Origin of the sequence: Yersinia pekkanenii, from assembly GCF_001152565.1 — a bacterium.
Classification (GTDB): domain Bacteria; phylum Pseudomonadota; class Gammaproteobacteria; order Enterobacterales; family Enterobacteriaceae; genus Yersinia; species Yersinia pekkanenii.
In genome coordinates, this window is sequence record NZ_CQAZ01000007.1 from 56,753 (window position 1) to 114,423 (window position 57,671).

Below are 57,671 nucleotides of genomic sequence, written 5' to 3' on the forward strand. Positions count from 1 at the left end.
CGTCTGCTCGGAAGACTGTGCCCCCGGCTGGCGCATGGTCTGGTACAGCAAATCTTCAAATACCGCCCGCTGGCGTTTAAAACCATTGGTGCTGACGTTCGCCAGGTTGTTGGCGATAACATCCATGTTGGTCTGCTGTGCATCCAAGCCTGTTTTGGCAATCCATAATGATCGGATCATCGGTTTATTCCTCTGCGCCTGCGCGCTTAGCCCATTGCTAACAACTGATTTGCACGCTGTTCGTTCTCATCCACACTGTGAATGACTTTCATCTGCATTTCGAAACTGCGGGCATTAGCAATCATATCGGTCATGGCTTCAACGGCTTTCACGTTGCTACCTTCCAGTACACCCGGCATGATTTTAATCAACGGGTCATTGGCCAACTGAGCACCACGCGCCTGTTGTGTCGCGGGGGTCAGATGGAACAAACCGTCATCGCCGTGCATCACTTCACCCGCCGTTGCCTTAACCCGTTTGATCTGGCCCAACTGAGCAATGGTATTCGGTGAATCACCGGCATTCAGCGCCGAAATCGTGCCATCTGCGGCAATGGTCACCGCCGCCTGAGGGGGCACGTCGATCGGGCCGTTGTCACCCATAAGTGGGTAACCCTGCACCGTCATTTGCCCGTTAGCTCCAACCTGAATATTGCCGTTACGGGTATAGGCCTCGCTGCCATCGGGCAGTTGTACCGCCAGATAACCATCTTGCTGCAAGGCAACATCCAACGGACGGCCGCTGTAATTCATCGTCCCCTGGCTGATATCCACGCCGGGGGTTGATGCGGTGACCATGGTGCGAGTTGCCATGCTCGGCCCGTCGATAGGCACAGCACGCATGGCCGACAACTGCGCGCGGAAACCCGGCGTAGAGGCGTTAGCCAGATTGTTAGCTGTAACCGCTTGCTGCTCCAGCGACTGCCGGGCCGCTCCCATCGCGGTATATATTGCGTGATCCATGAACTTATCCCGTCAGTTCGATTAACGCAGGTTAACCAGAGTTTGTAAGATCTGATCCTGGGTTTTGATAGTTTGCGCATTGGACTGATAGTTACGTTGCGCCACAATCATGTTCACCAGCTCTTTACTCAAATCCACGTTAGAGGATTCCAGAGCACCACTGGTTAGGGTACCGAAACCACCACTACCGGCCGTCCCGAGGATCGGGTTACCGGAGGCGAGCGTTTCTTTCCACACGTTATCGCCTTGGGATGACAGCCCTTCAGGGTTGGCAAAGTTAACCATCACGATTTGACCAAGCAGTTGAGTCTGTTGGTTAGAATAGGTGCCAACCACCGAACCATCATTGTTGATTTGGAAACCGGTGAATTCACCGGCGGCGTAACCAGTCTGGTTTTGCGTAACAATGCTATCAGTGCCGGTATTTTGCTGCTTGCTGCCTGCCACGTTCAGTGCGAAATCTTGTGCTGGAGCACCGTTAACCACTCCCATAGGGATAGTCAATGTGAAGTCAGTCGTACTGGCTGCGTTAGTCCCATTCACCACACTTGTCAGTGCGCCGTTGGTATCAAAAGTCATGGAGCCGCGTTTTTCAGCGGTTTGCGCCGGCTTAGCACTGCTATCCATGGTGTAGACGTCCCAGGAGTTGCCCACGGTCGAATCTTCGGTACGCTTAACATAAAACACATTGATTTCATGGCGGTTACCCAGGCTATCAAAGGTGGTCATGTTATTGACAAAACTGTAGGTGTCGGCCTTGTCAGGATCAAAGGTCGTGGCAGTCGGGATGATATCGTGGGTCGATGTCAGGTTAGCCACCATATTGCCGGAGGTGGTGGCTTTAGCGGGGATCATGTCCTGTGGAATAGACAGTGGCACCGGGTTGGCCCCTTGCTGCACGGTCGGCGGCGTACCGGTTGCCGGATAACCGGTCAGGTTCAAGCCTTGCATATTGACGATATTGCGGTTTTCATCCAGCTTAAACTGGCCGTTACGGGCAAAGTAGATACCACCGCTGCTGTCTTGCATGCGGAAGAAACCGCTCTGACTAATAGCCAAATCCAGACGGCGGTTAGTCGTGGTTGCCGTGCCGTCGTTAAAGTCCTGAGTAATCCCGGCGACCTTAACGCCCATACCGGTCTGAGAACCTGCAAACATATCGGCAAAAGAAACTGAGCCAGCTTTAAAACCTGACGTCGCCGAGTTGGCGATATTGTTACCGATCACATCCAGGTTACTGGATGCCGCGTTCAAACCGCTGACTGCTTGAGAAAAGCCCATTTTCTTCTCCGTTAGATTCGGGGTCCGTTACAGACCTTGAGCATTGATGACATATCAAACGCTGCTGTTAAAATTTTAGGCCAGTCATTAACTTGAGTGACTCACCCGGTGTTTATTGCTGACCGTTACTGAATTACAAAATCTGACGCACGTTATCCATGGTGATGGTTCCCGCCAGACCGAGGTCCAGTTTGGAACCGTCACTGCCACGGGTAACACCGTTGACGACGGCATAGCTCAGCGGAGTCGTGGTCTGAGATGCCCCCCCGTTACTGGCGGTAATCGCCACGGTGTAAGCGCCATCCGGCACCGTACCGCCAGCATCCAGTGAGCCATCCCAGGTAAAGGAGTGCACCCCAGCGGTCAGGCCGCCGATATCGATAGTACGCACCACCTGACCATTGCTGTCGCTGATGGTCGCGGTCACTTTGTCAGCCGCACTCACCAACTCAAGGCCAAATGGCGTGGTAGTAACAACACCATCTGAAGTGCCCGCCAAGATCGTAGTTCCAGGGATCATCACCCCGTGACCAATCAGGCTACTGGCTTGCAGTGACTGGCTGCTGTCAATCTGTCCGGAAATGGAACCCAGTGTCGTATTCAACTTTTCAATGCCACTCACGGTGTTGATTTGCGCTAATTGCGTGGTCAACTCGTTGTTTTGCATTGGGTTGGTCGGATCCTGGTTTTTTAACTGCGCAACCAATAATGTCAGGAAGCTATTTTGCAGATCCTGACTGGTACTGCCGCTGGTGGTAGAACTGGTACCCGAGGTGCCGGTAATACCGTAATCGCTATCAGTCAGGGAATTAGTAATGGCCATCGATACAGGCTCCGGTTATTGACCCAGGGTCAGCGTTTTTAGCATCAAAGATTTAGTGGTATTCAGGACTTCAACGTTAGCCTGGTAGCTGCGCGAGGCGGAAATGGTGTTAACCATCTCGCCGGTGATATCAACGTTAGGCATACGGACATAGCCCTTGGCATCGGCCAACGGGTTACCCGGCTGAAACACCAAACGATCCGGTGCCGGATCATCGACTATCTGTGCCACACGTACACCGCCGGTTTCCTGCCCAGCTTGAGCCGCGACCTGAAAAACCACCTGTTTGGCGCGGTAAGGTTGACCATCCGGGCCGGTAACACTGTCGGCGTTAGCCATGTTACTGGCGCTAACGTTCATCCGCTGCGACTGGGCTGATAATGCAGAACCGGCAATATCAAAAATATTCAGTAAAGACATACGTCTTATCCTTGTTGTAACACTGACATCATCCCTTTGATCTGACCGCCAAGAATGGTCAGATCGGTCTGATATTTCAGGCTATTATCAGCAAAATTAGTACGTTCGCGGTCCATATCCACCGTGTTGCCATCCATTGCTGGCTGGTCCGGTACACGGAATAACAGATCAAGATCAGGTGGCTGAACCGTGCTTGCCGGGATATGACGGGCTGAGGTTAAACTGAGCGACACCCCTGTACCACTGGCTCGTCCTTGCTCCATCACTTTTTGCAGTTGACTGGAGAAATCAATATCGCGGGCCTGAAAGCCGGGTGTATCCGCATTGGCAATATTAGACGACAGGATCTCCTGTCGCTGAGCGCGCAAGTTAAGCGCCTCTTGTTGAAAACGCAGAGCACCGTCCAGTTTGTCGAGCATAAGTCCCCCCGCAAGGTTAGAATTTGGAGCCGACAGCATAAACGCCGTATCGGAAAGCCTATCGCCAGAATAAGAGCAAAATGCGTCGCTATTTGTCCCCTTAACCTCATTAAGGTACGGGTACACTAGTGCGCAAAAGGGCCGATTGCGGAGAAAAAATTGATGACAATGAAAAGAAATGGCGTCATAAGCTTGGCTTTGGGGCTGCTGTTGAGTCAGGCATTCTCTCATCAGGTGATGGCGGCAGATTTATCAGCGCAGGTAACTCAATTCTTCCAACAGCAATATCCGGATAAAGACAGCCAGGTGAAAGTGACTATTAAGACGCCGCAGAGCCAATGGCCACAATGCGAGTCACCGGAAATCACACTGCCCGTCAATGCCCGCTCTTGGGGTAATATCAGTCTGTCAGTGCGCTGCGATGGCGTGCGGCGTTTTATCCAGACTCAGGTGCACGTCAGCGGATATTATGCCGTCGCGGGCCGCCCACTGGCGGCCGGAGAGAAAATCAGCGCCACGGATATTCAAATGAAACGAGGCCGGCTCGATACCCTCCCGCCGGGGGCGTTATTGGAGCCTCATTTTGCGCAGGGTGCCGTCAGTTTGCGGCAAATCAATGCAGGCCAACCCTTGACGCGCAATATGCTGCGCCGTCTGTGGGTCATTAAAGCGGGGCAAGAGGTGCTGGTACTGGCGCAGGGCGAAGGATTTAATGTTAACAGCCATGGTAAGGCCATGAACAACGCCGCCATACAGGATAATGTCCGGGTACGCATGTCATCCGGCCAAATCGTCAGTGGTATTGTGGCTGACGATGGTTCGATCCACATTATGTTATAGAGATTAAAGTTTTTGTAACCTTTGCCGATAATTGAGATAAGCCGTTATTTGCGGGTAAATCAAACAGTGACAATCCCGCCATTCTTTTGCAGATAGATAAATGTCTCGCGGGTCGATAAACGTCAATCCCGCTATAGAGGGAGCAACACCACATGAGTATTGATCGCACCCAACCGTTATTACCGGTAACAGCAGTACAGCCACGGGAAACCAGTGATATTGCGCAGCAAACGCGCAAACCGTCGACTCAAGCAAAAACATCAGTGAGTGGTACTGAGGTTAAATTGAGTGATGCACAGGCTAGTCTGATGCAACCGGGCAGTCAGGATATCAATGTCGAACGGGTAGAAACCTTAAAACAGGCTATCCGTTCAGGTCAACTGACCATGGACACCGGTAAAATTGCCGATGCCTTGCTAAAAAATGTCGCTGATGACCTTAAGAATAATTAACCGTAACAGCAATCGTTAACCGTAAAAGGATACGTGGTGGTGGAAAGATTACAGACCAATCTGGACCAGCAACTGGAACTTCTCGAGTCACTGTCGACGGTTGTAGCACAAGAGCAGCAATTACTCTGTTCTGGTCGGATTCAAGGTATCGTGCTGCAAGGTGTGACTGAACAAAAGAGTTCAATACTGGCCACGCTGGCTTATCTGGATCAAGTCCGACGCCAAACTACGGCCAATATCCACGCGCCCTATAGCGGGAATGATGCGCTAGCGGTGCGCTGGCAACGTATCCTGCAACTGGCGGACAGCCTGAAGTACAGTAATTTACATAATGGATTACTGCTGCAACAGCATATTGAGCATAACACTCAGGCGCTGGCCGTTCTGAATACGCGCCACGGCCAGTCCCTCTATGGCCCAGATGGTCACTCTAAAGGTGCCAGCTTACTGGGCCGCAAGATTGGTATTTAGCTCTATAGCGACTCCGCGCAAAGAGGATACGCCGATGACACTGAGGTGGCCTGTAATGCGCCGGTAGTCATATCCATGGCGACAAAATCGGTGCTAGTCTTTTTCGTCCAATAATTGCCCGATGGCCACTCAGCGCTATCATAGGTTGTCAAACTCCCCCATTCTCCCCACAAAGTGCCGTCAGGTGAGCGCGAGCCATTGGTGGCGCGCGGGGATTCAACCAGTGCCGTAAAATCTGTACTTTGGCAAATCCGGCTGGCTTCCTGAGCTGTTTTCAGCCTCTGACCACCAGAATATACCCACAAATTAGGTTTGAACTGATATGTTGCCGTATAACTCGGGAACTTTTTACTCTTTGCTGTCACCTTGACGGTGCTGCCATAGGTTTGATAAACAATTGTGACCTTACCCTGATTATCCACCGCCACGTTGGGCACATAGGATGACGTCCAGTCATACTGAGTATTATTCGCCACATTGCCATTCATCACCAATTGGAAAGTGGCTTTAGTAAAGATAGTTTTCGGGAACCCCTTATCGGTCGCGAAATTTTCCCCATTGACAGAAATAGCGGTTATTTCAGGCACGGGATTAAGTGTTATTTTTCGCTGCAACCCGCGCTGTTCCGTGGTGCCAATTTGAGGCGTGATAGTCACATCCCCCGCTGTATTTCCTGTCACGGTAGCGCTATAGCTGTCTGGCTGTTCGCTAATGGCACTGATATTTACCGCCACACCACTTTGGATAAAACTGAGATCCTTAATACCACTGATAAAAATATTACTTTTATTTAATGGCACAAACGTGAGTGTCGAATGCATGCTGCCATCAGCAACAATTTCCGCCGGTGAAACAGTAAACGTTGAGAGAGCTGCATCAAGAACAGTATCGACGATAAAATGAGTATCAACACTAGACTGTTGCCCCACCACATCAGCCGTAACAGTCGTCTCCCCGGCAGTGGTATTAGTTAATGCAATACTTACGACTCCTCGTGCATCGGTTTTTTCCGTCATTTTTTCGGGGTATGCGCCATTACTGGTGGTTATCACCACCTCTTGTCCGACGACAGGTTGGCCCTCCAAATTGGTAATGGTGAATTCAACCGTTATTGCAGTATTACCATCAGCAGGTGCGCCATCCCCCCCCACCACTGATGTGATGTTAAATTGAGGTTGCTGGACAATAATAGTTAATGCCGATGGGGTAGAGCTATTCCCGTTGATATCGACAGCGGTCGCGCTAAGGGTATATGAATTTGCCGTCAGCTCTGCCTCTTTCTGAGCCTCCGCGACACTACTGGTCTGCACAATGCGCTTATAAGCGGGTAATACCACACTATAACTTGTTGCGTTTACGGGTATTAATTTGCCACCGGCGGCAATCAATCCCGCATCATTCCAGACAATATGCTGTAGTGCATATTGGGTTGATATCCGTGCGTCGACAGGATAAACCCGACCCGGCTGACCGGAAAGCACGGCCGGAGATAATGTCAGTTTGAAGTGATTCTGTTTCTGATATTCCAGGACAATATTCGCGTTGCGCTCAACAATGTTATAACGGCTCTCGGCAAGTAAACGCCTTCCCACGACCTGCGAGGGGCTAAATTGGGAGCGAAAACTCTCTCCCAGCCGATAATCCATTTGTACATTCCACTGAGTTTCATGCTGACGGCTTTTCCCCATCCGCTGCTCAACGCCAACTGTTAATAGCGGTATCGGCGTATAATTAAGCCCTGCGGTCAATACATAAGGGTTACGTTGCAGATTATCTTTGCCGAACAAAGCGACACGTTCACCTCGATATTGTTCATAGATTAATGTCCCTCCGAGCTGTGGCAGTGTCGGTAAATAAGCTTTCGCCCGTAAATCGCCCCCTGATGCAGGGCGTTCATTATAATCAGTGAAATTCCGTGATGGACGCCACCCACTGAGACGAAAATAACCATTGGCTGATAACTGTAAATAGTCAGTCCAGGCTTCAGCCCCAAAACCAACACGATGGTTCTTCCCGGTCATCTCATTGTCATAGAAAGAATTAAATCCATACATCCAATCTTGATGAAAAATACGCCCCCCCATTCCGATATTAAGGGTATTTCGGCTATCTTTATTTCTCATGCCTAACTGGCTAAAAAAGAGAGATGAAGCCGAGTCATACCAAGGCAGTAGCCAATCGAGAGAGCTCTCGTTGAGGGAGAATTTTTTGTCAAAATTCACATTAACCTGAGCCGTGCCAAATCGATTTAACCAATGTTTGATTTCTTGATTTGCCACATCACTCGCCATTGAACGTGCCATATTAGAGGCATTGCCCGTCGAGGCTAAATTAGCGCCGAAATTGATCATCTTATTCACTGTTTCATCATTGTGTTCAGTGCTATCAAACTCTGCTGAATTAAAGTGGTGAGATTGAGTCAGTGGTAATTCATTAATAGGATGCTGTCGCGAAACCCCTGAGTCAAATACCCCAAACATTAAACTCAGGGATAATACTGCTCTGATAATAATATGGGATGCAGTTAAGCCACTAATAAAGGCGCGCATTTATATACTCCTTCATAATCAATTAGATAGCATCAAAATCCATCAACATAAAACAAAAATAAATTCCACGACTAACACTCATTTAAGAGTGTGAATCATTTTTACCAAATTAAAAGATATTAATAGCGTAGCAGAAGTCATATAAATTGAGTCAAAAATAAAACCCTACTTAATTAAATAATTAAATGCAGACATAATTATATTAATTATTATTTTTAACAAACCAATTAAATTAAAAATAAATAATATTTTTAGCTGTATTTTTTATCAAAATAACTTATGCCATATTGATAAAATAATCTCGTCTCATTTTCCCTGATGTATTAGTCTGCTGTGACTAAGCAAAACCCGGCTTAGTTAAAAGGAGAAATCATGAAAAAACAAAGTGTTAGCATGCTATGCGGTTTACTATTTTGCGGTGCGGTTGCACTGTCAATTAGTCAGGCAGTGCGGGCCGTTGAAGTCTACAATCAGGTCGAACATCCGGTCTATTTCTGTATAACTTGCTATTACCCCTTAGTCTGGTTTTAGTGATAATTGACCAGTACTTGATTGCTGATCACTTGCAGCGGCGGGTTCACCCGGCCTTTGCCGGCAATGAAATAGACAAAAGTCAGTTGAGTCGCCGCTGCCTCCCCGGCAAGCCCCCGACTCTGCCCGCTGCCGCCCTCGAGTGGCATGCAGCGAGTTGGGGTGCATAACTTTACCTGCAAACCCTCTGGCGCTGCTGACATCAATTGGTAGCGCCAGCCAACCGAAATGATGCGAGCATTTTCCTGCGCCAGTGCCACGGGTGATTGTAGCGCAGCCGAGGGCCTGGCTACACCACGCAAATTCTGTGTAATACCGATATTGTCTGCCACCCAACTGCCTGAAGCGACCGCATTCAGCGGTAATAAATAGACCGAAAGCAATGTCCCCAGCATGACCAAAAAGAGACGAACCCGCATCAAGCCGCGCCTATTGTTGACGTCATACGGATCTGGCGATTATCGCCAATTTCCAGATTAGACAGCACCACCATCTGCGGCAAACTACGGCGCAGGAAGCGGGCTAATAGTGCCCGTAGTGCATGGTTCACCAGCAATACCGGTGGTGCGCCCAACATTTCCTGGCGCTGCAATGCTTGTTTGGATTGTTCCAACAGACGATCAGCCAGACCCGGCTCCAGACCGCCACCACCTTGCAGCGCTTGTAATAATAAACGCTCTAATGCGGCATCCAGCCCAATAACTTGAATCTCACCGGTGCCAGGGAACCACTGTTGTGCAATGGATCGCCCCAATGCAACGCGCACTACTGCGGTTAATTCGTAAGGATCAGTCTGATTCGGTGCATGCTCGGTCAGTGTCTCAATAATGGTGCGCATATCACGAATTGATACCCGTTCCATTAATAGATTTTGTAGCACTTTATGCAGCGTAGTTAAGGTCACGACACCGGGAATAAAATCGTCAGTCAGCTTCGGCATCTCTTGGGTGACCCGATCCAACAACTGTTGTGTTTCCTGACGGCCGAACAACTCACTGGCATATTGGCTAATCAGATGATTGAGATGCGTCGCCACGACGGTACTGGCCTCAACCACGGTAAAGCCCTGGATCTGCGCCTGCTCACGCAAGGCACTTTCAATCCATACTGCCGCTAAACCGAAAGCGGGATCGTGGGTCGCCTCGCCGGGTAAGGTACCGACAGCATTGCCGGGGTTAATCGCCAACCAGCGACCGGGATGGGCTTCGCCACTGCCAATCTCCACCCCTTTCATTAATATCCGATAGCTTGCCGGCGGCAGCTCCAGGTTGTCCCTGATATGCACCACGGGTGGCAGATAGCCCATCTCTTGAGCAAACTTTTTACGGATACTGCGAATGCGGCCCAGCAACTCACCGTTTTGCTGGAAATCCACCATCGGGATCAGGCGATAACCCACTTCCATACCCAGTGGGTCTTCCAACTGAACATCTGACCAGGTGGCTTCAGCAGACTGTTGATGGTCCTGTACTACCGGTGACTCTGCCACCGTGGGTTGCTTCATTTGTTTACCACGCAAGCGCCAGGCTAATGCCAGCAGTGCACCGGTAAACAACAGGAATACAAAGTTAGGCATCCCCGGCACCATGCCCAGCAAGCCCAGAACACTGGCACTCAATACCATCACCCGTGGATTGTTGAACAATTGGGTGACCATTTGCTGACCAACATCCTGATCAGTGCTAACGCGGGTTACGATGACACCTGCGGCCGTCGATATCACCAATGCCGGAATTTGCGCCACCAGACCATCACCGATGGTCAGCAAGGTATAAGTTTCTGCCGCGTGGCCCACCGCCATATTGTGCTGAAGTACCCCCACCAGTAAACCGCCGACCACGTTAATAACCATGATCAGTAACCCGGCTACCGCATCACCACGAACAAATTTACTGGCCCCATCCATTGAACCGTAGAAATCGGCCTCTTGTGTGACATCTGAACGGCGTTTTTTCGCTTCATCTTCACCAATCAATCCGGCGTTTAAGTCGGCATCGATTGCCATCTGCTTACCGGGCATACCATCCAGAACAAAACGTGCGCCAACCTCGGCAATACGCCCGGCCCCTTTGGTGATAACCATAAAGTTAATTATCACCAAGATGATAAAGACCACGATACCGATCGCAAAGTTACCGCCGACCAGAAAGTGACCAAATGCCTCAACAACACGGCCTGCTGCTGCCGCTCCGGTATGACCATCCATCAAAATGATACGGGTGGAGGCAACGTTCAGGGACAAACGCAGTAAGGTTGAAAATAACAAAATGGTGGGGAATGCCGCGAAATCCAAGGTGCGCTGGGTAAACATGGCAACCAGCAAGACCATAATGGACAGCGCGATATTGAAGGTAAACAGCAAATCAAGGATGAAAGGAGGCAGCGGCAGCACCATCATCGACAAGATCATCAGAATCAGGATAGGTCCGGCAAGAATTTGCCACTGCGTATCTTTAAAATTGCCCGGTAAACGAAGCAGGGCGGCCAAATTAGCCATTAGTCAGTCTCACTCTCTGTTGCAAAATCCAGTGCTTCCGGCACCGGCAGATGTTCAGGTTTTTTCGGGATTAGCCCGCCTTCCCGCTTCCAACGTTTCAACTGGTATACCCAGGCAAGGACTTCCGCTACTGCAGCATAAAGGGTGGCTGGAATATGTTGGCCCACCTCGCTGTGCCGGAACAATGCCCTGGCCAGCGGCGGGGCTTCTAATAAAGGAATACGATGCTCTGCGCCCAGTTCACGGATACGTAATGCCACCGCCCCCGCTCCTTTCGCCAACACTTTGGGCGCACTCATTTTTGCTTCGTTATACTGCAAAGCCACCGCATAGTGGGTCGGGTTAGTGACTATCACATCGGCTTTAGGCACATCCGTCATCATTCGGCGGCGGGCCATGGCCCGTTGTTGCTGACGTATGCGCCCTTTTACATGCGGGTCACCTTCTTGATCTTTAAATTCGTCGCGTATCTCCTGTTTACTCATACGTAACTTTTTGATGTGGCTGGTTATCTGGAAAAATACGTCGAAGCTGACCATTGGAGTCAACCCTAATACCACGACTAGCCCGCAGAAAATAATCAAGTGAAGGGCATCACCTAAAGCCGCCACCGGAGGGGCGGCAATCAGGCGCATCATATCTGGCCAGTTATGCCAGAGGAATAAACCAGTAACCCAGCCGACCAGCGTTGCCTTGAGGATAGCTTTCAGTAATTCGGCTAATGCCTGTGAGGAAAACATGCGCTTTAAGCCTGCTATCGGGCTCATGCGCTGCAAATCAAATTTGATCGATTCGCCGCTAAACAGCACGCCACCCAACAACATCGGTACCGCCAGTGCGACTATCACTAATCCGGCAAAAATCGGTACTAGGGCCATCAGCGTTTGGCTCAGCAACATGCCAATTTGTCGTAACATTTGCTTATCATCGCTGACCACACTGTGATCAAAATGCAGCCCTTGGGCAACCATGGCGGAAAGTTGACGCGCCATCGATTCCCCTGAAACCCACAGGATCGCCAAACCGGCCCCGAGCATCAGCATCGAAGTCAATTCGCGTGAGCGCGGGACCTGACCTTTCTCGCGAGCCTTCTCCAGCTTGTGGGCTGTGGGTTCCTCGCTTTTTTCTGCATCGCTATCTTCAGCCACAGCAATGGCTTCTGTTCGCGTAAATGTTCCTGTTCAGCGTGAGCGTTTCCGTGTCAGAGAAATGGATCAATATCAAAATTGCTGTCTAGGATGACAAACATTCAGCAAGTCTATAGCTTGAACACAGTGACAATTGGGGGGTTATTTGCAGGATGGGGTGATCAGAATATCCGCCGGGTATCCGCAAGGCCATCTACACCTCGAATGCCATTGAGTCACTGAACAGTGTGATCCGGCAGGCGATCAAGAAACGCAAAGTATTCCCGACGGACGACTCGGTGCGGAAAGTTATTTATCTGGTGCTCCGGGATACTTCGAAAAATGGAGTCTGCCAATACAGAACTGGCGGTTGGCAATGAGTCGTTTTATTATCGAGTTCGGTGACCGTCTAAACGATCACCTTTAATACAGTGGCGGTTATACAGAATTATGTACAGACTCATATAAAATAACATTCAATCTTTCAAATAAAGCTCATAGTTAACTGTGAATTCAGATAATAAATGCAACGTTCGAGTGTTTAGAGGGAGTAACGGTTATATTTACGGTCATCAGTTTGAATGTTTATTCGATAGTAATACTATTTTGTATACGTAGATCACGCCTATTAGCACAACAACGTCTGTTGGCTAGCTAGTTATAGTCAGATTTTGATAACCGAGACTATCACCACCAGTGATACCCTGTGTTGGAACCTAGTCCTGTGCCGATTATTAAATTAATTGGCAAATTAAATCACTCTGATTGAGGAATAAGACATATTGAGTGTTATACAAAAAAAAGGTCACTATTAGCGAGTTATTCACATCTAAGAATACCGTTATAAAAGCACATTTATAAATACCACAAACAAAAAAGGTTACTCAGCCATGTGATATTAAGAGGAAATAAAAATGAAACAATTCGACGTTACATATGATGTTCTGGACAATAAACGCAAGACATTCTCCCTAATAAAATCCACTGATATACTCATTATAAGAATGCATCCGGGGGCGGATTTTTCCAGCATGATGCTCAGTGTTATCAACGAGAGTAACATACGATATGAAGTTATTTTTAATATTTCGAATGCCAACACCTATGTGGTCAGCATAGATGCCCCAGCCGATAACGTTAGCATGATAAAGAAAAATATCGCTAATCATAAAGATGTCAGGTTTGCCGGATATGGTTTTATCAATGAAGAAAATAAAGAGCCAGTTATTTATACTGAGAATCTTTTTATTCAGTTCAAAGAATATTTATCAGAAGACGACTGTGAGAAAATAATCGACGAATATAACCTCACCATTAAGAATACAATATCATTTATTAACAATGCTTATTTTGTTTCAATGCAGGAAAGTACCGGTGAAGATACCTTTACTATTGCCGAAAATATTTTAAATCGTAAGGATATTGAACACTGTCATCCGGAATTAATTCATCATAAAAAGCCCAAAACCATTCATCATAATCAGTGGCATTTAAAGAAAACCATCGTCCGTACTGAGATTGAGGTGGATGCCAGTGCGAATGTTGAAAACGCCCATAAAATCACCTTAGGCAAAGGTACCACTATTGCCGTCATTGATGATGGGTTCGACCTGGGCCATCCAGAGTTTTGGCGCGAAGGCAAAATTGTCTATCCTTGTAACCTGAAAAACGGGGACATAGGGAACTTCGAGAACATCGATGAGGATCCCTCACCGGAGCCAGGTGACAACCACGGTACCGCGTGTGCCGGAGTCGCCTGTGCCGATGGCCGCTATGGTGCCTCTGGCGTGGCACCCGAAGCTAAACTGATGCCAATCCGGCATGCCGGAGGGTTAGGCTCACAGAGCGAAGCTTTCGCCTTTGTCTGGGCGGCAGAGCATGGCGCGGATGTTATCTCTTGCAGTTGGGGGCCAGTAGATGGCCTGTGGTTAGACCCAAACGCCCCCGAGCATAATGTCGTGGCCGAAATGCCAGCATTGACCCGCAAAGCCATTGATTATGCAGTAAAGAAGGGGCGCAAAGGTAAGGGCTGTGTGATCTTTTTTGCCGCCGGTAACGGTAATGAACTCATCGAGAATGATGGTTATGCCAGCCATGAACAGGTGGTTGCTGTCGCCGCCTGCAATGACCGTGGTAAACGTTGCGTTTACAGTGATTATGGTAAGTCACTTTGGTGCTCCTTCCCCAGCGGCGATATCCCGGCACCTCATATGCGCCATCCATCCCCCTTCACCAAGGGCATCTGGACCACCGATATACGTCTTGACGCAGGCTATAGTTCAGGCGACGTATTGACAGGGGACATTTTTGGTAATTACACCACGATATTTAGTGGGACTTCTAGTTCCTGCCCCGGTGCCGCTGGTGTGGCCGCATTAATCCTCTCGGTGAATCCTTCACTTAGATATAATCAGGTCAAAGATATCATCCGCTATAGCTGTGACAAAATAGATGAAGAAAACGGCGACTATGATGAAAATGGTCACAGCCAATTGTACGGCTACGGGCGAGTCAATGCCGAGAGAGCGGTGATCTTGGCCAAAGAATGGAAGAAATAAGCCACTCCGCCAGGGATAGCGTCAAATGACATTATCACAAAGGTAAATAAAGCAGATGAGGGCTTCCTCATCTGCTTTTTAGCGGCGTTAATCAGCTTAGAAACCTAAGCTGTCGAGCAGATCATCAACCTGATCCTGGCTGGCAATAACACCGGCACTGGTTTTATCCAGTTGCGGCCCATTGAGTAAACTGTTAACCGGCTTTTGTGGTTTAGACGGCATATCCGGGATGTTCTCCATCAATACCATCAATAATTGCTTCTCAATCTCTTGCACCACATCCATCATGCGCTTGATGACCTGACCGGTAAGATCCTGGAAATCCTGCGCCATCATGATTTCCAACAATTGCGCATTGGTAAATGAGGTATGTTGTGGCACCACGTCCAGATATTCACGGGTATCCGTGACCAAAGATCGGGCATCAGCTAGCTCGACGGGATTAGCAAACCATTCATCCCAGCGAATTTTGAGCGCCTTGGCCGATGATTCCAACTCATTCTGGCGGGGTTGTGCCGCCTCAACGCAGTTCAATGCCCTTTCTGCCGCCTGTGCAGTCATATGAACCACATAATCCAGACGATCACGAGCATCCGGAATAGCTTCCGCTGCCTGAGCAATCGCTTGATCAAGACCTAACTCGCGCAGGCTGTCGCGTAACATCCGCGTCAGTTGTCCAATGCGACTGATGATATCACTGGCCGATGCCGCGTCTGTGGCGGGCATTTGATGGTTACTCATTTCGCCTCCTTACATACCCAACTTTTCAAAAATCTTATTGAGTTTCTCTTCCAAGGTCGCGGCAGTGAAAGGTTTCACTACATAACCACTGGCACCGGCTTGCGCTGCTGCGATGATGTTCTCTTTTTTAGCTTCGGCGGTTACCATCAGAACCGGCAGAGAGCCGAGAGCACCATCAGCACGGATGGTTTTCAACAGGTCCAGGCCATCCATATTGGGCATATTCCAGTCAGAAACCACAAAATCAATCCCCCCTGCGCGTAATTTATTCAATGCGTCTACGCCATCTTCGGCCTCTTCCACATTGTTAAAACCCAGTTCTTTCAGCAGGTTTCTGACAATACGACGCATGGTCGAAAAATCGTCTACCACCAAAAATCTGAGATTCTTATCCGCCATACTAACTCCTAAGGTTTGTTGCTCACCGCTGAGCGATTAAATGCTAACGCCCGATTTCCACCAGAAAATATTCTCGTTAGATTCGTAAGGCTTGGCCGCTACTAATCTGTGCCAACATGCGCTGGCTTATCTGGTTCAGATCCAGGACTTCATTAACGCCGCCCATAGCAATAGCTTCACGCGGCATCCCGAAGACCACACAACTGGCCTCGTTTTGGGCAATGGTATAAGCACCTGCCCGATGCATTTCCAGCAAACCGGCAGCACCGTCATTGCCCATGCCGGTCAGAATCACCCCCACCGCATTACGCCCGGCATACTGCGCCACTGATCGAAACAGCACGTCAACCGAGGGACGATGGCGATTAACCGCAGGCCCGTCATGGATACGTATTTGATAGTTAGCGCCACTACGCGCCAACTCCATATGCCGATCACCCGGAGCAATATAGGCATGTCCCGGCAATACCCGTTCGCCGTCGTCTGCCTCTTTCACCGTAATTTGGCACAGTTTATTGAGCCGCTCGGCAAAGGAACGGGTAAAACCCGGCGGCATATGCTGAGTAATCAGCAGTGCCGGACTGGTCGGTGGCAAAGGCTGCAATACAGTCCGGATGGCTTCAGTGCCGCCGGTAGATGCGCCGATGGCGATTAACTTTTCACTACTGAGTAACGGCGTATGAGTGAGCATAACCGGGACAGGTTCCGGGCCTCGCTGTGGCAAGCGAGCTTTCGCGGCGGTGCGTATTTTCTCCGCGATCAATTCGCTATAAGCCAGCATCCCTTCTCTGATACCGAGTTGAGGTTTGGTGACAAAATCAATAGCCCCCAATTCCAGCGCCCGCATAGTTATCTCAGAGTTCTTACCCGTTAATGACGACACCATCACCACCGGCATAGGCCGCAACCGCATTAGTTTTTCAAGAAAATCCAAGCCATCCATACGCGGCATTTCAACATCAAGTGTCAAAACTTGCGGATTGAACTTTTTAATCAAATCACGGGCAACCAACGGATCAGGCGCCGCAGCAACCATTTCCATATCCGAGTGACTGTTAATAATCTCTGTCATTAGCTGACGCATCAATGCGGAATCATCAACGCACAATACTCTGATTTTACTCATCACCTCTCCTTGGTCAGTCCATAAACGGTCTGCCCGCGCAAATAGAATTCCCGACTAATCTGACTGAAATTCTCCGAGTGGCCCGCAAACATCAGGCCACCGGGTTTTAGTAATGGAACAAAGCGACGCAGAATGCGCTCCTGCGTTTCTTTATCAAAATAAATCATCACGTTACGACAAAAAATCGCATCAAATTGCCCAGGCAGTGCCCACTCTGGTGCCAATAGATTGAGTTGCTGGAACTGGATCATATTGGCAAGCTCCGGCCGCACCCGCACCATGCCTTGATGTGGGCCAGTGCCACGCAAAAAGTAGCGTTGCATTTGCTGTGCCGACAATGAACGCAATTCATCTTGCCGGTATACGCCGCTGGTCGCTTTTTCCAGAACTTGCGTATCGATATCACTGGCCAATATCTGGCAAGATCCCGCGCGATTTCCCAACACATCGCACAGTGTCATGGCGATGGAATAAGGCTCTTCACCCGTCGATGCTGCCGTACTCCATACCGAATAATTTCCCGGTCGCTGGCGAGCATGCTCAGCCAGGATCGGGAAATGGTGCGCCTCACGGAAAAATGCCGTCAGGTTAGTGGTCAACGCATTAACAAATGCTTGCCACTCCGCACTGTTCGGGTCAATCTCCAACAGAGCAAGGTATTGACCAAAATCGTTAATTCCCAGCAATCTTAACCGCCTGACCAAGCGGTTATAGACCATTTCCCGTTTGTGATCGGCCAGAACAATCCCGGCCCGTTGATAAATAAGTTGGCAAATACGCTGGAAGTGAACATCCGACAGCGGTAGCCGTTGAATCATCTGGATCAAGGGAGATCCGGACTCTTGGGGTAATGGTTGAGCTGGCTGTTTCATCGATGATGGTTTCATCCGCTCTCACCCCATAACAAAGTCTTCGTTACACCGTTTGACAATCTGGGATTTCCTTTGCGGCCGTTGCTGTTACAACAGATTGCTTACCGCTGCCGCCTGCTGCCTGCCCCTCGCCGCTGTCACTGTCCTGCTCCAAACGGAAAACAGATACTGCATTGGAGAGCATACTTGCCTGCTCTTCCAGTGCATTAGCCGCAGCCGCAGCCTCTTCCACTAATGCGGCATTTTGCTGAGTGACCTGATCCATCTGTGTTACCGCGAGTGAAACCTGCTCAATGCCCCGGCTTTGTTCATCCGATGCGGAAGCGATTTCACCCATAATGTCGGTAACCCGAGTCACTGAGCGAACGATCTCTTCCATGGTAGTACCCGCATTTTCAACCAGTGTCGATCCCTGGCGAACACGGTTGACCGATTCATCGATCAACCCTTTAATTTCTTTTGCTGCCTGCGCACTGCGCTGAGCTAAATTACGGACTTCCCCTGCGACTACAGCAAAACCACGGCCTTGTTCACCGGCACGAGCGGCCTCAACCGCAGCATTTAGCGCCAAAATATTAGTTTGGAAGGCAATACCATCAATAACACTGGTAATAGCAGCAATCTTCTTCGAACTGGTCGCGATATCATGCATAGTCGTCACGACACTGCGGGTCAATTCGCCCCCTTTAGCCGCCGTTCCGGACGCATCTTGCGCCAGTTGTGTTGCCTGACGGGCGTTATCAGCATTCTGTTTCACCGTAGCCGTGAGCTGCTCCATACTGGCTGCAGTTTGTTCCAATGACGCCGCCTGCTGTTCGGTTCTTGCCGATAAGTCATTGTTACCGGCAGATATTTCCTGGATACCCGTCAGCATCGCTTCAGTACCATCACGCACATCGCTAACCGTGGTTATCAATGAGTGTTGCATGGTGCGCAAACTGGCAAACAGTTGGCTAATTTCATTGCGACCAGCAACATAAATCTGGCCGGATAAATCTCCCTGAGCGATGCGATCGAAATGCGCACGCATAATCTTCAGTGGAGTGACGAACATGGTGCGTAGCCAGACCAGTGAAGAAATTGCCATCATTATCACCATTAAGATCGCACCACCAAAGATCCACATTGATAGATGGTAAGCCTGTTGATTCTGAGTGCCTGCGTCGGCAATCACTTCATTGGCATACTGTAAATACTGTACAAAATCAGCTTCAAACAAATCCTGTGTTTTCTGGGTAGGTTGGTCCATAAAGCCTTGTAAATTGCCGGCCTCCAGAAAATCGATTAATTGTCGTAACGAGGTACGTAAATTCTGATAACTTTTTTGAGTGGCATCCAACAACTCGCCGCCGGTATCACTCTCATCAAGACGCGGCACCGCCAGGAACTGATTAAAATAGAGATCCGCTTTCTGTAATGAGCTGCGCGCATTGCCCATTAACGCGTTGACTTGCTCCTGAGGTACTTTGAGAGCAGAGCGAGTCCCCGCTCGGTTTAAGGTATTACGCGCTTGCAGCAAGGATACCCAGCTAAGGCTTAATGCATCCCGTTGCTGACTACTGAGATCCACACGGTTTAAATTTTGATAGTCTGAGCGAAAAGCAGTAAATGACAGACCACTGGAAATTAACTGTATCGAGCAAATCAATATCAGTAACAGGAAAAAGCTGGTAGAAATCCGGATTCGGCCAAACATCGTAACCTCTTCTCAGCCGGTTCATTGACCGGCTTTATCTATTTTCTGTAGGGTTATTTAGAAAGTTTCCCAATTATTTTGTAGGTCACTTCCCAATGTTTTTTTAGCAGCACCGTTCAGGTCCGGTGTCGGTTGCTTGATTTTTTTGACATTTTTTGTGGTACTCGCGTTATCCATATTCAGGACAAATACGGACATCGATTGGGTTAACATACTGGCTTGCTCTTCCAGCGCTGCGGCAGCAGACGCAGACTCTTCCACTAAAGCGGCGTTTTGCTGGGTCACACGGTCCATTTCAGTTACCGCCTGGCCCACTTGTTCGATACCACGACTTTGTTCATCAGAAGCAGAGGCTATTTCGCCCATAATGTCGGTAACGCGCGTCACCGCATTGACGATATCGCCCATCGTCTCACCGGCACTTTCAACCAGCACTGACCCCATGTCGACACGGTTAACTGAATCTTCGATCAAGCCCTTAATTTCTTTCGCTGCCTGCGCACTGCGTTGTGCCAAATTGCGCACTTCACCGGCGACCACAGCAAAACCACGGCCTTGCTCACCCGCACGGGCAGCTTCAACGGCAGCGTTCAATGCCAGGATATTGGTTTGGAAGGCGATACCGTCGATGACGCTGGTGATATCAGCAATTTTCTGCGAACTACCGGCAATCTCGTGCATGGTTTGCACCACGTTCGCCACCACTTTCCCACCTTTCAGTGCTGTTTCTGATGCACTCAATGCCAGTTGGCTGGCTTGACGGGCATTCTCAGCATTCTGTTTCACAGTCGCGGTTAACTGCTCCATACTGGCGGCGGTTTCTTCCAATGATGCTGCTTGCTGTTCAGTACGGGCCGACAGATCGTTGTTACCGGCGGAAATTTCCGATGCGCCGCTGTAGATGGCATCGGCCCCTAAACGCACATCGCTCACGGTTGTAATCAACTCAGATTGCATGTGTTTCAAGCTGGCAGCCAAGGTGCCCATTTCGTTACGGCTATGCACTTCAATGGTCTGTGTTAAGTCACCATTGGCGATATGTTTAATATGCTCAATCACGTGTTTCAACGGGTTAATCAAGATGTGTTGCATACCCAGCCAAACAAGGATAATCACCGCCAATACTGCAATCAGCACGGTAACAATCACCCCCATAGCAAAACTAAATGACTGGTTGCTGTCTTCCACTGCGGAGGCATAAAGGCGATCGTTTTGTGCCAGGTAAGTGTTGTAATCCTGCTCAAAAGCATTTTGGAAACTGGACGTGGGTTGCTCGAAGAACTCATTAATCTTACCCGACTCCATCAATTGGATAAGCTCGGTCAATGCACCAAAATATTGGTCATAGGTCTGTTTTAATTTTTTAGCAGATTCTGTATCTTGTCGACTATCCAGCGGAATTTGTTCGTAACTTTTAAAACGATCCGCCGCTACACCCAGTGTCCCTTTGGCTGACGCCAACAGGTCATTCACCGTAGGGCCACTGCCAGTATGATTCACATCCATCATGTAACGGATGCCAGCACGGTTCAGCGTATTGCGTGTTTGCAGCAGATTGACCCAGCTCTCATTCAAAACCGACTGCTGCTGACGGATAACGTGTAAAACCGCGAAGTTTTCCTTGTCATTTTTCAGAGAATTAAAGAAAAGCCCACCAGACACCAGTTGTAAGGCACCAAATAGCACTAACACCAGCAGCAGGCTGGTGACCACTTTCATACGCTTGAACATGTTATCCCTTCATAAGTGCATCAAAATACAGGTACGCCAAAATATAAGACGTCTAATTAAGTGTATTATCGGCACTGATGGAGGGAACTTTACCGATGAAAGGGATTATTTTAGCGGGATGGCAGTAAATGTTAACAGTTTGATCTGGCCGGTATGAACGCGCAAACCACAGGAGCAGGTGGACCGGTGTGTCCCCCTGCTCGGTTAAGGCAATCATGGTCAGAGGGTCACCGAACGATTATCAACCGATAACCTGTTCACTTAACCTTTAGATACTGAATCAATCAGCGACATCTCTTCACTGCTCAGCAGCTTTTCAATATCAACCAGAATCAGCATTCTTTCCCCAAGAGAACCTAAACCCGTCAGATACTCCGTCGCCAAAGTTACGGCGAATTCGGGGGCCGGCCGGATCTGTTCAGTGGTTAATGACAACACATCAGAGACACCATCAACGACAATACCGACCACACGCTGATCAAAATTCAGCACAATCACCACGGTATTTTCGTTATAACTGACGCCCTTTTGAGCAAATTTAACCCGTAAGTCAATAATAGGAACAATGACACCACGTAAGTTAGTGACACCTTTAATGAAAGCCGGGGTGTTAGCGATACGGGTCACCTGATCGTAACCACGGATCTCTTGCACTTTCAGAATATCAATGCCGTACTCTTCATCGCCCAGCGTAAAAATCAGGAACTCTTGTCCTACCGTTTCGCCAGCCAGCTTCGTGACGGTTGCCAGTCCTGCCATGTTTTTACCCTTCAATCAGTAGGTTGAATTTATGTTTTTTCCGGACCGGGAAGACTTTTCGCGGCCCTATACCTGTTTTCATACGAATGCCATACCGGCGGGTAAATCAGCTATGCGACAGCGATATCCTCAGCCGTTACACGCTTTTCCCGGTTTAAAGCCTGTAACGCTGACACATCAACAATCAGTGCCACACTGCCATCACCCAATATGGTCGCGGCTGAAATTCCTGGAACCTTGCGGTAGTTACTTTCCAGATTTTTCACAACCACCTGATGCTGGCCAATCAATTGGTCTACCAATAGTGCATAACGACGCCCGGCACTTTGCAGAATGACAACAATGCCCTGAGTGGCTTCCGTTTTAGCATTTTCAACATCAAATACCCGGTACAATTCAACCAGCGGTAAATATTCACCACGCACTTGTAATACGCGTTCACCACCGGCTAACGGGTGTAAATCTTCAGCCAAGGGTTGCAGTGATTCCATGACCGCATTCAATGGCAAAATGAAAACTTCATCACTGACTTTTACCGACATGCCATCAAGAATAGCCAAGGTTAATGGCAACAGAATACGGATAGAGGTGCCAAGACCGGCCTGGAAACTGACTTGTACGTGGCCCCCCATTTCCTGAATATTTCGCTTAACCACATCCATCCCAACGCCACGACCGGAAACATCAGTGACCTGCTCGGCGGTAGAGAATCCCGGCGCGAAAATGAGCATCCCGACATCTTCATCGCTCATATGCTCATTGACCACCATCCCCTGAGACTGTGCTTTTGCCAAAATTTTCTGTCGGTTCAGCCCTGCGCCATCATCCAGCACTTCGATACAAATGTTGCCGCCCTGATGCTCTGCTGACAGCGTCAGATTCCCCACGGGGTGTTTACCTGCCGTGATGCGGGTTGCCGCATCTTCAATGCCGTGGTCCAGACTGTTACGCACCAGATGGGTTAGGGGATCGATGATGCGTTCAATCAGGCTTTTATCCAGTTCCGTCGAACTGCCGAGTAACGTCAGTTCAACTTGCTTATTGAGTTTACTGGCCAAGTCACGCACCAACCGTGGGAAACGACTGAATACATATTCCATCGGCATCATGCGGATAGACATGACCGACTCTTGCAGATCACGTGCATTACGTTCCAACTGCCCCATACTATTGAGCAGATCGCCGTTAATCACCGGGTCCAATATGCTGGAGCGCTGTGCCAGCATCGATTGGGTGATAACCAATTCACCCACCAGATTAATCAACTGGTCAACTTTCTCAACCGCCACTCGGATACTGGTCGATTCACTGGCTTTCGCTTTACGTTTCACCTGTTCCTGACTGGCAGGTACAGCAATGGCATTAGCTTTTGCGGTGCTTTTTACGTCATCAGCCGGAGCCGCCACCGCCTGAGTCACTCCTGCGATAACCGGTGCTACAACCGCATTCTCAGTCTGTTGCGCCGATTCGGCTGGGACAAAACTTATCTGCTCAGGTTCCAACACAAAACACAACACCGCACTGATGTCATCTTCACTGACCGATGTTATTAAGGTCGCTTCAAGGCTATCAGCACGTTGCTGTGGGTCTTTCACTTCACCCAAGTTGCCCAGTTCTTCCAACATCAGCGGGATCTCTTGTTCTTTCAGGCCAGACAGACGAATGCGCATTCCGCCCTGAACCAAGGCGGGTGATTTACCACTGATTTTGGTGTCAGACGCTGAGGTGACCGTATTAGCAACGGTCTGCTGTTCTAACGCTTCAAGTGCCAACTGGCGCAATGCGTGGCAGATATACTCGAAGCTTTCCGCATTAGGTTGCTGAGAAGTTTTGTAGGCGTCCAACTGTTCTTGCATAATATCTTTCGTTTCCAAAAACAGATTGATGATATCAGTGCTCAGGCGCATCTCATCGCGGCGGGCACCATCCAACAGGTTTTCCAACAGATGGGTTGTCTCTTGTAAGACCGTAAAACCAAACGTCGCCGCACCGCCCTTGATCGAATGAGCAGCACGGAAAATAGCATTGAGTTGTTCATTGTCTGGTGCCAACGGGTCCAGCAATAACAAGTGCTGTTCCATATCAGCCAGCAGTTCATCTGCTTCATCAAAAAAAGTCTGATAAAACGCAGTAATATCCATGCTCACGGTGTCACCTCTACTGTGCGTCGCGGCTTGTCGGAGAGACCACGGCATTACTTGCAGGAGCCGCTGGCAACGATGTCGTTGGTCCGGTGGCAACTGGAGTGATGTTCCCGGTGCTCGATTGTGGTGTTTGTGGCGCTATTGCAGGCTGCGCTATCGTTTTCACCGGTTCAGTCGGTGTGACTACCGGCAGCCCTACTGACGTTCCCGCTGGCGGTGTGACCGGAGGCATCGCCGTTGGTGTGGTGCCACTGGTTTCAATCTGCTTCAAGTTCGCCGCTTTCTCTATATCCAGCGCGTTGTTATCTAAATTCTCATGCTCAATATCATGTTGAGTCTGTTTGTTCAGGACTAAAATACTGATGCGGCGGTTAACCGGATCATCTGATGTCTGCTCTTTCAGACGCATCGTTGAGGCCATGCCCACGACTCGCAATACCTTACCCTCATCCAAACCACCGGCCAACAATTCACGTCGTGAAGCATTCGCGCGATCAGCCGATAACTCCCAGTTGCTATAACCCCGTTCGCCAGTGGCATACGGCAGATCATCGGTATGACCAGACAAACTAATTTTGTTCGGTATGTCATTCAAAATAGGCGCTATTGCACGTAAAATATCGCGCATGTACGGCTCGACCTGCGCACTCCCCATCTTAAACATTGGCCGGTTTTGGCTATCGATAATCTGAATTCTCAGGCCTTCATCCATCATGTTAATGAGCAAATGCGGCCGCAAAGCTCTCAGCCTTGGATCAGATTCGATTAACTGATCCAGCTTTTCCCGTAATTTATTCAGGCGGTATTCTTCTTTCCGGCTTTCTTCAGAATCAATCTGCTTGCGCACTTCGCCCACTTGTTGGGTAGGATCATCACCGCCTCCTGGAATGAGGCTGGTACTGGAACTGCTTTTATCACCGCTGGTCAACGCGACTTTCAATGGCGTTCGAAAATAATCTGCAATCTGCGCCAGCTCTTGCGGGCTGGAAACCGATAGCAACCACATCACCAGAAAGAAGGCCATCATCGCGGTCATAAAGTCAGCGTAAGCAATTTTCCATGACCCGCCATGATGCGCAACACCGTGCTTGGCTTTTCGTTTTCTGACCAGAATAACGGGATAACTCTGATGCTTCATGCGTCCTCTTCTGTCGTTTGCTGTGCTGGAGCTTTCACTCTGCGCACATGCTCCTCCAGCTCAATGAACGATGGGCGTTCTGTGGTGTAGAGCGTTTTACGACCAAATTCCACGGCAATTTGCGGTGCATATCCGTTCAGACTGGACAACAGTGTCACCTTGATGCACTGCATCATTTTGGTGGTTTCTGCACTCTGTTGACGCAATAAGGTCGCCAAAGGTGAAATAAATCCATATGCCAGCAAAATACCCAAAAACGTCCCCACCATCGCATGGGCAATTAGCGCGCCAAGTTCTGCGGCAGGCCGGTCTGCAGAAGCCAATGCATGTACCACCCCCATCACCGCGGCAACAATACCGAATGCGGGGAGAGAATCACCCACCATCGCCAGACTGCCTGCAGGAACCTCGCACTCTTGCTCGTGGGTCTCGATCTCTTCATCCATCAATGCTTCAATTTCAAAAGCATTCATATTTCCGCTAACAATTAATCGCAAATAATCAGTAATAAACTCTACTAATAACTTATCGGCCAAAATCCGCGGATAATTAGAGAAAATTTCACTTTCACGCGTATTCTCTATATCCCGTTCCAGTGACAACATCCCCTGTTGGCGAGATTTTGCTAATAAGCGGTAAAGTAGCGCCATTAAGTCCATATAGAGGATTTTGTTATATTTAGAGCGACGCATCAGTTTTGGCATCGCCTTCATTGTGGCTTTTATCGCTTTACCATTGTTACCCACAATAAATGCGCCAATACCCGCGCCGCAGATAATTAAAAATTCAGCCGGTTGATAGAGAGCGCCGAGGTGACCACCAACAATAATGTAGCCGCCAAAAACCGCACCTAAGACAATGAGATAACCCAAAATAACTAACACGCGACATCCTTAGCAAAGTGTGTGGGTGGAAGGTGAGGTGTTAGCACCCTTTGAGTGCGATGGATTGCCATTAACTGACGACAGAAACGGTATCCATACCGCCGCTGTAAGCAAAAAATCTGGCAACTCAACGAAACTCAAACTGCGCGTCTAACCTGCTCATCCAGCAGTTGTGAAGTAATATCGGCAGATTGCGGCGAAAGTTTACGTTTTTTTACTGCGCGGGAGGGGGGCTGGCAAAGACTGCAAACAAAACTGTTGCGTGGCAGATGCGCATGGGTGATAAAAGTCCCCCCACAGCAGTTGCAACCCGAGAGCTGCAACATACCACTGTCGACAAATCGAACCAACGTCCATGCTCGGGTTAACGCCAGCAATGGTGGGATCCCCGACAGTTCAGGGCACTGTTCGAGATAAAGACGGTAAGCCTTAATCACAGCCTCAACACCGGTGCATTGCCCACTTTTTAGCAAGAAGCTGTAAGCGTTATAAAACATCGATGAGTGGATATTTTGTTCCCAGGTCATAAACCAATCGGTTGAAAACGGCAACATTCCTTTCGGTGGCGGACTGCCTCTCAGCTCTTTGTAGAGTTTAATTAAGCGGCCCCGGCTGAGTTGAGTTTCGCTTTCAAGCATCTGCAAACGTGCGCCTAAAGTAATCAACTCCATGGCCAAATGAATGTCTTTGGCTTCCTGAACAATACTTTTAGTCATGCTCTTTTCTTAGGCTCACTACCGTCTTTTAACGATAGCTGGTGGAGTAAGTGACTCGACAATAAAATTCCTGTGTGGATTTGCTGCAAATCATCCACACGAGATTCTTTCGTCAGATGATGAATAGTATTGTGATCACTGAAACGGAAATGACAGACTAATTGGTTAGTTTCAGCCAATTTAACCATTTGCGGTAACGTTAACTGTGATAATGCATCAGCCATAGTGTCAGTAATACCAAGGCGAAACATGGCGGAGGCTTTCTCATCGTTAATTAACCGTTGCGCTAAAAGCAAATATGACAAATTAATATCATAAATATGTTTGAGTAATTCAGACGTACTCATTTTATACATCCCGACTGATTATGTTTTAAAACATAAATTGGATGATAGTATTCTTCACCCACGACCAGGGATCCTTCCCGTTATACAGTTAATTAGAACTTATAGAACTCAAAGTAATTGAAAGCGGTTATTGGTGTCGCACTACAAAAAATACCATTTTGGTATGAAACAACATGTCGCGGACCTGGCAGGTATATTTTATGCCGCTCTTATCGTGCATCTACGCCATGAAACTTTTCTTACAAAATATTAGGATTATTCTTAAAGAGGCCCAACTCTACTCCCGAATCGTCAGCACATACAATGTGACTAGCGATTCATTTTAAATGTAATGTGATGAGCATCACAAAAATAAAATATAAATAGGTTGGCCCTCCGCTTATTTGAGCATTTTTCACCCACCACGGCGTTCAAAAAATAGCCACAAGTCAGAAACGAGCTAAAAAAACAAAGATATGAGCCTGATTATTGGCATTTTTAGATCGGTTCGAACAAAAACACTCCCAAAGTAAAATAACAGAACATAAATCTGTAATAACCTAAAATTATCAGCATTAATATCTAATGATCGGCTTTGTAATTCGGCAATCCTATAAATAACCAGCCGAAACTATTTTGTTTTAACGAATATTTATGCGATTACAAAAAACGCCACTTACCGATTATTTATTGGCCTATTTACCTTTTAGTATTAAAAAAGTCGACAATACGTATTAAAAAAGGCAACAGAGGTAACGACATGTTTCACGCTTGATCGAACGCGCATATTTATTCAGTTATAGACGCAACACAGCTTCATATCAGCAATGTCGTAAGGGCTAATAAATGAAACGTAAGACCATATAATAAATAACATATTAAACAATAAATTCACATTTAAGCTTAAAACCCTTATTTTAATTAACCTCCACTGCAACCCACATTATTGGCGGCCCGAAGCCAAATGTGAGTAACATCCCATTTCTCAAATAGGTATTCCCCTAACCTTCATACTATAGCTATGCTTATGGGAGTTCGATAATGGGATACAGGAATGTATTGGTCGCAGTTGCACTTTCACCCGATAGCCAACAATTGGTTGATAAAGCTGTTTCCATAGTTCGACCTTACAATGGTAGGGTGTCGTTGATTACCCTGACAACTGAACCAGAAATGTACAGTAGCTGTGCCGCACCCATGTTGAGTGGCTTACGATCGGTGTTACAAGAAGAAGCGCAGTTGTTTATGGGAGAATTAGCGATTAATGCAAGTTATCCCATTGAAAATAAATCCGTTGTTCATGGTGAGTTTGCCGACAGCCTGGCTTACTTTTGCAAACAGCAGAATATTGATTTGGTGATATGCGGCAACCACAGTATGAGGCTGATGAATAAATTCTCCTGCTCAGCCGCACGGCTAATAAATACCAGTACTGTCGATGTGCTGATTGTGCCTCTTTAACTACCCCATCACTTTCACCTAACACCCGTTAGCCTGGCTGGCTGGCAGCGCCCTTCTCTGCGATTGCCGCACTATTAGCTGCAACCATACCGCAAAATTCTACTATTATTTTTAACAGTTGTTATTTTCACTACTCGCATTTTACTCCGTCCAAGTAAGGGAATCTGATGCCTCAAGATAAAATCAAAAACCGCCGTATTCTGCTGGCTTCACGCCCTCATGGCACACCGACCAGCGAAAATTTCATGTTAGATACGCAACTTATTCCCCAGCCTGGCGCGGGTGAAGTGCTACTGCGGACTCGCTATCTGTCCCTTGATCCTTATATGCGTGGCCGTATGAGCGACGTACCCTCATATGCAGATCCAATTAAGATTGGTGATGTGATGGTCGGCGGTACCGTCTCACGGGTTGAAGTCTCAAAACATCCGGATTTTCAGGTAGGTGATTGGGTTCTGGCCCAAAGCGGCTGGCAGGATTATGCATTATCGGACGGTTCTGATATCCGTAATCTTGGCCCACAACTCACCCATCCTTCACGAGCCTTGGGTGTGCTCGGCATGCCTGGTTTCACCGCTTATATGGGGCTATTGGATATTGGTCAACCCAAAGAAGGCGAAACCTTGGTGGTTGCCGCAGCGAGTGGGGCCGTCGGCTCAGTCGTTGGGCAAATAGGTAAACTAAAAGGGTGTAAAGTGGTCGGCATTGCTGGCGGTGCAGAAAAATGCCGTTATGTGATAGAAGAGCTGGGTTTCGACGCCTGTATTGATCACCGGGCCACCGATTTTGTGCAACAATTGGAGAAAGCCTGTTCTGAGGGTATTGATATCTATTACGAAAATGTGGGCGGCGCGGTATTTGATGCGGTTTTGCCATTGCTCAACACACACGCCAGAATTCCGGTTTGTGGCTTAATAGCACACTACAATGATACCGAATTACCTGATGGCCCAGATAGATTACCGCTGTTACAAAGCATCATTTTACGTAAACGAATTCGGATGCAAGGGTTTATCATTTTTGATGATTACGCCCACCATTACGATGATTTTCTGCAACAAATGACGGAATGGGTTGAAAAAGGCAAAATCAAGTTCCGCGAAGACTTGGTAGAAGGATTGGAAAATGCGCCACAAGCCTTTATCGGCCTGTTGGAAGGCAAGAACTTTGGTAAACTGGTCATTCGCGTCAGTAGCGAATAATGGCTAGCGTTCCGGGGCCAATTGGCCCCGGATGTTTTACCTAACATGGCGTGATGCAAACAGCAATAGAAAACAGTTAGAACCACGTGCCGAAGCGACGGATATAAAACTGTTTCATCAGTTGCGCAACCACACAGTAGCTTATCAAGGTGCCCACTAACCATGGGAAATATTGCCATGGTAAGGGTTCCAGCCCAACTAATGCCCCTAATGGGGAGAACGGAATATAGATGCCTATCGCCATGATTAACCCAGTCGTCAATAATACTGGCAGTGCAGCGGTACTTTGAATAAACGGAATTTTTTTCGTGCGCAACATATGAACCACTAACGTCTGCGACAACAAACCTTCAATAAACCAACCTGATTGGAACAAAGCCTGATGCTCGACACTGTTGGCGGCAAAAACAAACCACATCAGCGCAAAGGTTGTGATATCAAAAATTGATGAGGTTGGCCCAATCCATAGCATAAAGCGGCCGATATTTTTAGCATCCCACTTACGCGGTTTACGTAAAAACTCTTTATCCATTTTATCCCAGGGTAGCGAGAGCTGGGAAATGTCATACATCAGGTTTTGTAACAGTAAGTGGATGGCCAACATCGGCAAGAATGGAATAAATGCGCTGGCAACCAATACCGAAAATACATTACCAAAGTTAGAACTGGCGGTCATATTCAGATATTTTATGATATTACCGAAGGTTTCACGTCCGATGATCACCCCCTCTTCCAGCACCATCAGATTCTTTTCCAACAGAATAATATCTGCCGACTCTTTAGCAATATCAGTACCGGTGTCGACCGATATTCCCACATCAGCATCGCGCAATGCAGGAGCATCGTTGATCCCATCCCCCAGAAAACCGACAGTATGCCCATTGCTTTGCAGCATTTTCAGCACCCGTGATTTTTGCAGTGGCGTCAGCTTAGTAAATACCGTGCGCAGCTCCACTTCCCTTGCCAGGGTTTCATCATCCATACTTTCAATATCACGGCCACTCAGCGGTTCTCCTGGATCCAAACCAACATCCCGGCAGATTTTTGCCGTAATAACTGGGTTGTCGCCGGTTAATACTTTCACTGCCACGCCATTTTCCCGTAATGCAGTGATGGCGGCCTCAGCACTTTCTTTAGGCGGGTCAAGGAAAGTCAGCAACCCTTGCACCACCAAATCACGCTCATCCGCAATATTTAGCGGTAACTCGCTGGGCTGAACACCTAATTCACGCGTCGCCAGCAGCAAAACACGAAATCCATCTTCATTATATTGCGTGGACAGCGCCAATAATTCGGCTCTGCGGGCTTCATCCAATGGGCGAATTTCATCGCCCTCACGGACTTGGGTACAGATGCTTAGCATCTCCTCCACGGCACCTTTGCAGATTAAACGCTGCTGTTGCTGCTCATTTTTTACTACGATAGATAAACGGCGACGAATAAAATCAAAAGGTAATTCATCAACTTTATTAAAGCTGCGTAAGGCATCTATCTCTGGTTTACCACGACTGAACTTAATGACCGCCTGGTCCATCAGATTACGCATACCACTTTGATGGAAACTGTTAAGCCATGCCAATTGCAGAACTTGGCTGTCATTGTGGCCGGTTGCATCCAAATGGTGCTCAAGGATGATTCTGTCTTGCGTTAATGTGCCCGTTTTATCGGTACACAGCACATCCATGGCACCGAAGTTTTGTATTGCGTTCAGTCGCTTAACCACAACTTTGCGCCGCGACATCGCGATGGCACCTTTGGCCAGGTTAGAACTGACAATCATCGGCAACATCTCGGGGGTCAAGCCGACCGCGACGGCCAATGCAAACAATGCCGCCTCAGTCCAATCCCCTTTTGTAAAGCCATTAATCAGTAATACAATAGGTACCATTACCAACATAAAGCGGATCAATAACCAACTAACGCTGTTAACACCGCGATCAAATGCAGTTTGAGCGCGATTGCCGACAATAGATTTAGCCAGCGTCCCGAAATAAGTCTGCCCGCCGGTGGCAATAACCACTGCCATAGCCGTTCCGCTGGCTACGTTAGTCCCCATCAGACAGATATTGGACAATTCGAGTAACTCACTTTCGCTACTGGCATCGCCATCAACTGATTTTGAGCTGATTGCCCCCATGGCATCATACTTTTCAATGGGTATGGCTTCTCCGGTTAAAATCGCCTGGCTGATAAACAAATCTCTGGATTTAATCAGACGTAAATCTGCCGGGATCATATCTCCAGCCGACAGTAGAATAATATCCCCCGGCACCAGTAGTTTAATCGCAATTTCCTGTTTTGCCGGTTGAGCGCTATGGCTGTTACGGCGCAATACTGTTGCCGTGGTACGCACCATCGATTTCAGTGCCTCAGCTGCTTTATTGGTCCGATATTCCTGCCAAAAACGCAGCAAACCACTGATCAATACCATCGTCACAATGATACTGGCTCCCACCAGATCGGTTTCCTCACCACGTTGCAATGGCAACCAATAATCAGTAAAGAAACTGATTGCTGCCAACACTATCAAAACAAAAATAAAGGGGTTATTAAATGCAGCCAGTAACTGAGTCAGTGCAGGTGGTGCCTTCTCATGTGCAACCTGATTGATACCGTATAACTCCAACCGTTCTCTGGCGTCCTCTTCTGTCAGGCCATTTAAATTTGCATTCAGCTTGGATAATGTTTGATCCAGGCTATTTTTGGCTTCCAGTGCAATAGCAAAAGTCTTGTTATTATTGCCACGGCTGGTGACTGTCTTTTTAAATTTGGTCATAACACTTCTCTTTTAATTCTAAACGCACAGGACCTACCCGCTCAAATATTGAGAGATAAATGTGCTGAACTATTATTGCGCTGCCAACTTTATAGTTAATTAGCAGCGACTAATTAAGTTAACTCCGGGGTGGTCGTCCATAACAACTCCTTACTGCCACATAGGTCAGTATTTGATTATTTACTGTTAAACTTGATAATGTAGTTATTGCCTGAATTACTTTATATTAAGCCGGTAATTCAGAGACTACACGCCAATGAATAGCGCTGACACTCCGTTCCAAACTGACACGGCAAACAATACTTTCAATTTCTTTTTGTGCTGCTGGTGTCGCCATTATTTCAGCACAGACCTCTAACTGACCGGGCCTGGCAATATCGGCGCTACAAAGGGACTGCAAACGTAATGCCACACCATTTAATGCCTGCAATATAAGAGTACGAACTAAGACCTCATCTTCGGTGCCGCAGGTAACCTGAATTCGGTAGCGAACTTCTAAATCTACAGCTTGTTGCTGGGGCTGCATATTAATCCGCTGTGCAGCCTCACGTAGTAATATATTGGCACACAGGATGACCCCAGTGGCAACCACGGCATTCCAATACAATCCCAAACCGCAAAGCACACCAATACCCGCCGAACACCACAGTGTAGCCGCGGTGTTTAGGCCACGGATATTCATGCCTTCACGCATAATGACCCCCGCCCCCAGGAAGCCAATTCCTGAAACTACCTGAGCCGCAATACGACCAGGGCTATCAGGGGATGTGGCATAAGAGCTAAGGATAAATACCGCAGCGCCGGTTGCAACCAATGCATTAGTACGTAAACCCGCCATACGCTGACGCCATTGCCTTTCAGCGCCAATGAGTGCGCCCAGACACATCGCCAGTAATAAATTTATGACAAAAGGAGTTAATGCCATGATTCTCTCCATGAATTAATCATTGGTAGAATAATCATGTGCTATTTAGCACACAGGTAATTGTGCTGAGATATAACTCAGCAAAAACCGATGTTTATGCCTGGAGGAAATAATGCGTGGCTGTTAAATACCATAATAAAAACCCGAATTTATACCCTCGATGATTGAACATCGAGTTAAAATATCATATCCACAGTAATTGGAGTTATAACCAGATAGCGAGCAATAAACCCGAGAAATTGACTGACGTCATTATTTCGAGTAAATAAATTGTGCTAACACAACTATAGCTTCAAGTAATAAGGATATATTTGGGTATGCACAGCTCAGAAAATACAGAGAGGGTGCTGCCCGCCATTTTTCGGCAAGCAACAAATCAGTCGGAGATAGGTTAGCTTGCCTTGCTTATTTGACTACTACTTTGCGTATCCATTAGTTTCTCCCCGAAATTTTTCAAGAGTATAGTTGCGTATGATAATTATGTAAAGCCTATATTTCTAAACAAAACCTAAACCAACCTCAGGGAATTAAATAATAAAATTAAGATTGATAATATAGGATACCGATTAATTGCTTCACACTGTCAAATATCCTATTTCTGTAGATAGCATATATCTGGCAGATGTGGTCATCCACGGATCTCAACTGGGATGCTACCAACTTCAGCACTGGGGAAGATAATCCCCCCCATACCGGGCTGTGCTTGCTGGAGAAAATACTATCAAGCTATTGAGGTAATTACATAAATCTAATGACTCTTTAACCCAAATTGCGATCGTGATCTCATTTATAACTCTAACTATTTCAGTGCCGTTGCCGATAGGTTCTTAAAGGACTATTGAGATTATTTTAGATATTAAGGGTGGATTAATTTTAAGTAGCGATGCCTACACCCAAGGTAACTGGAGTTGCCGCTAACCAAGCGACAACTTCAGCTAAACAGGGTATATCAGGCAAGGGCCTTTCCTCGAGCGACTATAGAAACGGAACTGATAATGAAACGTGGAAGTACTCACCAGCCATTAGATATAAAAATAACGCCAGATTATAATAAAAATACGAAAGTATTGTTTGTTAACAATCTGCGTCTGGTCACTTTGTTTATCGTCATTTTGGCGGGAATACTGCTTTTATTTGCAGCGGCCATTGGTACATCTGGCTATTTTTTAAAGCAAAGCAACCAATCGCTGGAAGAAGCAACTCAAGAGCTAGGTATCCGCCTGGGCCTATCTGACAGCTCAAACGACCTGCGTACTGCACGTCTTATTCTGATTCAAGCGGCGTCATCAGCACGTATCGGTGATACCGAAGGTTATCAACAGGGCCTGACCAATGCTGAAAGGAATATCGCTCAGTCACAGCAAATGTTTAACCTCTACTATAATCGGCCGGTTAAATCCGAAACCGATACCGCTTTGGACGCGCCGCTGAAAAAAGCCTACGAGCAATATCGCGACGATGGGATAAAACTCATGTTGGATGCGACTAAAGAAGGACACTTTGAAGAAGTTATCTCGCTTGAAGCAGAAAAACTTAATCCGTTGGATAATGCTTACAATGAGCCACTATTAAAAGCTGTTAAATATCGCACAGAGCAAGCGAATCAAATTAATCAGACAGCCCAGCAACAAGCACGCCTCGGTTACATGCTGATGGGGGGGGCCTTTATTCTGGCTATTTTACTGACATTGATTGCTTTTTTAGTCATAAGTAAAGTCATTATCAAGCCAATTAATTGGCTGGTAGAACGTATTCAGCGTATTGCTCAAGGGGATCTGACACAAACTCCGGTCTCATTCGGCCGCAATGAAATCGGTGTCTTGGGCAACAACATCCAACAGATGCAGGACTCGTTATCCACCACCGTTGAGGCCGTCCGCAGCAGTGCTGAATCTATATACCAAGGATCGAGCGAAATTGCACTGGGCAATACCGATCTCTCTGCACGTACCGAGCAACAAGCGGCTTCACTTGAACAAACAGCCGCCAGCATGGAGCAACTGACCGCGACCGTGAAACAAAACGCGGAGAATGCTCACCATGCCAGCCAACTTGCAGCGAACGCTTCAGGTAAGGCTGCTCAGGGGGGAGACATCGTTAATGATGTTGTCAGCACTATGGATAAAATATCTCTCAGCTCAATGAAAATTGCTGAAATTACTAACGTAATTAATAGCATTGCATTCCAAACCAATATTCTGGCACTGAATGCTGCGGTTGAGGCAGCCCGCGCCGGTGAACAAGGCCGTGGCTTTGCAGTGGTCGCCAGTGAGGTCCGTAATCTGGCCCAGCGCAGTGCTGATGCCGCCAAAGAGATAGAATCGTTGATTGAAATCTCGGTTGATCTGATTGGTGATGGCTCAATTCTGGTGTCAGATGCAGGTAAAGCAATGAATGAGATCGTCACTGCCGTCACTCATGTCACTGACATTATGGGTGAAATTGCATCTGCTTCTGATGAACAGAGTCGAGGTATTAGTCAGGTTGCGCAAGCAGTTTCAGAGATGGACAATGTGACACAGCAAAACGCCTCTTTAGTACAGGAAGCCTCTGCCGCGGCGGCCTCTCTGGAACAACAAGCTGAAGTCTTGACTCAAGCTGTCGCGGTATTCCATTTAAGAGGCCGTAACCCTGCCCCGACGCTTAAAACGCCGGTATCAACCTCAACAGGCAAGCATAATGCAGCAGGGAATAAAAAGTCAGGCGATGACTCGCTGAATTGGGAAACGTTCTGAGTTATCGGTAGCAACAATTCAGACAAACTATATTTGAAAAAGTCAGATAGTAAAACCGGAGGTCAGGTGTACAAGCCGTCCTCCGGTTTTTATTGCATAGCAATAAACGCTGGGCAGGTAACAAAACGACAATACTACTTGTGCAAGGGCTCAACAAAGGTGCCATCATGGCTATCATTTTCATTAAAGAACCAGACACCTGCCGGATAGTCCTCCAGTGCAACCAGATACATAACGCCTTCACTAAACTGTTCCACCTCTAAAACAACCCCCTCACGTCTTGGGCCGCCATCGGTTTTTACTGTCACCCGATCATTCACTTTCATGATATTACCTTCGATTAAATCAATTCTGCTAGTGTAGTACAGAATCAGGTGAGGATGATAAGGCTTACGCATAAACAACGGTCTGCTTTTGATGAATATATTCAAGGATAAGAAAGGATTTTGTTCACTTAACAGCAGAGTTGAGCTAATCAGAACAGGGGATCAAAAGAAGAGATTGCATCTATCAGATTTGCTTTACGCAAGACAGTAAAAAACCCGCCTTAGCGGGTTTTTTTATAATCAGCCAAAGGCCAATTAGATTGCAGTTACGTTTGCTGCAGACGGACCTTTAGCACCGTTCTCGATAGAGAACTGTACATTCTGGCCTTCAGCCAGGGTCTTGAAGCCTTGATCTTGGATTGCAGAGAAGTGAACGAACACGTCTTTGCTGCCATCAGCTGGAGTGATGAAACCGAAGCCTTTAGACTCGTTGAACCACTTTACTTGACCTTTCATCATGTTAGACATGTGTATTTCCTTTATTAAAAAAATTTGCCACCATGGGCGTGTTATAGCCGGTTATCAGTCGTTACTTATGGAGGCACTATGAAGGAAATTCGTCAGTGAAGAGCTATCAACGATAACGCTTTAAATATGAACCACTTTACTCAAGATGTCGTGCATAAATAGGTCTGTACCACAGGCCGAGACGCATTAACTCATGACCGGCTTTTAATAGCAACTCTTTTTAGCAAGCAAACAGAGGATTCCTGTTTACATGCCCAAAATAAAACCAAAAAAGCTATTTATTATACTCTTGATGCCCACTTTTACACGGAATAATCACCCACTTTATGGTTACTCACCTCTGACACACTGGTGCTTTTAGACTCAACAATAACAAAAGACATTGCATAGCCTGTTTTTCGTCATGTTTGCCGGTAAGCGCTGAAAGTTTACCTCATAAATTTGCTATAATAAGCAGCCACCTACCCCTAAGAGGAATACATGAGGGCCAAATCAGTCACTTTAGATGATGTCGCACGCCAGGCGGGTGTGTCGTATCAAACCGTATCACGTGTTTTAAACCAGGCACCTCATGTTTCGCCGAAAACCCGCATTAAGGTCGAACAAGCCATGGCTGACCTGAGCTATGTCCCTAACCGGGTGGCACAACAATTAGCGGGTAAACACCGTCTTACTCTAGGGCTGGCAACCACTGACCTCTCTCTGCATGCCCCCTCACAAATAGCTGCGGCGATAAAAAGCAAAGCCCATGAATTGGGATATACCATCGTCATTGCGATGGTCGATGACCACAGTGATCATGCCTGTCAGCAAGCCATAAATGAGCTATTAGCCCAACGGGTTGATGGCATTCTAGTGAATATTCCCCTGAAACCAAAACGCAGCCAGAGAATTGTCCAACAATGTGCGAGGACTCCGGTACTGTTTCTTGATGTTGATCCGCAATCTGCAGCTTTCAGTGTCTTGTTTGATCCCAAGGTCGGAGCTGTTCAGGCCGCCGAATACCTAATTGCCTTAGGCCACCAACAAATCGCACTGATTTCCGGACCAAAAGATGCTATTTCAGCCCAATTACGCTACCAAGGTTGGCTGCAAGTCCTGAATAATGCCTCGTTAACACCACAGGCGGTCTATTACGGCGAGTGGGATGCTCGGAGCGGTTATCAGACCACACAGAAACTCATTACCAGCAACATCCCTTTTAGTGCCATCTTGGTGGCTAACGATCAAATGGCGCTTGGGGTGTTACGTGCGCTGCATGAGCATAATTTCAATGTACCGGAGCAAGTCTCGGTCATTGGCTACGATGACACCGCTGACAGTGCCTATTTCCAGCCACCACTGACAACGGTCAGGCAAAACTTCAAACTATTAGGTGAAGAGAGCGTTTCCCGCTTGGTTGTCAGGCTACACCATACTATTGAACCCCCGTCTGGCGTATTGTTAGCGACAGAGTTAACAATACGCCAGACAACGGCTCCTTTTAATCCTTTTGCAGCTAAAAGCGAATAAATGCGATCACTCTCGACTATTTATCCAACCGCTATTTACTTTATCTGCTGTTGAATTCATCTTGTTTGCAGCGTAATTGTGAGCGCATAACATTTATTACTTATTAACTTGCCATAGCAAAAAAGTGCTCACGAACATCATCGAAATGAGGCTGATATCATGACGTCACAGCAGAAGGTTCAACCGACCTTATCGCAGATTTTGTCTCGCCGAGATTGGGAGAACCCGCAGGTGACGCAGTATCACCGCCTTGAGGCACATCCTCCATTTCACAGTTGGCGTGATGTCGGCGCGGCGCAAAATGACACCTCATCACCACAGCGGCAATTACTCAATGGGCAATGGTCATTCAGCTATTTTACCCAGCCTGAATGGGTACCGGATGACTGGGTTGATCAAGATTTACCGGCTGCGACACCACTGCCAGTCCCCGCCAACTGGCAACTCCATGGTTACGACACACCGATTTACACCAATGTGCAATATCCCATTCCAGTCGATCCACCGCGAGTACCGGAAGAGAACCCGACCGGTTGCTATTCGCGTGATTTCACTTTAGATCCAGATTGGCTCCCGTCGGGCCAAACACGTATTATTTTTGATGGGGTCAGTTCAGCATTTTATCTGTGGTGTAATGGGAAATGGGTCGGTTATTCCCAGGATAGCCGCCTGCCAGCTGAATTCGATCTCACACCTTACTTACAGGCAGGTAATAACCGTATTGCCGCTCTGGTTCTGCGGTGGAGTGATGGCAGCTATCTGGAAGATCAGGATATGTGGCGCATGAGCGGTATTTTCCGTGATGTCAGCTTGCTGCACAAACCAGAAATTCATTTGCGAGATGTTCATATCACAACACATCTCTCCCCTGAATTCAGTTCCGCCAATTTAGAGGTAATGGCGGTCCTTAATATCCCACCACTCAGTATCAACGACCCGCAGGTTACTGGGGCTTATCACATCCGCGTACAACTGTGGTTAGCCGATAAATTGGTCACCAGCTTACAGCAACCTCTAGGCACCCAAGCGATTGACGAACGTGGGAATTATACCGATCGTGCCCGTCTTAGCCTGCGAGTAGATCACCCCTCATTATGGAGCGCAGAACAACCCACATTGTATCGTGCCGTCATTTCCCTGCTCAATAGCCGCCAAGAACTGATTGAGGCGGAAGCCTATGATGTGGGTTTCCGCCAAGTTGTGATTCACCAGGGCCTGCTTAAGGTTAATGGCAAAGCGGTGCTGATTCGGGGGGTAAACCGTCACGAGCATCATCCGCAAACGGGTCAGGTAATAGATGAAGACAGTATGGTGCAAGACATCATGCTGATGAAACAGCATAACTTTAATGCTGTGCGCTGTTCTCACTACCCAAATCATCCATTGTGGTACCGCTTGTGTTCCCGCTATGGCCTGTATGTTGTTGACGAAGCCAATATCGAAACACATGGAATGCAGCCTATGGGGCGGTTAGCGGACGACCCGCAATGGTTCTCTGCTTTCAGTGAGCGCGTTACACGGATGGTTCAGCGGAACCGTAACCATCCTTGTATCATTATTTGGTCATTGGGCAACGAATCCGGCCACGGGGCCACCCATGATGCCCTCTATAGTTGGATCAAAGCCAATGACCCCACTCGGCCGGTACAATATGAAGGGGGTGGTGCAAATACTCCAGCTACCGATATAGTTTGTCCAATGTATGCCCGGGTGGATGAAGACCAACCGTTCCCTGCTGTGCCCAAGTGGGCAATAAAGAAATGGATTGGTTTACCGAATGAATCTCGCCCATTGATTCTGTGTGAATACGCCCATGCGATGGGTAACAGTTTTGGTGGATTTGCCCGTTATTGGCAGGCATTTCGCCAGTATCCACGGTTACAAGGTGGTTTTGTTTGGGATTGGGTAGATCAAAGTCTCACCCACAATGATGAGAACGGTCAGCCTTATTGGGCTTATGGCGGTGACTTTGGTGATAGCCCTAATGACCGCCAATTCTGTATGAACGGGTTGGTTTTCCCTGACCGTAGCCCCCATCCAAGTTTGTACGAAGCGCAATACGCACAGCAATTCTTCCAGTTTTCATTGCTCAGCACTACGCCACTGGTGATCAGTGTGACCAGTGAGTATCTGTTTAGAAATAGTGACAATGAACATCTCTATTGGCGAATTGAATTAGAGGGCGAATGGCTACTGGAAGGTAACTTATCGTTGGATTTACGCCCTGAAAGCACACAGGATTACACTCTGGCCGAGCGCTTGCCCATCATCAATAAGCCCGGTCATTTATGGTTGAATGTTGAGGTCAGGCAGATAAAAGAAACGCCTTGGTCACCAATCAATCATCGCAGTGCCTGGCACCAGTGGCGTTTACCACAAGTGCTATCTACGCGGCACGGTTCCCCTCCTCCTGCCACCAGCGCGCCAAGTGACCTGCAATTACGCCAAGATGCAAACTCTATTATCGTGACCCATCAGCAGCAACGCTGGCAGTTTAGTCGCCAAACCGGGCTGTTAGAACAATGGTGGCTAGGTGAGAAAGCTCTGTTACTCAGCCCATTACGTGATCAATTTGTCCGTGCACCATTGGACAACGATATCGGCATTAGTGAAGCTACACGCATTGATCCCAACGCCTGGGTTGAGCGCTGGAAAAAAGCAGGAATGTATCAGTTGGAGCAGCGTTGCCTCTCATTACAGGCAGATAGTTTATCTCACTCAATACAAATCAGTGCGGAGTACAGCTACGAGTTTGCCAATGAACCCTTGATACACACACATTGGTTGTACCGTTTTGACCAGCAAGGTCGCATGACCATTGATGTTCGGGCCCACGTTGCAACATCACTCCCCTCTCCAGCAAGAGTCGGTATGTGTTGTCAATTATCCGATATCGCAGCAAGTGTTGACTGGTTAGGATTAGGGCCACATGAAAACTATCCTGACCGCCAACTCTCAGCACAATATAGCCACTGGTCGCAACCACTTGAGCAGATGCACACACCCTACATATTTCCAAGTGAAAATGGGCTGCGTTGCGATACCAACACCCTGAATTACGGAAACTGGAAATTAACCGGTCAGTTCCATTTCGGTATCAGCCGTTACAGTACGCAACAACTGATGGCCATCAGCCACCAGCACCTACTCAAACCAGAGCAAGGCACCTGGTTGAATATTGATGGTTTCCATATGGGTGTCGGTGGTGACGACTCATGGAGCCCAAGTGTCCATACTGAAGACTTGCTGACGGATGAAATCTACCAGTATCAGGTTTGTTGGCAGTATAAAGAATAAGTTTGGCGATATACGGTACCCACCGCGCAATCGTATTATCTGTGGCTGTACTGACCTACAATTTCGGATTTATACCTATATCAGCAAAGGAGTCATATTCATACAATCAAAGTGTTCTAAACATCTCTTAGTCTTGATTGTAGCCATGCAAGTAAGCCATACATGCACGACTCCTTGGTACACTACTCCTTTGCAAATTTGTGCGCCCACATTGTTGGGCGTTTTTTGTTTTCTACTCTGGAGATGTCTTTGGGTTCTCTCCCCCTTGTCATCACTTAAGCACATTCGCTCCATGAATTATTTCCATTACCGGACTAAGATATTCACTTAGTTATTGGTATAGCGTTTGATTTCGCACCTTCACGCGACAGAGGAATATTATGACATCGTTAACGCATCTCCCGGCAAATATGACAGCGATTGAAATCACTCAGTCTGGTGGGCCAGAAGTATTAGTCCCCGTAAAGCGGCCGACACCCATGCCCGCTACAGGCGAAATACTGGTTAAAGTTTCAGCCGCCGGCGTTAATCGCCCTGATGTGATGCAGCGCCGTGGTCACTATGCGCCGCCGCCAGGAGCCTCGGATATTCCTGGATTAGAGGTTGCCGGCGAAGTGGTCGCCATGGCCGCAGATGTCAGTCGTTTTAAACTCGGCGACAAAGTGTGTGGACTGATAGCTGGTGGTGGTTATGCCCAGTACTGCGTTATACATGAAACCAATGCATTACCGATCCCAGTCAGCCTTACTGATATCGAAGCTGCGGCACTACCAGAAACATTTTTCACCGTATGGGCCAACCTATTCCAACGCGGCCGCCTCAGTGCCGGTGAAACCGTATTAATTCACGGTGGCTCTTCTGGCATAGGGACAACCGCGATATTACTGAGCAAAGCATTTGGCGCAGAGACGATTATTGTCACTGTGGGTTCAGAAGAGAAACGTCAGGCGTGCCTGAAGCTGGGTGCAGATATTGCCATTAACTATCATACTCAAGACTTTGTCGCTGAAACCAAACGTGCTACTGCGGGTCAAGGGGCTGATGTCATTGTCGATTTAATTGCTGGTGATTATGTAGCACGTAATTATGAAGCTGCTGCAATGAATGGCCGTATTGTTCAAATTGGCACCCAAAATGGCAATGCCAAAGATCTTAACCTGATGTTGATGTTGTTAAAACGCCTGACACATACCGGTTCCACATTACGCTCACGCAGCGTGGCAGAAAAAGCGCTGATCGCCCAAGAGCTGGAACAACACGTTTGGCCATTGCTGGGCGAGAGTAAGATCAAGCCGCAAATATTCCGAACGTTCCCACTGGAAGAGGCTGCAAAAGCGCACGCGTTGATGGAAGGTAGTACACATATTGGCAAAATTGTCCTGACCGTTTAACACGGCATGGGGCTATAATTGCTGCCATAGTGATGGCTAATCAGGTGAAATCTACGTTATAGGGGGTTGCTTTCACCTGATGAATAAATAATATACATACAGTTACCCTCACTCAGCCATAACAGTTTGGCTAACTAATTTATTAAACTGATATACTTTAAAGTTAACCTTCCATGCTAATCTATAATAAAATGCTATGGTTTAATTTTATGAGTTATTAATCACAAGGTCATAATTATGGACATAATTAAAAAGATATTAATCGATGACATCGCGAGAATAAATAAAAAAGAAAAAAGAGATGGTCGGTTAAAATTTAACAGCGATTTTGTCTACCAGCATCCCTATCTTTGTCTGGCAATGTTGGTTTCATATTTTTTCGTCTTAGTTTTAATGTACTTAACCCCCTACTTTGGCACCGGATATATGATTGCCTTTACCGCTTTCTTTGTGTTGATGTCGGCTATCCTAATGATGGAAATCAAACCAGTATTTAAGTTTGAGGATATTGGCATTCTTGATTTACGTGTTTGCTACAATGGTGAGTGGTTCTTTAGTCGAGCATTATCGACACAAGCAATTGATGAAATATTGAATAGCAAAAATATCAGTGATGATTTTAAGCTTCGCGTTAAAAATATTATTAATAATAAAGGCGAAATAGATTTTTATGATGTCTATGATTTGGCCTATTTACAAAAAAAGTCGATACAATTCAATGACAAAAATGCAATCTCATCGCTAACCGGCACCCCGGTTAGCGGACAGTAAACGCCGGTATTCATATAACCTGGCTCTGCAAGAAGCATAGCTGGCAATAATCAATAGGTCTCTTTTCATCAGCTGCATTAGATTTGTTAGGCAGATACCGTTAATACGTTAGAATTTTGCCTATAATAACATTAATGCACCTAATAATAAGAGGCTGGTGGTTATGGATAAAATTGACGAGCAACTGATTGCCATTTTAGCTGAGAATGCACGGATATCCTTGAAAGATCTGTCCCAACAAGTCAATCTATCCTCCCCCAGCACATCTGAACGCCTGCGCCGTCTTGAAGAGCGTAGTATCATCCGCAGCTACACTCTTGACCTCGATCAACGGGCTTTTGGTTATAGCTTGCAGGCTCTTGTACGTGTAAAACCCTTGGCAGGAATGTTACATATCACTGAAAAAATGATTCAGGAAACACCAGAGTGTGTTGAATGTGACAAAGTCACCGGTGACGATTGCTTTATTAGCCGTATATATATTCATTCGATGGCGCAATTGGATACCATCATTGATCGTTGGTCAGAACGAGCTGAAATCCAAACTTCAATTGTGAAATCGTCACCCGTTATGCGGCGGTTACCGCCATTAGTGCCGTCGGTCAAGGGTATAAAAATCTAAAATTTGTGTCTCTAACCTCACTTTATCTATAATAAAGGGTTATGATTCCCATAATTAAATAGATTTCTATAAACGGATAGTCGATGAGCAGTAATAATCCAAGTCAGGCGTCAGATTCGTTGATTCTTACGCTCCCCTACCGTCGGTGGGATCAAAATACAGTGGAAGGTGCCTGTGCTATCGAGGCTCTGGAGCAAGGTAAAGTGCTGTTTTTACCTCATCTCGCCTTTGAATTGAGTGAAGATGAAAAACAACTGCTTAACCCTGCATTGGTTGATGTTAAACGTAAAAATATCAGTTTCAAGCCACTGGACGGCACGCTAACCGGCGTTACCGATGAAAGCAAAGTGGCATTAACCCGCCAGTTACTTGAGCGCTATTACCAGAGTTGCCTAAGTTTGGTGCATCAATTATTGCCCGAGTACTCCTCAGCTCTACGCAGCCCGACAAATAGCCTGCGTTTGCACCCTGTTACCGACTGGCGTGATACTACATCGTGGCGTAAAGACGATAGCCGTTTACATGTTGATGCTTTCCCTTCACGCCCTAATTATGGCGAACGTATTATCCGTATTTTCACCAATATCAACCCCCATGGCGAACCCCGGTCATGGCGGGTAGGCGAAAACTTTACACAGCTTGCCAGCCGTTATTTACCACAACTTGATAACTATTCCCCTATCAGCAGTTGGCTGCAACATAAGGTCGGTATCACTAAACGCCGTCGTAGCCATTATGACCATCTGATGCTCCAACTACATGACAAAATGAAGTCGGACCTGGAATATCAAAACAATGGTCTACAGCAAGCCATTGATTTCCCATCAGGCAGTAGCTGGATCTGTTTTTCGGACCAAACACCCCACGCAGCGATGGGCGGGCAGTATATGTTGGAACAAACGTTCCTGCTGCCAGTGGAGGGGATGAAATATCCAGAGCAGTCTCCGCTAAAGATACTGGAATCATTGACGCAGAAGGCGTTGATATAGTCCATAACACTCTCGAGAGAGTCCGCCGACCAGGCGGATTGCTCATTAAAGCTGTCGTTACTACCCTACGTTATATAGGTTGTAAATTATCTAAAAAAATGCTTGTCCGACTTGATCTGTGATAAAAAAATAAATATTATTTTTGCGTCAAGTAAACCGAGTCGGTAATAGTTTGACCTGAGGAAAAGAAATTGATCTCATTGCACTAATACCTATACAGGAAATTATTTAGCTCTTGAACGTTGTTCTGGTTATAAGTTTATAGCTTAGATATCGGTTTTATTTTAGGTGAGCTTCACTGCATCCCACACTATTCAACCTTATCAGATAGCTACTGGAGGTTAATATGGTTAAAGTCTACGACAGAAACAGAAACCAAATTATTCCGGGCAAACGTGTTATGGTCGCACAAACTGGGGAAATTGACGTAGCTAAAGCTATCCACGCACAAGGGCTGGCCCCGGTACAGGCAGAGCGCGAGCGAGTTGTAGAGTTACAACATAGCGGAGAACGCTACGTGCCTTTTGATTTAGTCAGACTCGGTTAATAAAGTTTTACACAGAGTCATTTGGTAGATTTATAGTCGCATATTATTAAGGCATTGCAGCTAATACGCCGGAGTTAACCTATACCCATCAGGTTATTCCGGCATTGTCGTTTGTATGAGTTTTATATTTATTCAATCTATTAAAATAACGATAATTAATGGGAGCTGATTGCTACAAACTGAAAACAACTTATTCGGCTGATATTGATACCGGCCGAATAATCTCTATTTAAATATGGCACGCAGGTTCAATCACCTGAGTCACTTTCTTTTGGAAAGTATCAAGTTGGCAAAGTTTGTTATCACCGCTATTCTCGCATCCTTCGATCGCCACGGGAACAATACTGGCCGGATTGTTTTTCAAGTCCAATTTCACCGCATTTCGTAATTGATCCATCGTTTGATAGAACATCTTTACCGCAACATAGCGTTGATGATTATCCGGATTCTGCCATAGCTCAAAAACTAATCCGCCCCCTGGGGGGGTATTATCAGGCTGCTGCGGCAATTGCCAGTTGGCACCTAACATACCGGCAATATTGGCGATATTAGTATCATGGCCGCCAAGGAAAAGAACCTTGGTTTGCGGTGATAACGGCAATGTTTGCCCCCGACCTCCATGCTGAAGCACTAGCGCAGTGTTGATCTGTTGCAACAACGGTGTTCCCTTATGACGGGCGATATACGGTGTTTTGGCCATCAAATCAAACTGCACATTGTGCAGCGACAATAAAGATACCCAATTCTCTTCACCGCTTAACCGATGCCAGGCAACATCCGGCATAGCTTGTGAATTTTGTAGGAGGAAGATTTCACCCAAAGTTGAGGAGAGTGCCAATGGCCCACTGAGTGATGCTTTGGTCCCCTTCTTATTCACCTTGATTTCGTTCGCCGCGAAAGTGGCAAAATCACAGGTCTTCCCTTGCTGCTGTAGTGACTTGCAATAAGGTGAAGCCGCAAAGTTTAGCACCTCGCCCATCTGGGCAAAAGGTTTAGCATAGCGCTGACTCAGTTCGCTTAATGGTGCACCCAGTCGTTCCTCGACCGCCTTATGGGTTTGTGTCGAATCTAACTTACACACCCCTGCTTCAACCGGGTGAAATAGGGGATCAGCTTTTTTCAAATCAGCCTGATAATGCACCGTCAGGCCGCAACCTGGGGCGATGCCATCGAGGAATGCCTGCCCGGTTAAACGGGTGCGTTGATCGACATCGGCCTGCGCATAAATGGCCCCGTCTGCCGGGCAACCGGCAGGTAGCAGCCCTTGATTACGGAAGTAATCACCATAAAAGCCCCCCATCAATGTCACTAACTGTGCACCTCGGGGGGTTAAATACCCCGCGGGTACTGGCCATTGCGGCCACTTATCAGGTGTTACATCATTTATTAGCTGTGTTTGTTTAGTTGGCGAGCGAACACCATGGCGACTCAAAATAATCACTCGCTCCAATGTATAGCCGCTCGGTGGAGCAACAGCCAGTGTAGCATTGGTTGTGAAGCTACCCAGCATCAAGGCCAGTGCGGATAATCGCAGACTATTCTTTGCTACTGCCATCATTTTATATCCTTATTAAAACTACGAATATTTATCCTCAACGAGTATGGTCGATGATCTCTGGCCTCACAATGTGCCAAAGCTATAAACAATAGGAATGCGAATAGGCCGATGGTGCAAAAAACCATGTCGGAACACGCTAAATTTGATTCGGTTCTCATTGTTAGAATGATAATTAGCCGATTATGTCATTAACGATATTTATACTTAAGAAAGGTACAAATCCGCTCTACCCTTCCGATTATTATCCGGAAAGGTTTTAGCGCATTAGGGTTGGAGAATGTAGCCCGTAATTCAGCGGCGATACATATAAATCATAAGGAGTCTGATATGCGGAAAACAGGCGATATCGACAGAGTCATGTCGGCCAGGCAACTTCCCAATAAAGCCGTAGCCTTGATTCTTGCTGGGGGCCGAGGCTCACGCCTTAAGGATCTTACGTCCGTCCGGGCGAAACCCGCAGTCCATTTCGGCGGTAAATACCGCATTATTGACTTCGCATTATCCAATTGTCTTAACTCCGGCATTCGCCGTATCGGTGTGATAACGCAATACCAGTCTCATACCTTGGTGCAACATATACAGCATGGTTGGTCGTTTCTCAGTGAAGAGATGAATGAGTTTGTTGATTTATTACCGGCACAACAACGTCAAGGGCAGGAACACTGGTATACCGGTACTGCCGATGCCGTTTTCCAAAATCTGGATATCATCCGCCGTTATCACGCTGAATATGTCGTGATCCTGGCCGGGGACCATATTTATAAAATGGATTACTCACGCATGCTGCTGGATCACGTAGAAAGTGGCGCAGCCTGCACCGTGGCCTGTATTGAAGTGCCCAAGGAGGAAGCCAGTGCCTTCGGTGTCATCGAGGTATCTGAAGATCTGCAAGTCAAAATGTTTTGGGAAAAACCGGAAGATCCGCCGACACTGCCGGACAAACCCAACAGCAGCCTGGCCAGTATGGGCATTTATGTGTTTAACGCCGAGTTCCTGTTTGATTTACTGAACAGTGATCATGCAGATGAAACCAGTAGCCATGACTTTGGCAAAGATATTCTGCCGAAAATAACCGAGCAAGGCCATGTATGGGCGCATCCGTTCTCTCTGTCTTGTGTATCCACCTCACCAGATGCCTCTGATTATTGGCGCGATGTAGGAACACTGGATGCCTATTGGCAGGCCAACCTTGATCAGGCCGCTATCACGCCTGAGCTGGATATGTATGACTCACATTGGCCGATACGAACTTATGCCGAACCCTTGCCACCGGCCAAATTTGTTCAAGATCGTTCGGGCAGCCACGGTATGACCATGAATACCTTGGTGTCCGGCGGCTGTGTTATTTCTGGTTCCGTGGTAGTCAACTCGGTGTTATTTTCCAGAGTCCGCGTTAACTCATTCTGTAATATCGATTCTTGTGTGCTGCTACCCGACGTGAATATTGGCCGTTCCTGCCGCCTGCGTAAGTGTGTTATTGACCGAGCCAGCATAATCCCGGAAGGGATGATAATTGGCGAAAACGCAGATGAAGACGCCCGCCGTTTCTATCGTTCAGACAGTGGCATTGTGTTGGTTACCAGAGAGATGCTGGCCAGACTGTGAGGTATAAATCTGACCTGACATGGACAAGCGATGAATAATTTATATAATCAGGCCAAACAAATGAGAAGGTTTGATTATGTCATTTACTGAATGGGTAATACTGGGAGTGGTTATTGGTTGTGTTGTTGGCGTTTTACTGAAGATTTTTGGTAAGAAAAAAGACAGCTAGCCTTTTCAGTTCCCTAAAGACTCACCCCATCAATACCCCCAAACGGCACTTAACGGTGCCGTCTCTTTTCTACGATAACGATGCGATCACCATCACCAGCCACAGCAGCAATGCACTGAATATGGCACGGTGCAGCAGTTTGCGCGCTCCCTGCCAGCGTGAATAGAGGGAGCGCCCGCTAATTGGTTTCCCCCCCCATAAATGCTGTAAGGCGGTATCAAAATGGTCAGTTTGTGACTCGTGGGTATACAGCAATGTAAAAAGCTGCTCATCAAGCCATAAACGCCAGCAATAATAGTGAGTCACTCCGGCCAACAACAACAGCAAGGCAGCAACCGCGCTACCAGCCCCCCACAAGGCAAACATGATTGGCGGTAGGGTCAGTACCGCCAGATAACGCCAGCTGGCAAGATGGATAGTCAGAACCCGACCCGCAACCGAATGGTTTAGCATAGTGCTTTCCTATTCTGCCATAATGCCAATGCCCGTAAATGCCGTGGTTGCAACACCACTTGTGGGCGGCACTGTCGGATAAATTCAGCCGCTGCCACAGGCGTAGTCACCCACCCCTGCTCCAGTAACCATGCCGCAATGACCAACGCACTGCGCGACATACCGAGTGCACAATGAACCAACACCGTGCCATGTTGCCGATGCAGTTGGTTAAGCGCCCCAACCGCCTGTGCCAATTGCTGTTGATCAGGCACCACTAAATCCATCAGCGGGCAGCACAGATAGGGCTTATTTCGGCTATAGCGGCTACGGCTGAATTCTGCCGTGACATCCAATACACTGGCCTGCGATAGCGCGGTGCGCGGATAGCTGCCAATATAGACCCCCGGTGCCACAGCAATAGCTTGCGCTAACCGGCGGGTAAACCAGTACATCGACAATCTGGCCCCCAACCGGTAAGGCCATAATAGCAGCAGCGCTGAAGGTGAAACCCTGCCATCCGCCTCTTTTTGGAATACAGCCACCCCCCAACCGGTATAACCAGCGGCCACTGCCAGCAGCGAAAGCGCCAACCACCACAGCAGGTTCCAGCTACCACTCGCCCACCACGCCAGTCCACCCGCCAATATAGCCCCACAGCCATACCCCAGGGCTAATGTTAAGGAAGGACGGCACGGCGACTGCCAACGCCAGCCACCTTTAATCGGTATTAGGTAACTGACCACCACACCCGCCGCCACTCCAGTAATAATATCAATCATATGGTGTTGCCAGGTGGTCAGCACCGATACTGCAATCAATGCAAACCAGCCACTCATCAGCCCACGCCATCGCCCTTTGCAGTGCGGCCAGAAACGCAACCACAGCAACCAGGTCAGCATAATGTGTAAAGAAGGGGCTTGATTGTAGGGCAAATCAAACAGTTCCAGTTGCTGAAATAACCAGCCGAATGGCCCATCGGTTATCGGACGAACAAAACTGAATTTTAGCGGGAAAAGCAAAAAACCCAGGCAGGCCACCAGCGATGCCATGACTAAGCGCAGGGCGTGGCGGGTCTGCTCCCGTACTGAAGTGCAGATAAATAGCGACAAACCATAGAGCAAATCGATACTCCAATAGGGCACGATGGTCCAGGGCAGAAAAGGGATTTGCTGCTCCCAGCCATATACCACACTGCCAACCCCGAAACGGCTGGCAGTGAAATGGTTAACCTGACCGTAGCTGATAAAAAACAGCGGAGCCAGCAACAATAGCCACAATACGGCACGCCGCCACAGCGTTATGCGCGTCACGGCAATATCAACGTCAGTCATCAGCACGACGTACCGCCAGTGATACGGTGAAAATGCCCCACTCATCAATCAGTTGATAGCATTTATCAAATCCGGCTTGCTCCACCAGATCATCCATCTCCCCCTGACTGCGCACCCGCATCACCCAAGGCTGCCCACCCTGATGGCTGGTCAATGCACGGGCAATCATTTTAACTTGCGGATGCCACGGCTGGCCGGTATAAACCAACACCCCACCAACCGGAACCGCTGCTGCCAACCCAGCCAATGACGCCTGGATCATCTCGTTCTGCGGAAATAGCTCATATAAGCCGGAAACGATAGCCAGCGTAGGATGAGGATCCAGGTTCGCCAGCGAATTGCGGTCAAAAGCATCGCCTTTTTCAAAACGTGCCACCCCGGTCAGATTGCGCTCGGCAATCATGATTTGCCCTTTTTCCACATTCAGTTCGCTGTAATCACGCAATAGGATTTGCTCAACATCAGGCTGATCAGCCAGCGCATCGAGGACATAACGGCCATGCCCTGCCGCGATATCGACAATACGCAGCGGCATGCCTTTATCACGTAACTGCTGAAGGGCCATTTGAATCGTCTGTTGCAAATGAACTTTGCGCATACGAATGCCACGCCAGCCAATGCTATTGAGGTATTGTTGGTCAAAATAGCGACCTAACCTGTTCTTACCCTCCGGCTGGTTACGATAGACATAATCCAGCGTGCTGCCAGAGTCAAAACCGGTTTCAAACCCTAAGCGTACCCCGGTTGCACTGCTGCCCAGCGTCTTCATGCCATAACGTAAAGCGGAATAGTACAACCCCTCGGCGGAATAGGGCTTCAATGGGACTTGCAGGGCGCGATACCTATCCGCACTGACGCTCCAACGATCTTCGTATCGGTAATGGTGAGCCGGCAGTTCTTCGCTATACAAACTGTCAATAAAGACACGCATCTTATCGAATGCCAGTTGCCGGTCTTTCTCGCCCAAGGTGTCGTGATAAAAACCGGGTAAAATATGTTGCTCTTTCACCGGACTGCTAAGGCGCTGATAAAACGTCTGTTGCGGTGCGCGATGCACCACAAAATCATCACCGGAAATCAGCAATTGTGTTGGTACCGTAATGGCTGCCGCATCTTGCACGACCCGATCCGCCGCACGGTAAAGGTCTAACAGGATATTCACCGCAATCGGTCGGCTGACCAGCGGGTCGTTGTCAAAACTAGCGACCCGTGGTGCATCATGAGTCAGGAACTTACCTTTGACGTAAGATTTAACGTAAAACAGCCCGCGAAAACGGTGCATCAGCGTTAATCCAAGGCGAGCAAACGGCACATACAGTTTCACTTTAAACGCCGGTGATGCCAAAATCATACCGCGTATTTTTGGGGCATAATCATGCACCCAGGTAGAGACCAGCACCGCACCGACACTTTGTGCTACCACTACCACATCCTGCAATGACACATTGCTATCAACCGCCGCGAAACGGACGAATTCATCAACATCGTGTACCGAACGTGCCAGACTCGGGCTATGCCCCCGCTCCCCCGGTGATTTACCGTGTCCACGCGCGTCCCAGGCATAAAAGGTCACATCCGGCAGCATCAGTTCATCAACAATATGTTGCAAACGCCCTGAATGTTCATGGCCGCGATGAAACAGCACCATCACCCGTTTGGCGGCTGCATTCTGGGCAGGCCAGCAACAGTAGAATAATGGCACATTATCACTGGTAGTAAATGTCAGTTCCTGAGCAATACGCTTTTCTTGAGTCACGGCGTTTTCCTTGTAGCCAGTTGTTGCAGAGTCATAAACCGCTGCTGTAATTCCGTTCGGAATGTCTGTTTGTCATTTTTAAAATAGAAAGGTTTATCAACATAGATATCAATAAAAAAGGGTACCGGAATGCGCTGCCCTTTGCCCATCGCCCGCCCCAGCCCGTGCATATAAACCGGAGTGATTGGCGTGGTGGGAAATTGACGACTCAAATACCACAGACCTGATTTGAATTCTGAGAACTTTTCTGGCTCTCCCCGCGTCCCTTCGGGGAACAGGATCACAATTTTGTTATTTGACAATGCCTCGATACAGCCAGCCAAAGGATCACCGTCGTTGCCCGCTCCGCCCCGCACCACCGGAATAATGCCAATCACTTTGGTGGCAAACCATGCCATGGCACGATTACGTAGAAAGTAATCAGCGGCAGCCACCGGATGCACCTGCGATAACGTCGAGAGCGGGAATAAGGTAAACAGCGTCAATATATCCAAATGACTATTATGATTCGCCACCACAATGGCCGGTCCTTTTAGGGGGAGCTGTTTCCGTTGCCAGACCGACACCCCGAGCCACACCAATACCACCGGATACGCCACACAAAGCGTAAAACACCAGCGCAATAATCGGTTCACGGCCAATCCTCAATAATAGAAGTAGCGAACAAAATGAAAGAACAGTGGCGCGGTATAGATAAGCGAATCCAGCCTGTCGAGGATACCGCCGTGTCCGGGCAATAACTTGCCTGAATCTTTCACACCCAAGTCACGTTTCACCGCTGACATCACCACATCACCACAGAAACCGGTAAAGCCAATTAGTAACCCGGCCAATAGTGAAAAATAGAGGTTCATTGGGGTTAATAGCGGCCCCAGAATACCCGCCAATAGCATCGTGGTAGCCACTCCCCCCAGCAAGCCGGCTAATGTTTTGTTCGGGCTGACATTGGGCGTCACTTTGATACGGCCTAATGATTTCCCCCATAGATATTGGGCAATATCATTCACTTCCGTCAGCGCGACCAGGAACACTACCAGCAATGCGCCTTGTCCGCCGATACCACCAGGTAATACCATCAGAAATGCCACATGGCTCAGGGCAAATACGGTAGTCATCAACCCCCAATGCATATTAGAGGCAGCATGCAGGAAGCCCTTGGTGTCGCCAATCAGTACCATCCTGACGGGCAGGAATAAGAAGGCATAGATCGGAATGAAGATGACAAACATGCCGTACCACCCCATGCCGATCCACAGATAATGGATCGGAATGGCGAAATACATCCACAGTAAGGGAATATTGTCAGAGCGGCGGGTTGAAATCAGGGTCAGGAACTCTTTTAGTGCCAAAAAACTGATAAAACCGAAAATAACCAGTGACAGCCATTTTGGGCTAACCATCGCCACGGCGAAAACAATAATAATCAGCCACCAACTGGTGATGCGCTGGCGTAACTCCAGCCAATCCTTTTGCGGATAGCGCAGCATCAATAGCAGAATAATCACGCTGGCGACTGTCAGCAGACCAAAAATGACCGTCAAACTGATAACAAGTATCGAATTCATATTAAGCCTCTGACCTTAGTGCCGCCCGGCAGCGGTTGATGCAAGTCCACAGCAATAACAGCGATGCAAAAGCGAACAGCCACCCTGAATAGGCCATGGACTCAGGCCACACCACAACAGCCAGCCCATAGCTACCAAACAACAGTGCGCGGTCACTTTTCCCTAATGGCCCCTGATACCCTCGCGGTCTGCCCAGGGTTTGCGCCATAACGCCGCAGAACTCGGTGAGTAAGGCCAGAAACACGGTTAATATCACCAGTTCAGGGCGGGCAAATGGCAGCAAAGCAAACGGCAGGTACAGCGCGATATCCGAAACAATATCGCCAATCTCATTAAGCAGAGCGCCCAAGCGCGACTGCTGGTTGAACTCCCGCGCTAACATACCGTCAATGGCATTCAGCGCCATGCGAAAAAACAGGAATACGGGCAGCAGGGCAAATATCATCCGCGATGGATATAACACCAATGAGCCGCCGACCACCAATGAGGCAACCAAGGTAAATAATGTGACCTGATTCGCCGTAACCCCCTGTCGATACAACCAAGCCAGGCACGGGCGCAGCAACGCCTGAAATCGCGGTTTAATATCATAAAGTGTCATAAATGTACCTGTGTATTGACCCTGAAAAAGTCAGCGATGGTATGAGTGAATAGTTATTTGAATTATTCCACACAAAATGATCCTAGAAAGGTATCACTTGTCGCCAAAGAGACCAATAGGAAAAACAAGGCAGAATGAAATGCATCTGATTGATTTGTAGGATTTTTCCTACCACATGGCAAAATTCATCTCAGCAACTGGTCGGTGATCTCGTGGTGGAGGCCGTAACCGCTATAGGGGGTTATTGCAGTGTCTGTTGCCCTTCAATTGATGAACCAAAATCATCAATAATCGAGAAAAACACCGTCATATTCTTAGCCGGTACTTTATTACCCACCAGCACACCATCAGCACTGCTTTTTGGCCCGACCATATCGTCATTGCCCAACTTGATAATGATTCTGGCTGCACTTTTACTTTGCGCAATTGCCAAAGTCTGGAATGTCACATTAAAAGGCGTCGGATTAGTTACACGAAATACCCCCCCTGCCCCCTGAGGTACCCATTTGAAAGAGAGTTGGCTGATAGCCCCTTCTGAACTGGCAGGTATGCCAACTGGGCGGTAGAACAGTTTGATGCGAGAGCGGAAGGCAATCTGGACTTCATTGCTTGCAGCCTGCCTCGAGGCACTTTTCGGTGGCACTTCCAATACATTCAGCCAAAACATCGACTCACGGTCTGACGGAAGTTGAGTGGTCTTACCGGTGTGGTTGTTAGCGGCATCGTTATTACCCGTATAGTAAATACGGACAGACTTATTGGTTTTAGGATTGAGACGAAACACCGGCGTATCAACAACAAAGGGCACTTTTATCTGCTCAATGGCAGTATCCATTTCGGAAATATTGTTATCAATCCATAATTGCAACAATGCAGGACGAGGGCCGTCATTAAGGATCTGCACACTACCCGCTTTGTCAGCACCGGTTACAATCACGCGAGTCAACCCAATCGCCACACCGGCTTGAGCCGCAGTACTGCATACCAGAGTCGCAGTGATAAATAGGGTACACCCGCTAGCTGATCCGCGACCTGCCTGAACCAGAAACCGCCATAAGGCCCTCATTTATAGATCAACGTAAATGTAAAGCCACCTTTTACTGTCCCTGATTCAACCGTGTTTGCCGTTTGGTAAATCCCAGCCTGCATAGGCACGGTATAATTTTGTACGCTGGCGGTATTATAACCACTCATGGTGTATTCCTTATTCAGCTCAATTGCGGTGCCTGTCTGGCTGCGAAGCAATACCCCAACCCCTTTGGCGGTGGCACTGTCATCCAACGCCACCACGCCATTAGCGGCATTTAGTACATTAGTGGTCGCGCCAAATTTATAATTAATACCGTCTAATCCACTGGGACAGTTATTAAAGTTCAGATTAAACGCTTTTAGCCCTTTAACATCACCAATTGATTTAAATTGATTAGCCGCAACATCCGGTAACGTCACAGTAACATCGGGCGTCGCACAGGTCTGAGTCATGACTTGTACATTCACAGCATTAGACGGAAACTGCACAATTCGATAGCCATTGGGCTCGCGCGAGCTACTCGCGCCATTATCGTAGGTGCGATACACATAAACATACACTGGATCGAAAGCAGAAGCGGAACCCGCGACCAAACCCGTGGTTGTTTTGACAAAATGGATCTGTATTTCAAAGCCTAAATTGAAGGTCGCCCCATTATTATAAGGAATGGGACCCAATAGCGGAGAGGACCGAACTGCATTGGCAATAGAGTAACCGTTCATGGTCATCCAATTGCTGGCAAAACCTGCCCCAGTGACCCGAAAACGCGCCACATAGCCTAATCCGGCTTTGACGACCGAGTTAAAAACATTGTAGGTGGTACCATCGATATTCGCAGTAGTGGCGATGGTATAAGGTGAAAATACATCGACACCGGCCATGATCACATCATTTTGATGTGTGGATAATATCCGGCAAGGCCAATCGTTATTTGAGGTAATATTAACCCAGCCGCCAATCGGGGAACCGACAGCCGTATTCGGTTTTACTCTAATGGTGGTGGTCGATCCAAAGATGTAATAACCATTGGTATAGGTACAATCCAACGCGGTACCATAGGCCCAGCTTGCCTGACTGGCACCTAAACCACTTATCGCCATCAACAAGAGCAACACCGGCTTTAAACCGGCCAGTCGG

51 protein-coding genes and 1 pseudogene (2 of these 52 running past the window's edge) are annotated in these 57,671 nt (G+C 47.8%); 17 read left to right on the forward strand and 35 right to left on the reverse strand.

The window, feature by feature from the left end; translation table 11 throughout:
• From flgG to flgB, 6 genes are all read right to left on the reverse strand, one after another.
• Window positions 1-180, reverse strand: the beginning of a protein-coding gene (flgG, locus tag AEP37_RS05070) for a flagellar basal-body rod protein FlgG (protein ID WP_049610826.1). It extends 603 nt beyond the left edge of the window; the window shows 180 of its 783 coding nt (coding positions 1-180); the start codon lies at window positions 178-180; its stop codon lies beyond the left edge, outside the window.
• Between the two features lie 26 nt (window positions 181-206).
• Window positions 207-962 carry a flagellar basal body rod protein FlgF gene (locus AEP37_RS05075; protein ID WP_049610829.1) on the reverse strand — a complete coding sequence of 252 codons (756 nt, stop codon included), beginning with the start codon at window positions 960-962 and terminating at the stop codon, window positions 207-209.
• A 21-nt stretch (window positions 963-983) separates the two neighbouring features.
• Window positions 984-2,243 carry a flagellar hook protein FlgE gene (gene flgE, locus AEP37_RS05080; protein ID WP_049610832.1) on the reverse strand — a complete coding sequence of 420 codons (1,260 nt, stop codon included), beginning with the start codon at window positions 2,241-2,243 and terminating at the stop codon, window positions 984-986.
• 133 nt (window positions 2,244-2,376) lie between these two features.
• The gene (gene flgD / locus AEP37_RS05085) at window positions 2,377-3,066 is read right to left on the reverse strand and encodes a flagellar hook assembly protein FlgD (protein ID WP_049610835.1); all 690 of its coding nucleotides are present in this window, start codon (window positions 3,064-3,066) and stop codon (window positions 2,377-2,379) included.
• A gap of 15 nt (window positions 3,067-3,081) precedes the next feature.
• On the reverse strand, window positions 3,082-3,486 hold the full coding sequence (gene flgC / locus AEP37_RS05090; protein ID WP_049610837.1) for a flagellar basal body rod protein FlgC: 405 nt from the start codon (window positions 3,484-3,486) through the stop codon (window positions 3,082-3,084).
• 5 nt (window positions 3,487-3,491) lie between these two features.
• Window positions 3,492-3,905 (reverse strand): flagellar basal body rod protein FlgB, encoded by a 414-nt coding sequence (flgB, locus tag AEP37_RS05095; RefSeq protein ID WP_049610839.1) that lies wholly within the window; start codon window positions 3,903-3,905, stop codon window positions 3,492-3,494.
• 162 nt (window positions 3,906-4,067) lie between these two features.
• On the opposite strand from flgB, the gene flgA reads away from it, so the two are divergent.
• The 3 genes from flgA to AEP37_RS05110 all read left to right on the forward strand — a co-directional run bounded on the left by flgA (window position 4,068) and on the right by AEP37_RS05110 (window position 5,668).
• Window positions 4,068-4,745, forward strand: coding sequence for a flagellar basal body P-ring formation chaperone FlgA (gene flgA, locus AEP37_RS05100; RefSeq protein ID WP_049610842.1), 678 nt, complete (start codon window positions 4,068-4,070; stop codon window positions 4,743-4,745).
• 152 nt (window positions 4,746-4,897) lie between these two features.
• Window positions 4,898-5,197: a flagellar biosynthesis anti-sigma factor FlgM gene (gene flgM / locus AEP37_RS05105; protein WP_049610844.1), complete on the forward strand. Its 300-nt coding sequence runs from the start codon at window positions 4,898-4,900 to the stop codon at window positions 5,195-5,197.
• A 36-nt stretch (window positions 5,198-5,233) separates the two neighbouring features.
• Window positions 5,234-5,668, forward strand: a complete 435-nt coding sequence (locus AEP37_RS05110) for a flagella synthesis protein FlgN (protein WP_049610847.1) — start codon at window positions 5,234-5,236, stop codon at window positions 5,666-5,668.
• Window positions 5,669-5,670: 2 nt separating this feature from the next.
• Here the strand turns inward: AEP37_RS05110 and AEP37_RS05115 are convergent, their stop codons facing one another.
• Window positions 5,671-8,217: an invasin Inv gene (locus AEP37_RS05115; protein ID WP_049610850.1), complete on the reverse strand. Its 2,547-nt coding sequence runs from the start codon at window positions 8,215-8,217 to the stop codon at window positions 5,671-5,673.
• Between the two features lie 372 nt (window positions 8,218-8,589).
• Here AEP37_RS05115 and AEP37_RS25985 point away from each other — a divergent pair, with 372 nt between their 5' ends.
• Window positions 8,590-8,748 (forward strand): hypothetical protein, encoded by a 159-nt coding sequence (locus AEP37_RS25985; RefSeq protein ID WP_156168527.1) that lies wholly within the window; start codon window positions 8,590-8,592, stop codon window positions 8,746-8,748.
• Here the strand turns inward: AEP37_RS25985 and AEP37_RS05120 are convergent.
• Genes AEP37_RS05120 through flhB form a run of 3 tightly spaced genes read right to left on the reverse strand, consistent with a single transcriptional unit; the run spans window position 8,745 to window position 12,393 of the window.
• A complete protein-coding gene (locus AEP37_RS05120) occupies window positions 8,745-9,167 on the reverse strand; it encodes a flagellar protein FlhE (protein WP_049610853.1) in 423 nt (140 codons plus the stop codon). The two genes, AEP37_RS25985 and AEP37_RS05120, sit on opposite strands and share 4 nt — an antisense overlap.
• On the reverse strand, window positions 9,167-11,245 hold the full coding sequence (gene flhA, locus AEP37_RS05125) for a flagellar biosynthesis protein FlhA (RefSeq protein WP_049610857.1): 2,079 nt from the start codon (window positions 11,243-11,245) through the stop codon (window positions 9,167-9,169). Before flhA ends, AEP37_RS05120 begins: the two co-directional genes overlap by 1 nt.
• On the reverse strand, window positions 11,245-12,393 hold the full coding sequence (gene flhB / locus AEP37_RS05130) for a flagellar biosynthesis protein FlhB (protein WP_049610860.1): 1,149 nt from the start codon (window positions 12,391-12,393) through the stop codon (window positions 11,245-11,247). The genes flhA and flhB overlap by 1 nt, the downstream gene beginning before the upstream one ends.
• A gap of 167 nt (window positions 12,394-12,560) precedes the next feature.
• On the opposite strand from flhB, the pseudogene AEP37_RS24650 reads away from it, so the two are divergent.
• Window positions 12,561-12,799: pseudogene (locus tag AEP37_RS24650) on the forward strand (transposase); the annotation flags it as partial.
• A gap of 487 nt (window positions 12,800-13,286) precedes the next feature.
• Window positions 13,287-14,930 carry a S8 family peptidase gene (locus AEP37_RS05135; protein WP_049610863.1) on the forward strand — a complete coding sequence of 548 codons (1,644 nt, stop codon included), beginning with the start codon at window positions 13,287-13,289 and terminating at the stop codon, window positions 14,928-14,930.
• Window positions 14,931-15,026: 96 nt separating this feature from the next.
• Here AEP37_RS05135 and cheZ read toward each other — a convergent pair whose 3' ends face one another.
• The 12 genes from cheZ to flhD all read right to left on the reverse strand — a co-directional run bounded on the left by cheZ (window position 15,027) and on the right by flhD (window position 27,483).
• Entirely contained in the window at window positions 15,027-15,671 is a 645-nt protein-coding gene (gene cheZ / locus AEP37_RS05140) for a protein phosphatase CheZ (RefSeq protein WP_049610864.1), read from the reverse strand.
• A gap of 9 nt (window positions 15,672-15,680) precedes the next feature.
• Entirely contained in the window at window positions 15,681-16,070 is a 390-nt protein-coding gene (gene cheY, locus AEP37_RS05145) for a chemotaxis response regulator CheY (protein WP_049610867.1), read from the reverse strand.
• Window positions 16,071-16,146: 76 nt separating this feature from the next.
• Window positions 16,147-17,196, reverse strand: coding sequence for a protein-glutamate methylesterase/protein-glutamine glutaminase (locus AEP37_RS05150; RefSeq protein WP_049610870.1), 1,050 nt, complete (start codon window positions 17,194-17,196; stop codon window positions 16,147-16,149).
• Window positions 17,196-18,014: a protein-glutamate O-methyltransferase CheR gene (gene cheR, locus AEP37_RS05155; RefSeq protein ID WP_235801348.1), complete on the reverse strand. Its 819-nt coding sequence runs from the start codon at window positions 18,012-18,014 to the stop codon at window positions 17,196-17,198. Before cheR ends, AEP37_RS05150 begins: the two co-directional genes overlap by 1 nt.
• Window positions 18,015-18,111: 97 nt before the next feature.
• Window positions 18,112-19,764: a methyl-accepting chemotaxis protein gene (locus AEP37_RS05160; RefSeq protein WP_049610872.1), complete on the reverse strand. Its 1,653-nt coding sequence runs from the start codon at window positions 19,762-19,764 to the stop codon at window positions 18,112-18,114.
• A 57-nt stretch (window positions 19,765-19,821) separates the two neighbouring features.
• On the reverse strand, window positions 19,822-21,495 hold the full coding sequence (locus AEP37_RS05165; RefSeq protein WP_049610875.1) for a methyl-accepting chemotaxis protein: 1,674 nt from the start codon (window positions 21,493-21,495) through the stop codon (window positions 19,822-19,824).
• 261 nt (window positions 21,496-21,756) lie between these two features.
• On the reverse strand, window positions 21,757-22,254 hold the full coding sequence (cheW, locus tag AEP37_RS05170) for a chemotaxis protein CheW (RefSeq protein ID WP_049610877.1): 498 nt from the start codon (window positions 22,252-22,254) through the stop codon (window positions 21,757-21,759).
• Between the two features lie 110 nt (window positions 22,255-22,364).
• Window positions 22,365-24,395, reverse strand: a complete 2,031-nt coding sequence (gene cheA / locus AEP37_RS05175; RefSeq protein WP_049610880.1) for a chemotaxis protein CheA — start codon at window positions 24,393-24,395, stop codon at window positions 22,365-22,367.
• 16 nt (window positions 24,396-24,411) lie between these two features.
• A complete protein-coding gene (gene motB, locus AEP37_RS05180) occupies window positions 24,412-25,536 on the reverse strand; it encodes a flagellar motor protein MotB (RefSeq protein ID WP_049610883.1) in 1,125 nt (374 codons plus the stop codon).
• A complete protein-coding gene (gene motA / locus AEP37_RS05185; protein ID WP_049610886.1) occupies window positions 25,533-26,420 on the reverse strand; it encodes a flagellar motor stator protein MotA in 888 nt (295 codons plus the stop codon). Before motA ends, motB begins: the two co-directional genes overlap by 4 nt.
• Before the next feature lie 137 nt (window positions 26,421-26,557).
• Complete coding sequence (gene flhC / locus AEP37_RS05190) at window positions 26,558-27,136, reverse strand: flagellar transcriptional regulator FlhC (protein WP_049610889.1); 579 nt, start codon at window positions 27,134-27,136, stop codon at window positions 26,558-26,560.
• A complete protein-coding gene (flhD, locus tag AEP37_RS05195) occupies window positions 27,133-27,483 on the reverse strand; it encodes a flagellar transcriptional regulator FlhD (RefSeq protein WP_049610891.1) in 351 nt (116 codons plus the stop codon). The genes flhC and flhD overlap by 4 nt, the downstream gene beginning before the upstream one ends.
• Window positions 27,484-28,503: 1,020 nt before the next feature.
• Here flhD and uspC point away from each other — a divergent pair.
• Together uspC and AEP37_RS05205 are read left to right on the forward strand one after the other, a co-directional pair.
• Window positions 28,504-28,923, forward strand: a complete 420-nt coding sequence (gene uspC, locus AEP37_RS05200; protein ID WP_049610893.1) for a universal stress protein UspC — start codon at window positions 28,504-28,506, stop codon at window positions 28,921-28,923.
• 167 nt (window positions 28,924-29,090) lie between these two features.
• Complete coding sequence (locus AEP37_RS05205) at window positions 29,091-30,125, forward strand: NADP-dependent oxidoreductase (RefSeq protein WP_049610896.1); 1,035 nt, start codon at window positions 29,091-29,093, stop codon at window positions 30,123-30,125.
• A gap of 76 nt (window positions 30,126-30,201) precedes the next feature.
• On the opposite strand, the gene mgtA is transcribed toward AEP37_RS05205, so the two are convergent.
• The gene (mgtA, locus tag AEP37_RS05210) at window positions 30,202-32,901 is read right to left on the reverse strand and encodes a magnesium-translocating P-type ATPase (RefSeq protein ID WP_049610899.1); all 2,700 of its coding nucleotides are present in this window, start codon (window positions 32,899-32,901) and stop codon (window positions 30,202-30,204) included.
• A 226-nt stretch (window positions 32,902-33,127) separates the two neighbouring features.
• Complete coding sequence (locus AEP37_RS05215; protein ID WP_049610902.1) at window positions 33,128-33,826, reverse strand: MgtC family protein; 699 nt, start codon at window positions 33,824-33,826, stop codon at window positions 33,128-33,130.
• A 995-nt stretch (window positions 33,827-34,821) separates the two neighbouring features.
• Here AEP37_RS05215 and AEP37_RS05220 point away from each other — a divergent pair.
• Complete coding sequence (locus AEP37_RS05220) at window positions 34,822-36,561, forward strand: methyl-accepting chemotaxis protein (protein ID WP_049610905.1); 1,740 nt, start codon at window positions 34,822-34,824, stop codon at window positions 36,559-36,561.
• A 134-nt stretch (window positions 36,562-36,695) separates the two neighbouring features.
• Here AEP37_RS05220 and dsrB read toward each other — a convergent pair whose 3' ends face one another.
• Both dsrB and cspE read right to left on the reverse strand, forming a co-directional pair.
• A complete protein-coding gene (dsrB, locus tag AEP37_RS05225; RefSeq protein WP_049610907.1) occupies window positions 36,696-36,887 on the reverse strand; it encodes a protein DsrB in 192 nt (63 codons plus the stop codon).
• A gap of 255 nt (window positions 36,888-37,142) precedes the next feature.
• A complete protein-coding gene (gene cspE / locus AEP37_RS05230) occupies window positions 37,143-37,355 on the reverse strand; it encodes a transcription antiterminator/RNA stability regulator CspE (protein ID WP_002210893.1) in 213 nt (70 codons plus the stop codon).
• Between the two features lie 480 nt (window positions 37,356-37,835).
• Here cspE and AEP37_RS05235 point away from each other — a divergent pair, with 480 nt between their 5' ends.
• The 7 genes from AEP37_RS05235 (at window position 37,836) to ydfZ (ending at window position 46,484) form a co-directional block, all read left to right on the forward strand.
• The gene (locus AEP37_RS05235) at window positions 37,836-38,867 is read left to right on the forward strand and encodes a LacI family DNA-binding transcriptional regulator (RefSeq protein WP_049610910.1); all 1,032 of its coding nucleotides are present in this window, start codon (window positions 37,836-37,838) and stop codon (window positions 38,865-38,867) included.
• Window positions 38,868-39,026: 159 nt separating this feature from the next.
• A complete protein-coding gene (locus tag AEP37_RS05240; protein WP_049610911.1) occupies window positions 39,027-42,164 on the forward strand; it encodes a beta-galactosidase in 3,138 nt (1,045 codons plus the stop codon).
• Between the two features lie 380 nt (window positions 42,165-42,544).
• Complete coding sequence (locus AEP37_RS05250) at window positions 42,545-43,555, forward strand: NAD(P)H-quinone oxidoreductase (RefSeq protein WP_049610918.1); 1,011 nt, start codon at window positions 42,545-42,547, stop codon at window positions 43,553-43,555.
• Window positions 43,556-43,792: 237 nt separating this feature from the next.
• Window positions 43,793-44,326, forward strand: a complete 534-nt coding sequence (locus tag AEP37_RS05255) for a YlaC family protein (protein ID WP_049610919.1) — start codon at window positions 43,793-43,795, stop codon at window positions 44,324-44,326.
• A 163-nt stretch (window positions 44,327-44,489) separates the two neighbouring features.
• On the forward strand, window positions 44,490-44,948 hold the full coding sequence (locus tag AEP37_RS05260; protein ID WP_049610924.1) for an Lrp/AsnC family transcriptional regulator: 459 nt from the start codon (window positions 44,490-44,492) through the stop codon (window positions 44,946-44,948).
• 83 nt (window positions 44,949-45,031) lie between these two features.
• Window positions 45,032-45,937, forward strand: coding sequence for a Kdo hydroxylase family protein (locus tag AEP37_RS05265; RefSeq protein ID WP_049610927.1), 906 nt, complete (start codon window positions 45,032-45,034; stop codon window positions 45,935-45,937).
• 346 nt (window positions 45,938-46,283) lie between these two features.
• Window positions 46,284-46,484, forward strand: coding sequence for a putative selenium delivery protein YdfZ (gene ydfZ, locus AEP37_RS05270; RefSeq protein ID WP_049610931.1), 201 nt, complete (start codon window positions 46,284-46,286; stop codon window positions 46,482-46,484).
• Between the two features lie 229 nt (window positions 46,485-46,713).
• On the opposite strand, the gene AEP37_RS05275 is transcribed toward ydfZ, so the two are convergent.
• Complete coding sequence (locus AEP37_RS05275; protein WP_049611010.1) at window positions 46,714-48,039, reverse strand: AppA family phytase/histidine-type acid phosphatase; 1,326 nt, start codon at window positions 48,037-48,039, stop codon at window positions 46,714-46,716.
• 330 nt (window positions 48,040-48,369) lie between these two features.
• Here AEP37_RS05275 and glgC point away from each other — a divergent pair, with 330 nt between their 5' ends.
• Window positions 48,370-49,647 (forward strand): glucose-1-phosphate adenylyltransferase, encoded by a 1,278-nt coding sequence (gene glgC / locus AEP37_RS05280; protein ID WP_049610934.1) that lies wholly within the window; start codon window positions 48,370-48,372, stop codon window positions 49,645-49,647.
• 238 nt (window positions 49,648-49,885) lie between these two features.
• On the opposite strand, the gene AEP37_RS05285 is transcribed toward glgC, so the two are convergent.
• The 8 genes from AEP37_RS05285 to AEP37_RS05320 form a co-directional block, all read right to left on the reverse strand.
• Window positions 49,886-50,269, reverse strand: coding sequence for a hypothetical protein (locus tag AEP37_RS05285; RefSeq protein WP_072086242.1), 384 nt, complete (start codon window positions 50,267-50,269; stop codon window positions 49,886-49,888).
• Window positions 50,263-51,582: a phosphatase PAP2/dual specificity phosphatase family protein gene (locus AEP37_RS05290; RefSeq protein ID WP_049611015.1), complete on the reverse strand. Its 1,320-nt coding sequence runs from the start codon at window positions 51,580-51,582 to the stop codon at window positions 50,263-50,265. The genes AEP37_RS05285 and AEP37_RS05290 overlap by 7 nt, the downstream gene beginning before the upstream one ends.
• A complete protein-coding gene (locus AEP37_RS05295; RefSeq protein ID WP_049610937.1) occupies window positions 51,575-53,338 on the reverse strand; it encodes a bifunctional alpha/beta hydrolase/class I SAM-dependent methyltransferase in 1,764 nt (587 codons plus the stop codon). The genes AEP37_RS05290 and AEP37_RS05295 overlap by 8 nt, the downstream gene beginning before the upstream one ends.
• Window positions 53,335-53,973, reverse strand: coding sequence for a lysophospholipid acyltransferase family protein (locus AEP37_RS05300; RefSeq protein WP_049610940.1), 639 nt, complete (start codon window positions 53,971-53,973; stop codon window positions 53,335-53,337). The genes AEP37_RS05295 and AEP37_RS05300 overlap by 4 nt, the downstream gene beginning before the upstream one ends.
• Window positions 53,974-53,982: 9 nt before the next feature.
• The gene (locus tag AEP37_RS05305; protein ID WP_049610944.1) at window positions 53,983-54,903 is read right to left on the reverse strand and encodes a phosphatidate cytidylyltransferase; all 921 of its coding nucleotides are present in this window, start codon (window positions 54,901-54,903) and stop codon (window positions 53,983-53,985) included.
• A gap of 1 nt (window position 54,904) precedes the next feature.
• A complete protein-coding gene (locus AEP37_RS05310) occupies window positions 54,905-55,504 on the reverse strand; it encodes a CDP-alcohol phosphatidyltransferase family protein (protein WP_049610946.1) in 600 nt (199 codons plus the stop codon).
• Window positions 55,505-55,745: 241 nt separating this feature from the next.
• Entirely contained in the window at window positions 55,746-56,570 is an 825-nt protein-coding gene (locus tag AEP37_RS05315; protein WP_049610949.1) for a fimbrial biogenesis chaperone, read from the reverse strand.
• Window positions 56,567-57,671: the 3' portion of a fimbrial protein gene (locus tag AEP37_RS05320; protein WP_235801344.1), read on the reverse strand. 29 nt of this gene lie beyond the right edge of the window; 1,105 of the gene's 1,134 nt are visible here — the last part of the coding sequence; its start codon lies beyond the right edge, outside the window; its stop codon occupies window positions 56,567-56,569. Before AEP37_RS05320 ends, AEP37_RS05315 begins: the two co-directional genes overlap by 4 nt.

What these genes read in the sequence shown, in the direction of transcription:
- AEP37_RS05075 (WP_049610829.1), bottom strand. Translation starts at nt 962, where the DNA reads ATGGATCACGCAATATATACCGCGATGGGAGCGGCCCGGCAGTCGCTG.
- flgE (WP_049610832.1), bottom strand. Translation starts at nt 2,243, where the DNA reads ATGGGCTTTTCTCAAGCAGTCAGCGGTTTGAACGCGGCATCCAGTAAC.
- flgD (WP_049610835.1), bottom strand. Translation starts at nt 3,066, where the DNA reads ATGGCCATTACTAATTCCCTGACTGATAGCGATTACGGTATTACCGGC.
- flgC (WP_049610837.1), bottom strand. Translation starts at nt 3,486, where the DNA reads ATGTCTTTACTGAATATTTTTGATATTGCCGGTTCTGCATTATCAGCC.
- flgB (WP_049610839.1), bottom strand. Translation starts at nt 3,905, where the DNA reads ATGCTCGACAAACTGGACGGTGCTCTGCGTTTTCAACAAGAGGCGCTT.
- flgA (WP_049610842.1), top strand. Translation starts at nt 4,068, where the DNA reads ATGACAATGAAAAGAAATGGCGTCATAAGCTTGGCTTTGGGGCTGCTG.
- flgM (WP_049610844.1), top strand. Translation starts at nt 4,898, where the DNA reads ATGAGTATTGATCGCACCCAACCGTTATTACCGGTAACAGCAGTACAG.
- AEP37_RS05115 (WP_049610850.1), bottom strand. Translation starts at nt 8,217, where the DNA reads ATGCGCGCCTTTATTAGTGGCTTAACTGCATCCCATATTATTATCAGA.
- AEP37_RS25985 (WP_156168527.1), top strand. Translation starts at nt 8,590, where the DNA reads ATGAAAAAACAAAGTGTTAGCATGCTATGCGGTTTACTATTTTGCGGT.
- AEP37_RS05120 (WP_049610853.1), bottom strand. Translation starts at nt 9,167, where the DNA reads ATGCGGGTTCGTCTCTTTTTGGTCATGCTGGGGACATTGCTTTCGGTC.
- flhA (WP_049610857.1), bottom strand. Translation starts at nt 11,245, where the DNA reads ATGGCTAATTTGGCCGCCCTGCTTCGTTTACCGGGCAATTTTAAAGAT.
- AEP37_RS05135 (WP_049610863.1), top strand. Translation starts at nt 13,287, where the DNA reads ATGAAACAATTCGACGTTACATATGATGTTCTGGACAATAAACGCAAG.
- cheZ (WP_049610864.1), bottom strand. Translation starts at nt 15,671, where the DNA reads ATGAGTAACCATCAAATGCCCGCCACAGACGCGGCATCGGCCAGTGAT.
- cheY (WP_049610867.1), bottom strand. Translation starts at nt 16,070, where the DNA reads ATGGCGGATAAGAATCTCAGATTTTTGGTGGTAGACGATTTTTCGACC.
- AEP37_RS05150 (WP_049610870.1), bottom strand. Translation starts at nt 17,196, where the DNA reads ATGAGTAAAATCAGAGTATTGTGCGTTGATGATTCCGCATTGATGCGT.
- cheR (WP_235801348.1), bottom strand. Translation starts at nt 18,014, where the DNA reads ATGATTCAACGGCTACCGCTGTCGGATGTTCACTTCCAGCGTATTTGC.
- AEP37_RS05160 (WP_049610872.1), bottom strand. Translation starts at nt 19,764, where the DNA reads ATGTTTGGCCGAATCCGGATTTCTACCAGCTTTTTCCTGTTACTGATA.
- AEP37_RS05165 (WP_049610875.1), bottom strand. Translation starts at nt 21,495, where the DNA reads ATGTTCAAGCGTATGAAAGTGGTCACCAGCCTGCTGCTGGTGTTAGTG.
- cheW (WP_049610877.1), bottom strand. Translation starts at nt 22,254, where the DNA reads ATGGCAGGACTGGCAACCGTCACGAAGCTGGCTGGCGAAACGGTAGGA.
- cheA (WP_049610880.1), bottom strand. Translation starts at nt 24,395, where the DNA reads ATGGATATTACTGCGTTTTATCAGACTTTTTTTGATGAAGCAGATGAA.
- motB (WP_049610883.1), bottom strand. Translation starts at nt 25,536, where the DNA reads ATGAAGCATCAGAGTTATCCCGTTATTCTGGTCAGAAAACGAAAAGCC.
- flhC (WP_049610889.1), bottom strand. Translation starts at nt 27,136, where the DNA reads ATGACTAAAAGTATTGTTCAGGAAGCCAAAGACATTCATTTGGCCATG.
- flhD (WP_049610891.1), bottom strand. Translation starts at nt 27,483, where the DNA reads ATGAGTACGTCTGAATTACTCAAACATATTTATGATATTAATTTGTCA.
- uspC (WP_049610893.1), top strand. Translation starts at nt 28,504, where the DNA reads ATGGGATACAGGAATGTATTGGTCGCAGTTGCACTTTCACCCGATAGC.
- AEP37_RS05205 (WP_049610896.1), top strand. Translation starts at nt 29,091, where the DNA reads ATGCCTCAAGATAAAATCAAAAACCGCCGTATTCTGCTGGCTTCACGC.
- mgtA (WP_049610899.1), bottom strand. Translation starts at nt 32,901, where the DNA reads ATGACCAAATTTAAAAAGACAGTCACCAGCCGTGGCAATAATAACAAG.
- AEP37_RS05215 (WP_049610902.1), bottom strand. Translation starts at nt 33,826, where the DNA reads ATGGCATTAACTCCTTTTGTCATAAATTTATTACTGGCGATGTGTCTG.
- AEP37_RS05220 (WP_049610905.1), top strand. Translation starts at nt 34,822, where the DNA reads ATGAAACGTGGAAGTACTCACCAGCCATTAGATATAAAAATAACGCCA.
- dsrB (WP_049610907.1), bottom strand. Translation starts at nt 36,887, where the DNA reads ATGAAAGTGAATGATCGGGTGACAGTAAAAACCGATGGCGGCCCAAGA.
- cspE (WP_002210893.1), bottom strand. Translation starts at nt 37,355, where the DNA reads ATGTCTAACATGATGAAAGGTCAAGTAAAGTGGTTCAACGAGTCTAAA.
- AEP37_RS05235 (WP_049610910.1), top strand. Translation starts at nt 37,836, where the DNA reads ATGAGGGCCAAATCAGTCACTTTAGATGATGTCGCACGCCAGGCGGGT.
- AEP37_RS05240 (WP_049610911.1), top strand. Translation starts at nt 39,027, where the DNA reads ATGACGTCACAGCAGAAGGTTCAACCGACCTTATCGCAGATTTTGTCT.
- AEP37_RS05250 (WP_049610918.1), top strand. Translation starts at nt 42,545, where the DNA reads ATGACATCGTTAACGCATCTCCCGGCAAATATGACAGCGATTGAAATC.
- AEP37_RS05255 (WP_049610919.1), top strand. Translation starts at nt 43,793, where the DNA reads ATGGACATAATTAAAAAGATATTAATCGATGACATCGCGAGAATAAAT.
- AEP37_RS05260 (WP_049610924.1), top strand. Translation starts at nt 44,490, where the DNA reads ATGGATAAAATTGACGAGCAACTGATTGCCATTTTAGCTGAGAATGCA.
- AEP37_RS05265 (WP_049610927.1), top strand. Translation starts at nt 45,032, where the DNA reads ATGAGCAGTAATAATCCAAGTCAGGCGTCAGATTCGTTGATTCTTACG.
- ydfZ (WP_049610931.1), top strand. Translation starts at nt 46,284, where the DNA reads ATGGTTAAAGTCTACGACAGAAACAGAAACCAAATTATTCCGGGCAAA.
- AEP37_RS05275 (WP_049611010.1), bottom strand. Translation starts at nt 48,039, where the DNA reads ATGGCAGTAGCAAAGAATAGTCTGCGATTATCCGCACTGGCCTTGATG.
- glgC (WP_049610934.1), top strand. Translation starts at nt 48,370, where the DNA reads ATGCGGAAAACAGGCGATATCGACAGAGTCATGTCGGCCAGGCAACTT.
- AEP37_RS05285 (WP_072086242.1), bottom strand. Translation starts at nt 50,269, where the DNA reads ATGCTAAACCATTCGGTTGCGGGTCGGGTTCTGACTATCCATCTTGCC.
- AEP37_RS05290 (WP_049611015.1), bottom strand. Translation starts at nt 51,582, where the DNA reads ATGACTGACGTTGATATTGCCGTGACGCGCATAACGCTGTGGCGGCGT.
- AEP37_RS05305 (WP_049610944.1), bottom strand. Translation starts at nt 54,903, where the DNA reads ATGAATTCGATACTTGTTATCAGTTTGACGGTCATTTTTGGTCTGCTG.
- AEP37_RS05310 (WP_049610946.1), bottom strand. Translation starts at nt 55,504, where the DNA reads ATGACACTTTATGATATTAAACCGCGATTTCAGGCGTTGCTGCGCCCG.
- AEP37_RS05315 (WP_049610949.1), bottom strand. Translation starts at nt 56,570, where the DNA reads ATGAGGGCCTTATGGCGGTTTCTGGTTCAGGCAGGTCGCGGATCAGCT.